This window comes from Methylocaldum sp. RMAD-M, from assembly GCF_017832375.1.
Classification (GTDB): domain Bacteria; phylum Pseudomonadota; class Gammaproteobacteria; order Methylococcales; family Methylococcaceae; genus Methylocaldum.
The window spans coordinates 1-57,671 of record NZ_JAFIBZ010000027.1; the positions used below are offsets into that span (position 1 = coordinate 1).

At 57.4% G+C, this 57,671-nt stretch carries 49 protein-coding genes (1 of these 49 running past the window's edge); 19 read left to right on the forward strand and 30 right to left on the reverse strand.

The genetic code is table 11. The features are described 5' to 3' along the window. Positions 1–144: 144 nt before the first annotated feature. Complete coding sequence (locus JOD69_RS19480) at positions 145–501, reverse strand: multidrug efflux SMR transporter (RefSeq protein ID WP_348529972.1); 357 nt, start codon at positions 499–501, stop codon at positions 145–147. Between the two features lie 662 nt (positions 502–1,163). Here JOD69_RS19480 and JOD69_RS19485 point away from each other — a divergent pair. Continuing rightward, positions 1,164–1,466, forward strand: a complete 303-nt coding sequence (locus tag JOD69_RS19485; protein WP_077729580.1) for a BON domain-containing protein — start codon at positions 1,164–1,166, stop codon at positions 1,464–1,466. A 70-nt stretch (positions 1,467–1,536) separates the two neighbouring features. On the opposite strand, the gene JOD69_RS19490 is transcribed toward JOD69_RS19485, so the two are convergent. The 6 genes from JOD69_RS19490 to JOD69_RS19515 form a co-directional block, all read right to left on the reverse strand. Next, positions 1,537–2,379: a metallophosphoesterase family protein gene (locus tag JOD69_RS19490; protein ID WP_077729581.1), complete on the reverse strand. Its 843-nt coding sequence runs from the start codon at positions 2,377–2,379 to the stop codon at positions 1,537–1,539. 39 nt (positions 2,380–2,418) lie between these two features. Further along, the gene (locus tag JOD69_RS19495) at positions 2,419–3,351 is read right to left on the reverse strand and encodes a diacylglycerol kinase family protein (protein WP_077729582.1); all 933 of its coding nucleotides are present in this window, start codon (positions 3,349–3,351) and stop codon (positions 2,419–2,421) included. A gap of 21 nt (positions 3,352–3,372) precedes the next feature. Next, a complete protein-coding gene (locus tag JOD69_RS19500) occupies positions 3,373–4,890 on the reverse strand; it encodes a R3H domain-containing nucleic acid-binding protein (protein ID WP_077729583.1) in 1,518 nt (505 codons plus the stop codon). A gap of 154 nt (positions 4,891–5,044) precedes the next feature. Beyond that, positions 5,045–6,535, reverse strand: a complete 1,491-nt coding sequence (locus JOD69_RS19505; protein WP_077729584.1) for a SpoVR family protein — start codon at positions 6,533–6,535, stop codon at positions 5,045–5,047. Continuing rightward, a complete protein-coding gene (locus tag JOD69_RS19510; protein ID WP_077729585.1) occupies positions 6,532–7,794 on the reverse strand; it encodes a YeaH/YhbH family protein in 1,263 nt (420 codons plus the stop codon). Before JOD69_RS19510 ends, JOD69_RS19505 begins: the two co-directional genes overlap by 4 nt. A 23-nt stretch (positions 7,795–7,817) precedes the next feature. Beyond that, positions 7,818–9,740, reverse strand: a complete 1,923-nt coding sequence (locus tag JOD69_RS19515; protein WP_077729586.1) for a PrkA family serine protein kinase — start codon at positions 9,738–9,740, stop codon at positions 7,818–7,820. A 550-nt stretch (positions 9,741–10,290) separates the two neighbouring features. Between JOD69_RS19515 and JOD69_RS19520 the strand changes: the two genes are divergently transcribed. The 5 genes from JOD69_RS19520 to JOD69_RS19540 all read left to right on the forward strand — a co-directional run bounded on the left by JOD69_RS19520 (position 10,291) and on the right by JOD69_RS19540 (position 16,356). Next, complete coding sequence (locus JOD69_RS19520; protein ID WP_245245689.1) at positions 10,291–11,622, forward strand: ABC transporter substrate-binding protein; 1,332 nt, start codon at positions 10,291–10,293, stop codon at positions 11,620–11,622. Then, entirely contained in the window at positions 11,619–12,482 is an 864-nt protein-coding gene (locus JOD69_RS19525; protein WP_077729588.1) for a sugar ABC transporter permease, read from the forward strand. Before JOD69_RS19520 ends, JOD69_RS19525 begins: the two co-directional genes overlap by 4 nt. Before the next feature lie 22 nt (positions 12,483–12,504). After that, complete coding sequence (locus JOD69_RS19530) at positions 12,505–13,320, forward strand: carbohydrate ABC transporter permease (protein ID WP_166642413.1); 816 nt, start codon at positions 12,505–12,507, stop codon at positions 13,318–13,320. A 15-nt stretch (positions 13,321–13,335) separates the two neighbouring features. After that, a complete protein-coding gene (gene ugpC / locus JOD69_RS19535) occupies positions 13,336–14,484 on the forward strand; it encodes a sn-glycerol-3-phosphate ABC transporter ATP-binding protein UgpC (RefSeq protein WP_086133152.1) in 1,149 nt (382 codons plus the stop codon). 84 nt (positions 14,485–14,568) lie between these two features. Beyond that, positions 14,569–16,356, forward strand: a complete 1,788-nt coding sequence (locus JOD69_RS19540; RefSeq protein WP_077729592.1) for a glycoside hydrolase family 15 protein — start codon at positions 14,569–14,571, stop codon at positions 16,354–16,356. 43 nt (positions 16,357–16,399) lie between these two features. Here the strand turns inward: JOD69_RS19540 and JOD69_RS19545 are convergent, their stop codons facing one another. The 3 genes from JOD69_RS19545 to JOD69_RS19555 all read right to left on the reverse strand — a co-directional run bounded on the left by JOD69_RS19545 (position 16,400) and on the right by JOD69_RS19555 (position 18,683). Further along, the gene (locus tag JOD69_RS19545) at positions 16,400–16,798 is read right to left on the reverse strand and encodes a hypothetical protein (protein WP_086133151.1); all 399 of its coding nucleotides are present in this window, start codon (positions 16,796–16,798) and stop codon (positions 16,400–16,402) included. A gap of 49 nt (positions 16,799–16,847) precedes the next feature. Continuing rightward, entirely contained in the window at positions 16,848–17,951 is a 1,104-nt protein-coding gene (locus JOD69_RS19550) for an ABC transporter substrate-binding protein (protein WP_077729594.1), read from the reverse strand. Positions 17,952–18,302: 351 nt separating this feature from the next. After that, a complete protein-coding gene (locus JOD69_RS19555) occupies positions 18,303–18,683 on the reverse strand; it encodes a response regulator (protein ID WP_168183716.1) in 381 nt (126 codons plus the stop codon). 200 nt (positions 18,684–18,883) lie between these two features. Between JOD69_RS19555 and JOD69_RS19560 the strand changes: the two genes are divergently transcribed. From JOD69_RS19560 to JOD69_RS19575, 4 genes are all read left to right on the forward strand, one after another. Continuing rightward, the gene (locus tag JOD69_RS19560; protein WP_086133149.1) at positions 18,884–19,540 is read left to right on the forward strand and encodes a response regulator transcription factor; all 657 of its coding nucleotides are present in this window, start codon (positions 18,884–18,886) and stop codon (positions 19,538–19,540) included. A 662-nt stretch (positions 19,541–20,202) separates the two neighbouring features. Next, entirely contained in the window at positions 20,203–24,024 is a 3,822-nt protein-coding gene (locus tag JOD69_RS19565) for an RHS repeat-associated core domain-containing protein (RefSeq protein WP_086133148.1), read from the forward strand. Further along, the gene (locus tag JOD69_RS19570) at positions 24,021–24,500 is read left to right on the forward strand and encodes a hypothetical protein (protein ID WP_086133147.1); all 480 of its coding nucleotides are present in this window, start codon (positions 24,021–24,023) and stop codon (positions 24,498–24,500) included. Before JOD69_RS19565 ends, JOD69_RS19570 begins: the two co-directional genes overlap by 4 nt. Before the next feature lie 246 nt (positions 24,501–24,746). Continuing rightward, positions 24,747–25,073, forward strand: coding sequence for a hypothetical protein (locus tag JOD69_RS19575; RefSeq protein WP_086133146.1), 327 nt, complete (start codon positions 24,747–24,749; stop codon positions 25,071–25,073). A gap of 584 nt (positions 25,074–25,657) precedes the next feature. Here JOD69_RS19575 and JOD69_RS19580 read toward each other — a convergent pair. The 12 genes from JOD69_RS19580 to JOD69_RS19635 form a co-directional block, all read right to left on the reverse strand. Further along, complete coding sequence (locus JOD69_RS19580) at positions 25,658–26,875, reverse strand: PAS domain-containing sensor histidine kinase (RefSeq protein WP_086133145.1); 1,218 nt, start codon at positions 26,873–26,875, stop codon at positions 25,658–25,660. 257 nt (positions 26,876–27,132) lie between these two features. Then, positions 27,133–27,666: an SRPBCC family protein gene (locus JOD69_RS19585; protein ID WP_086133144.1), complete on the reverse strand. Its 534-nt coding sequence runs from the start codon at positions 27,664–27,666 to the stop codon at positions 27,133–27,135. A gap of 102 nt (positions 27,667–27,768) precedes the next feature. Beyond that, complete coding sequence (locus JOD69_RS19590; RefSeq protein ID WP_240502453.1) at positions 27,769–28,755, reverse strand: vWA domain-containing protein; 987 nt, start codon at positions 28,753–28,755, stop codon at positions 27,769–27,771. Next, the gene (locus JOD69_RS19595; RefSeq protein ID WP_086133143.1) at positions 28,716–29,282 is read right to left on the reverse strand and encodes a hypothetical protein; all 567 of its coding nucleotides are present in this window, start codon (positions 29,280–29,282) and stop codon (positions 28,716–28,718) included. Before JOD69_RS19595 ends, JOD69_RS19590 begins: the two co-directional genes overlap by 40 nt. Then, on the reverse strand, positions 29,267–30,259 hold the full coding sequence (locus tag JOD69_RS19600; protein WP_086133142.1) for a vWA domain-containing protein: 993 nt from the start codon (positions 30,257–30,259) through the stop codon (positions 29,267–29,269). The genes JOD69_RS19595 and JOD69_RS19600 overlap by 16 nt, the downstream gene beginning before the upstream one ends. Next, positions 30,256–31,239 carry a hypothetical protein gene (locus tag JOD69_RS19605; RefSeq protein ID WP_086133141.1) on the reverse strand — a complete coding sequence of 328 codons (984 nt, stop codon included), beginning with the start codon at positions 31,237–31,239 and terminating at the stop codon, positions 30,256–30,258. The genes JOD69_RS19600 and JOD69_RS19605 overlap by 4 nt, the downstream gene beginning before the upstream one ends. Beyond that, positions 31,236–32,093: a vWA domain-containing protein gene (locus JOD69_RS19610; RefSeq protein ID WP_077729602.1), complete on the reverse strand. Its 858-nt coding sequence runs from the start codon at positions 32,091–32,093 to the stop codon at positions 31,236–31,238. The genes JOD69_RS19605 and JOD69_RS19610 overlap by 4 nt, the downstream gene beginning before the upstream one ends. 221 nt (positions 32,094–32,314) lie before the next feature. After that, positions 32,315–33,334: a MoxR family ATPase gene (locus JOD69_RS19615; RefSeq protein ID WP_086133140.1), complete on the reverse strand. Its 1,020-nt coding sequence runs from the start codon at positions 33,332–33,334 to the stop codon at positions 32,315–32,317. Between the two features lie 135 nt (positions 33,335–33,469). Then, a complete protein-coding gene (locus JOD69_RS19620) occupies positions 33,470–33,745 on the reverse strand; it encodes a methanol dehydrogenase [cytochrome c] subunit (RefSeq protein WP_077729605.1) in 276 nt (91 codons plus the stop codon). A gap of 32 nt (positions 33,746–33,777) precedes the next feature. Next, complete coding sequence (gene moxG / locus JOD69_RS19625) at positions 33,778–34,251, reverse strand: cytochrome c(L), periplasmic (protein ID WP_086133139.1); 474 nt, start codon at positions 34,249–34,251, stop codon at positions 33,778–33,780. A gap of 340 nt (positions 34,252–34,591) precedes the next feature. Then, on the reverse strand, positions 34,592–35,461 hold the full coding sequence (gene moxJ, locus JOD69_RS19630; protein ID WP_077729608.1) for a methanol oxidation system protein MoxJ: 870 nt from the start codon (positions 35,459–35,461) through the stop codon (positions 34,592–34,594). A gap of 170 nt (positions 35,462–35,631) precedes the next feature. Beyond that, a complete protein-coding gene (locus JOD69_RS19635) occupies positions 35,632–37,437 on the reverse strand; it encodes a methanol/ethanol family PQQ-dependent dehydrogenase (protein ID WP_077729610.1) in 1,806 nt (601 codons plus the stop codon). A 579-nt stretch (positions 37,438–38,016) separates the two neighbouring features. On the opposite strand from JOD69_RS19635, the gene JOD69_RS19640 reads away from it, so the two are divergent. The 3 genes from JOD69_RS19640 (at position 38,017) to JOD69_RS19650 (ending at position 42,489) form a co-directional block, all read left to right on the forward strand. Then, on the forward strand, positions 38,017–39,450 hold the full coding sequence (locus tag JOD69_RS19640) for an ATP-binding protein (RefSeq protein WP_240502454.1): 1,434 nt from the start codon (positions 38,017–38,019) through the stop codon (positions 39,448–39,450). Continuing rightward, on the forward strand, positions 39,447–40,094 hold the full coding sequence (locus JOD69_RS19645; RefSeq protein WP_077729611.1) for a response regulator transcription factor: 648 nt from the start codon (positions 39,447–39,449) through the stop codon (positions 40,092–40,094). The genes JOD69_RS19640 and JOD69_RS19645 overlap by 4 nt, the downstream gene beginning before the upstream one ends. 127 nt (positions 40,095–40,221) lie before the next feature. Continuing rightward, on the forward strand, positions 40,222–42,489 hold the full coding sequence (locus JOD69_RS19650; protein ID WP_348529973.1) for a TonB-dependent receptor: 2,268 nt from the start codon (positions 40,222–40,224) through the stop codon (positions 42,487–42,489). 721 nt (positions 42,490–43,210) lie between these two features. Here JOD69_RS19650 and JOD69_RS19655 read toward each other — a convergent pair. The 6 genes from JOD69_RS19655 to JOD69_RS19680 form a co-directional block, all read right to left on the reverse strand. After that, on the reverse strand, positions 43,211–43,798 hold the full coding sequence (locus tag JOD69_RS19655; protein ID WP_086133137.1) for a hypothetical protein: 588 nt from the start codon (positions 43,796–43,798) through the stop codon (positions 43,211–43,213). Next, complete coding sequence (locus JOD69_RS19660; RefSeq protein WP_077729613.1) at positions 43,795–44,709, reverse strand: MlaD family protein; 915 nt, start codon at positions 44,707–44,709, stop codon at positions 43,795–43,797. Before JOD69_RS19660 ends, JOD69_RS19655 begins: the two co-directional genes overlap by 4 nt. A gap of 1 nt (position 44,710) precedes the next feature. Next, positions 44,711–45,478, reverse strand: a complete 768-nt coding sequence (locus tag JOD69_RS19665; RefSeq protein ID WP_077729614.1) for an ATP-binding cassette domain-containing protein — start codon at positions 45,476–45,478, stop codon at positions 44,711–44,713. 2 nt (positions 45,479–45,480) lie between these two features. Next, positions 45,481–46,617, reverse strand: a complete 1,137-nt coding sequence (locus JOD69_RS19670; RefSeq protein WP_077729615.1) for an ABC transporter permease — start codon at positions 46,615–46,617, stop codon at positions 45,481–45,483. Positions 46,618–46,702: 85 nt separating this feature from the next. Beyond that, positions 46,703–47,527: an FTR1 family protein gene (locus tag JOD69_RS19675; protein ID WP_086133135.1), complete on the reverse strand. Its 825-nt coding sequence runs from the start codon at positions 47,525–47,527 to the stop codon at positions 46,703–46,705. A gap of 18 nt (positions 47,528–47,545) precedes the next feature. Continuing rightward, positions 47,546–47,884, reverse strand: coding sequence for a cupredoxin domain-containing protein (locus JOD69_RS19680; RefSeq protein WP_077729617.1), 339 nt, complete (start codon positions 47,882–47,884; stop codon positions 47,546–47,548). A 312-nt stretch (positions 47,885–48,196) separates the two neighbouring features. Here JOD69_RS19680 and glpK point away from each other — a divergent pair, with 312 nt between their 5' ends. Beyond that, positions 48,197–49,693: a glycerol kinase GlpK gene (gene glpK, locus JOD69_RS19685; protein WP_086133134.1), complete on the forward strand. Its 1,497-nt coding sequence runs from the start codon at positions 48,197–48,199 to the stop codon at positions 49,691–49,693. A gap of 131 nt (positions 49,694–49,824) precedes the next feature. Continuing rightward, positions 49,825–50,184 carry a YMGG-like glycine zipper-containing protein gene (locus JOD69_RS19690; protein ID WP_205780713.1) on the forward strand — a complete coding sequence of 120 codons (360 nt, stop codon included), beginning with the start codon at positions 49,825–49,827 and terminating at the stop codon, positions 50,182–50,184. Between the two features lie 203 nt (positions 50,185–50,387). Here the strand turns inward: JOD69_RS19690 and JOD69_RS19695 are convergent, their stop codons facing one another. Beyond that, entirely contained in the window at positions 50,388–50,762 is a 375-nt protein-coding gene (locus JOD69_RS19695) for a hypothetical protein (RefSeq protein WP_205780714.1), read from the reverse strand. A 336-nt stretch (positions 50,763–51,098) separates the two neighbouring features. On the opposite strand from JOD69_RS19695, the gene JOD69_RS19700 reads away from it, so the two are divergent. Beyond that, a complete protein-coding gene (locus JOD69_RS19700) occupies positions 51,099–51,335 on the forward strand; it encodes a hypothetical protein (RefSeq protein ID WP_077729620.1) in 237 nt (78 codons plus the stop codon). 139 nt (positions 51,336–51,474) lie between these two features. On the opposite strand, the gene JOD69_RS19705 is transcribed toward JOD69_RS19700, so the two are convergent. Then, complete coding sequence (locus JOD69_RS19705) at positions 51,475–52,113, reverse strand: TetR/AcrR family transcriptional regulator (protein WP_077729621.1); 639 nt, start codon at positions 52,111–52,113, stop codon at positions 51,475–51,477. 295 nt (positions 52,114–52,408) lie between these two features. Between JOD69_RS19705 and JOD69_RS19710 the strand changes: the two genes are divergently transcribed. From JOD69_RS19710 to JOD69_RS19720, 3 genes are all read left to right on the forward strand, one after another. Next, positions 52,409–53,473: an efflux RND transporter periplasmic adaptor subunit gene (locus tag JOD69_RS19710; protein ID WP_346425838.1), complete on the forward strand. Its 1,065-nt coding sequence runs from the start codon at positions 52,409–52,411 to the stop codon at positions 53,471–53,473. Positions 53,474–53,494: 21 nt separating this feature from the next. Then, on the forward strand, positions 53,495–56,692 hold the full coding sequence (locus tag JOD69_RS19715) for a multidrug efflux RND transporter permease subunit (protein ID WP_086133133.1): 3,198 nt from the start codon (positions 53,495–53,497) through the stop codon (positions 56,690–56,692). Between the two features lie 105 nt (positions 56,693–56,797). Beyond that, positions 56,798–57,671: the 5' portion of an efflux transporter outer membrane subunit gene (locus tag JOD69_RS19720; RefSeq protein ID WP_086133155.1), read on the forward strand. 551 nt of this gene lie beyond the right edge of the window; 874 of the gene's 1,425 nt are visible here — the first part of the coding sequence; it begins with the start codon at positions 56,798–56,800; the stop codon falls past the right edge of the window.

Below are 57,671 nucleotides of genomic sequence, written 5' to 3' on the forward strand. Positions count from 1 at the left end.
GAAGACGCCGTTTGCGATTGGAAGGGTCGCGACTAAAGCGACCGTTTGCGATTGGGAGGGATTCCCGACCTACGCGCGAGTGCCCGTACAGTAGGCATGAAAATGCTCGAATCGATCGTCCGCTCCCGGAAGCAAAGCCGGGCATCAGTTTTCCGTGTAGAGCAGCTTCAAGCCTACGACGCCCAAGACGATTAGCAGAATGCAGACGATCCGGACCAGGTCCGTGGATTCGTTGAACAGTATGATGCCGATAATCGCGGTTCCGGCGGCGCCTATTCCAGTCCAAACGGCGTAACCGGTGCCTAACGGTATCGTCCTCAGCGCCAGGGACAAGAACACCAGACTGATTATCATGGCGGCGCCTACGCCTAAACTCGGCCACCAACGCGTAAAGCCCTCGGTGAATTTCAATCCCACCGCCCAGGCGATCTCGAATATCCCCGCAACAAGTAAATATGTCCAACCCATGCTTAAAAGAATGTCGCTACGCAGCGAAGCCATAGCCTAGTTTAGACAGACGATATTACCCGATCTTTCTGCCGAGTCGGTTTGCGAGATTTGATTTTCCACAAGACTCGCATACGTTGATTCCCGATCTTCGAGCCAGCTGATCTTCCGTTCCGCTGATTCGGTTAACTGCTCCCAAGTCCTTTCAAAAGGTACGGAAATGTACGTATGTTTAATTTGGGGGTGGTGAGCTTAAATACATCCACCTGAGCTGATCTCGGGTCCGGAACATGGATGCTCCCGCAGGACGGGATTACGGCGAATGGACTTAAGGATGTCGCCAAGAACAGGACGTTCCCAAACGCAACCAGGATGTTGCGAAGGGAGTTGGAGTGTTTCAACGGATTCTGGACGCTCCCTATCCTCGGGCCAGGATGCTCGACACGGAAATGGAATGCTCCGCATGTAACTGGACTGATCCGAATTTGGCTGGGATGTATTTTTGGGAACACGGAAGTTCCATTTTTCTTTCTCCCGTCGTTCACACACTTGCTCATCCAGCTTCACGGCCGGCAAAGTCGCCAGGCGCCCTGCCGTTCCGTCAAAAACGTATCCTCGTTTTCGATGTTGCGTCCGGCGCCATCCAAGGTCGGAAATCCCTTTCTGACATAGCTGCCTGAAATCCTTGGCCGTTCATCGAAGGAGTGAACAGCGTGATGAAAAGAAGACAGTTTCTCGCCCTGGCCGCAGCCGCAATGGTCGTCGGGTGCGCCGGTTCGAAGACCCGCGAGAGCACCGGCGAATATCTCGATGACACGGCCGTTACCACCAAGGTCAAATCGGCTCTGCTGCGCGATGAAGTGGTCAAAGGGCTGGACATCCAGGTCGAAACGTTCAAAGGTACCGTGCAACTCAGCGGCTTCGTCAACACGGCCTCGGAAAAGCAGCGCGCCGAAGCGATCGCGAGAGACGTCGCCGGCGTTCGATCCGTCAAGAACGATATCCGCGTGATGCAATAACCGCTACCGTAAGCCGTGGCCGACTCACATTCAACGGCCGACGCAACATCGTCTCAAACTCGATCCAGTGTCAGGAGCGCCGGCACGGCCCGGCGGCATCATCCTTCATACGCATCCAACCATCCGCGCGGCGCTCGAAATACTCCGCGGCAGAGGGAACGAAACGCGCATTTTCGGATTCCCATGTGCAACGCTCCAGGACAACCTTCGGATGCTCGATCCGGAGCACGTTAAACGCGTTTTTTTCCTTTCGCGTGCGGACCGAAAGCGCGGTTCCGGCGCTGATCACGAGCGCCTTGTAACCGGCGATGCGATACCGTTCTCCCGTGTGCCCCGAATGGCTGACATGGAGATGCCCGGCTAAGAACATATCGACTCCGCAGCTCGCCAGCGCTTCCATGGCCATCCGCGCCCGGCCGACAAGATCGCCCTCACGGAAGCCCTCGGGCAGGTCGAAAGGGTGATGGGTCACCACGATCTTGATGACCGCACCGGGGTAATCACACAAGCGTTCCCGAATGCGGTCCAGCTGCCTTCGATTGACCCGCCCGTTCTTGACGGTCAGCGAGCGCGCCGTATTGACGCCGACCACGGCGATCTGCTCATCGGCATAGAAGGGCTCGATGTTTTCACCGATATAGCGCCGGTATTTGACCAGCGGCCGGAAAAAACGGGCCAGCGGATTATAGAGGGGTACGTCATGATTGCCGGGCACCACGATTTGCGGCTTCGGCAGCGCATCGAGAAAGCGCCGGGCTTCGAGAAATTGAGCGGTTCGTGCGCGTTGGGTCAGATCGCCAGAGATCGCGACCAGATCGGGCCCTATCTCCCGAACCGATTGGATCAGCGGATCGACCAAGGAGCTGTCGACGCGGCCGAAGTGCAGATCCGAAAGATGGACGATGGTTCGCATGCGCCGCGTTACGCCTCGCCGACCGATCGGCAGCCGGACCTAGCTCGCAATGGCGCTTCCGCGAGACTCGACCTTCGTGTTCGGCACTATCACCCGTAGAGCGCCCGGCCGAATTCGATAATGCAGCGGAGTCTGCATGACGATCACCTCGCCGTCGGTAGCGACCCGAAGGCGGCTGCTGTGCCTAGCCTCGATAACGATCTCCTTGGTCCGCATCATGTCGAAGTCCTTGTCTTTACGCAAACTCCGCAAGAGCGCGCGGAGCCCGAATCGCAAAAGGCCGAGCCGGCCGATTTCTCGAGTGGTATACAGCCACAACCAGCCCGAATCGAGGGTGGTCCGCGCTCCGATATTGAATCCTTCGACCTGGTACCGATTGTTCCCGACGAAAATGAAAGGCGTGTGCCGCACGAGTTCCCGGTCGTCGACACGCAATCGGGCTTCCAGAATGGCATACCGGCGCAAGACGGACAGAGATGCCCAGAGAAACGCCGGCCATTTGCCGTATTCCAGGCGGTCCTGCAGGGTCTCCCGACCGTGTACGATGCTGGGATACAGCCCCAGGCTGGAATTGTTGACGAAAATCCTGCCGTTGACCTCTCCGACATCGATCCGGGCGGGCGTGCCGTCGACAAGAATTTGCGCGGCTTGCTCCAAATCCAGGGGAATCCCGAGATCCTTGGCGAAGTGGTTGAGCGTGCCGAGCGGCAGTACGCCCAGTATCTTGCCGGTTTCGGCGAGCACCGAGGCAACCGCATTGATGGTGCCGTCTCCGCCGCCTGCCGCTATCAGATCGGCGTTCTCGGCCAGGGCTCGCCGCGCGAGGTCCGGAACTTCATCGCCGCTGTTCGCAACCCATATCCGGGCATCCCGGTTGCGTGAGACGAAGAACTCTTCGAGCCGCTTTTCCAGTCCCTTTTTTTCGTCACTACCCGCAGAAGTGCTAACGATAATCGCCAAACGGGCGGCCATAAGCTGATTTTACCGGGGGAATTACATGGGATAGATCACCAAATGCCGGTGTGGTTCACAGCCAATGCTTTCGGCGACCAAGCCGTGGCGGGTAACGATGCGATGTTGCATCTGGCGCAAGGCGGCCGAACGCGGCGAGAGTTCCGCCATGACGCCTTCGGCCTTGACCTGCTGCACGGCACGCTCGGTCTCGCGCACCATTTCCCCGACCTCGTCCTGTTTGTCGCCGGGAACGATGTGAAACAGACTGCGCAGGAGCTGCCGAATCTGAGCGGTCGTGTTCTTCTTGACGGCATGCACCGGCAATTGACCGCCTTGAACGATGCGTTGCAGGCTTGCATCGTCTTCCCGCGCGCGCAGCGTCACGACAAGATCGGCCTGGTCCGGATATCTCACCGTGCGGGCCTCCAAGTGGAGGTCGCGGATCACGCGTTCCACCGAGTCCCGGCTGAGCGCATAAGCATAGATGCGAACCGGACGCTGCCGGTCGGAGCGGACGAATAAGACCTCTCTCGCGATTTCCACGGCCGACTCGGGTTCGCTCGCCGTCACCGGCGACTGAACGGCAACCGGGCCTTGGCGGCGTATGCCTTTGGGCTGTATGCCGCTCAGGATGGCATCGACCGCCTGCGCGGTGTCCAGGTGCACGACCACCTCGTCCCTGGCGGTAATCTCTACGACGATATCGAAGGTGGGCGGAGCCTTCCGCTCGCTTACGGTTTTTTGCGTGCCCCGAAGCCGGGCCTCTTCGTCGCTGAGAGTCACCGTTTGCACGCCGCCGACCAGATCGCACAGCGTGGGATTCAGAACTAAATTCTCCAGCGTGTTGCCGTGAGCCGTGCCGATCAGCTGAACGCCACGCTCGGCGATGGTGCGCGCGGCCATTGCCTCCGTGGCCGTGCCGATTTCGTCGACGATGATCGCTTCGGGCATATGGTTTTCCACCGCCTCGATCATCACTGCATGTTGTCGATCCGGATGCGCGACCATCATTCGCCGGGCGCTGCCGATGGCCGGGTGCGGGACATCGCCGTCGCCGGCAATCTCATTGGATGTATCAATCACGACGACGCGCTTGCCGAAATCGTCGGCCAGTACGCGCGCCACCTCTCTCAATTTGGTCGTCTTTCCGACGCCGGGCCGGCCGAGCAATACGAGGCTCTTGCCGCTCTCGACGAGATCACGTATCAGATCGATGGTTCCGAATACCGCGCGCCCCACGCGCAAGGTCAAACCGATGATCTCGCCCCGCCGGTTGCGAATGGCGGAAATGCGGTGCAAAGTCCCCTCGATGCCGGCGCGGTTGTCCGCGCCGAATTCACCCAAGGCGCCGATTACGGCATCAAGGTCTTCGCGGGTAACCGGTTGATTCGATAAGTTCAGGGCGGCGTGGGGATAGCGTGCCTGGGGCAGGCGCCCTAAGTCCAAGATGATTTCGAGCAATTCCCCCTGGCCTTGCAGCGCTAGGGATTTCTGGAGCTCCGGTGGAAGGAGCTTTATGAGCAGGTGGAGATCATCGAGATGGGTCTTGGCGGTCACATCTTTGCACGGGGTGTTCTTTCAAGCCCTGTCCGACGCCGTAACGGCATCCAATCGCGTGTCCGCAGCTCCGCCGAGCCGCCAGGTCGATGATTCGAGAACATCTCTATCGACCATTACCTTCCCCGCCCGTCCGGCCGCGGACGCCTCCTGGTCAGTCGCATTCGTACGATTTCTGGATCCGTCCGTTCTCGTCCACCGTTTCGAGTCTCGCCTTGAATCCCCACAGCCGGCGCACATGCCGCAGCATCTCGTTGGTGCTCTCTCCTAAGGGGCGGCGATGATGCTGATAATGCCGCAGGGTCAACGACCGGTCTCCTCGGGTGTCCACCCGGTAGACCTGAATGCTGGGTTCCAGGTTGCCGAGGTTGTACTGATCCGAAAGCACGTGGCGAACGGCTCGATAGCCGTCCTCGTCGTGAATGTGGGTGATTTCCAGTTCGTCGTTCAAATCGTCGTCCAGCACGCTGAACAGCTTGAAATCCCGAATGACCTTGGGCGAGAGGTATTGGGCGATGAAACTCTCGTCCTTGAAATTGCGCATGGCGAAGTCCAGCGTCTTGGTCCAATCGGTATCCACAAGATCGGGGAACCATTTCCGATCTTCGTCGGCGGGATGTTCGCAGATCCGCCGAATGTCGCTCATCATGGCGAATCCCAAGGCATAAGGATTGAGTCCCGAAAAGTGATTGCTGTAATACGGCGGCTGGCTGATGACGTTGGTATGCGATTGCAGGAATTCCAGCATGAATCCGTCGGTCACCAAGCCTTCGTCATAGAGCCTGTTCAGAAGGGTGTAGTGCCAGAAGGTCGCCCAACCCTCGTTCATTACCTTGGTTTGACGCTGGGGATAGAGATATTGCGCGATCTTGCGGACGATTCGAATGATTTCCCGCTGCCAAGACTCCAGCAGCGGCGCGTTCTTCTCGAAGAAATAAAGGAGATTTTCCTCGGGTTCGGCCGGAAACTGATGGGCTTGCTCCTGGAAGTATCTTTCCTTCTTTGGAACGGTGCGCAGCCATAAATCGTTAATCTGCGACTGAAGATATTCCTCCCGCTCTTTCTGCCTATGCTTCTCCTCGGTTATCGAAAGCGCCGGCGGCCGGCGGTAACGGTCCACGCCGTAGTTCATCAAGGCATGACAGGAATCCAGCAGCTCCTCTACGGCCGAGACGCCGTAACGTTCTTCGCATTCCGCGATGTAGTTCCGGGCGAACACCAGGTAATCGATGATGGCGTCGGCATTGGTCCAGGTCTTGAACAAATAATTGTTTTTGAAGAAGGAGTTATGGCCATAACAGGCATGCGCGATGACCAGCGCCTGCATGGTCATGCTGTTCTCCTCCATGAGATAGGCGATACACGGGTTGGAATTGATGACCAGCTCGTAGGCCAGCCCCATGTATCCGCGCCGATAGCTTTTCTCGACGGTCAGAAACTGCTTGCCGAAGGACCAATGCGGGTAGAACACCGGCATGCCCGTGCTCGAATAGCAGTCCATCATCTGTTCCGAGGTGATGATCTCGATTTGGTTGGGATAAGTGTCCAGGCCGAAACCCGCCGCGATTCGGGCGATCTCGGTGTCATAGCTCTGAAGGAGTTCGAAAGTCCATTCGGAGCCTTCTGAAAGGGGTTTGCGGCTCATGCCTGCTGCTTCTTGAAGAGTTCTCTAAAGACCGGATAAATGTCCGCCGCGCTATAAATCGGCTGCATGGCAAAGTTGGGCCAGTATTCCGCCACTTTTTCGTATTCCATCCACAGGCTGTGGGGCTCGTGGTTGTTGATCTCGATATAGGCGTAATACTGCACGCTCGCCATGATGTCTTCGATCAGCAAGCGCGAACAATTCGTCGAGTCCTCGGGCCAGTTGTCGCCGTCCGACGCCTGGGCGCCGTAGATGTTCCAGTCGCCCGAGGGGTAGCGGTCGCGGATGATGTCCTTCATCAACTCGAGTGCGCTCGACACAACGGTCCCGCCGGTTTCCCGCGAATAGAAGAAATCCTGTTCATCCACCTCCAGCGCCACCGTATGATGACGAATGAAAACCACGTCCGTCTTTTCGTAATTTCGCGTAAGAAACAAGTAAAGCAACAAGAAAAAACGTTTCGCAAGATTCTTTTTCACCTCGTCCATGGAACCGGAGACGTCCATGAGGCAAAACATCACGGCCTGGGTGCTGGGCTTCGGAACTTGAATGCGGTTTCGGTAACGGAGATCGATGGTGTCGAGGAACGGCACTGCCCGAATCCTGCGCTCCAGCAGGGCGATCTCCTCGCTCAATGCGGCGATACGCTCCTCGTCAGGCTCACCGCCAGTTAGCAAAGCCGCGAGTTCGACTTCCAGCTCCCGCTTCCGGTCCGCCGATGGCGCGCGCAAGGCCGTGCGGCGCGCCAAGGCCTCCCGCATCGAGCGGATGACGTGCAGGTTCGAGGGCGATCCGTCGCTGGTAAAACCCGCGTGCTGACTCTTGAAAGTGGCTTCTCTCGCCAGTTGCCGCTTCACCATGTTCGGCAGCTCGAGATCTTCGAAGATGAATTCCAAAAACTCTTCGCGCGACAATTCGAAAACGAATTCGTCCATGCCCTCGCCGGTATCGCTGGCACGGTTGCCCGAACCGCCCTCCTCGCCTTCCGGACGGGGTACCTTGTCGCCCGCTATAAACTCCTTATTGCCGGGTTGAACGACCTCCCGCCGCCCGCCTTGGCCATGCCGAAACGTCGGTTCCGAAATATCCTTGGTCGGAATCTGAATCTTTTCGCCACGGTCTACGTCCGTTACCGACCGCTTCGCGACGGCATCGGCAACGGCCTTGCGAATCTGACCGCGGAAGCGTTGGAGAAAGCGCTGCCGATTGACAGCGCTCTTGTTCTTGGGGTTTAAGCGGCGGTCTATAAATTGACTCATGGGCTTGAATACCTATCGCTCGGTTAAGAGGACTTGCGCACCCTGAGATACCATTCGCACAACAGCCGCACCTGCTTGGGCGTGTACCCTTTGTGAACCATGCGGTTCACGAATTCCTCGTGTTTCTTCTGATCGTCCAGCGACGCCTTGGCGTTGAAGGAGATCACCGGCAGCAGTTCTTCCGTATTGGCGAACATCTTCTTCTCGATGACCGCACGCAGCTTTTCATAGCTGGTCCAGGCCGGATTCTTGCCGGCGTTCTTGGCGCGGGCACGCAGCACGAAGTTCACCACTTCATTGCGGAAATCCTTGGGATTGCTGATGCCTGCCGGTTTTTCGATCTTTTCGAGTTCCTCGTTGAGCGCCCTGCGGTCGAAACTCTCGCCGGTATCCGGATCGCGGTATTCCTGATCCTGTATCCAGTAGTCGGCGTACGTAACATACCGGTCGAAGATGTTCTGTCCGTACTCGGAATACGATTCCAGGTAAGCGGTCTGGATTTCCTTGCCGATGAAATCCACATAGCGCGGCACCAGGAATTCCTTGATGAAGCGCAGATAACGCTCCTGCACCTCCGGCGGGAATTGCTCCTGCGTGATCTGCTGTTCCAGCGTATACAGCAAGTGAACGGGATTCGCCGCGACTTCGGAATGGTCGAAGTTGAACACTTTCGACAGGATCTTGAACGCGAAGCGCGTGGAAAGCCCGGTCATCCCTTCGTCCACGCCCGCGAAGTCCCGGTATTCCTGATAGGATTTCGCCTTGGGATCGGTGTCCTTCAGGTTCTCGCCGTCGTAAACCCGCATTTTCGAGTAAACATTGGAGTTCTCCGGTTCTTTAAGCCTCGACAGCACCGCGAACTGCGCCAGCATTTTCAGTGTGTGGGGTGCGCAGGGCGAATCGGACAGCGAACTGTGGATCAAGAGTTTCTCGTAAATCTTGATCTCTTCTGAAACCCTTAGGCAATAAGGCACTTTGACCACATAGACACGGTCCAGAAACGCCTCGTTGTTCTTGTTGTTCTTGAACTGCAACCACTCGGACTCGTTCGAATGGGCCATGATGATGCCCTCGAACGGAATGGCCGAAAGCCCTTCGGTACCTTTGTAATTGCCCTCCTGGGTCGCCGTCAGGAGAGGATGCAGCACCTTGATCGGCGCCTTGAACATCTCCACGAATTCCATGATACCTCGGTTGCCGAGGCAAAGGCCGCCCGAGAAGCTGTAGGCATCCGGATCGTCCTGGCTGAAGCGCTCCAGCTTCCGGATGTCGACCTTGCCGACCAAGGACGAGATGTCCTGGTTGTTTTCGTCGCCCGGTTCGGTCTTCGACACCGCCCGCTGATCCAACATGGACGGGCGCACCTTGACGACGCGGAATTTGGTGATATCGCCGTTGTACTCGTGCAGGCGTTTCACCGCCCAAGGCGACATGATCGTATTGAAGTAACGGCGCGGGATACCGTATTCGTTTTCGAGAATCGGACCGTCCTCTTCGGGGTCGAACAGTCCCAGCGGCGATTCGTTGATGGGCGAACCCTTGATGGCGTAAAACGGCACCTGCTCCATGAGGTGCTTCAACTTCTCGGCCAGCGAAGACTTGCCGCCTCCGACCGGGCCCAGCAAGTACAGAATCTGTTTGCGCTCTTCCAGCCCCTGAGCGGCGTGGCGGAAAAATGCCACCATCTGCTCAATGGTTTCCTCCATGCCGTAAAAATCGGCAAAAGCCGGATAGCGCTTGATGACTTTATTGGCGAAAATGCGTGAAAGGCGCGGATCGAGCCTGGTATCGACCAGTTCGGGTTCGCCGATGGCGATCAGCATACGCTCGGCTGGACTGGCGTAGGCCGTCGGATCCTTACGGCAAATTTCTAGATATTCCTGAAGCGAATACTCTTCTTCGCGCGCTTTTTCATAGCGGGATTGATAGTGATCGAAGATACCCATAGATGCGAGGTCTCCTCTGCAATCAGCAGATGCTCAAAAAGGTCTTAACGTCTCCGGCGAGAGGACCGCAAGCTGCCTCGTTCGATATTTTGCTGGTTGAGACAACGAGCGTATTAACTGTCCCTATCATAGCGAACGTGGCTTTCTCATCCATCCGCACTATGCAATAAATGCGGCGCTCGCGGCTCTTACCGCTAAGACGTAGCCTAACATATTTCGGTTCCTCGGCTGCGAGACACCCAAGAAAAACTTTATGCCAAAGAGAACCTCATCGAGCATGTAACAAAACTGTTTCGCACTGCTTGCCGAGCGATACACAATACTTAGCGATGGCCGGACTCGAGCCCACTCCGCTGTATTGTCCTCTTATTAGTTTAGAATTAATCGTCGGCCATACGTTCGACGCTAAACACCCGAGTTTATGCCGGGAAGCGTATTTCCAATAAACGGCACCATCTTCTCGATCATTTGCAATGCTCAGCCACACTTGACACGAAACCTGTGCCGATGTTCCACTTCGGGCCACAAGCACGTTTGAACTCCGAGGAGAATGGACTTCCGGATGGGCGTCTACCGCCTGAGAGCGGGACGGTTTTTTCAAGTCAACAAGTGGCCGGCCCGCATCTCGTCGCGGTGCTCGATCGCGCTACTGCGCCTGCTGTTTCTTCTGTCCCTCGGTTTGCCGGCGTGGTCCTGCCGCAATCCGGAACCCGTCGGACCGCCTCATTTGACCTGGTATGTGTTCGACGAACCTTCCGGCGCCTTCCGAGAAGCCGCCCGGCGCTGCACCGAATTCGCAAAAGACCGCTATCGCATCGATGTCGTCTCTCTGCCGGCCGATGCCGATCAGCAAAGGGAGCAATTGACGCGCCGCCTGGCTGCAGGCGACGAATCTATCGACATCATCGGGATGGACGTGATCTGGACCGCCGAATTCGCCGAAGCGGGCTGGATACGGGAATGGCCGATGAGATCGACCCGCCGGGCTTCAGCCGGTCGGTTTCCGATAACGGTTCAAACCGCTACTTATAAGAATGTGTTCTGGGCGACGCCTTTCACGACCAATGTCCAATTGCTCTGGTATCGAACCGACCGTGTCCCGACACCGCCGGATACCTGGGACGAGATGATCGATTCGGCCGAGAAGTTGGGCAGGAATGGCCGGATTCAGGTTCAGGGCGAACGCTATGAGGGGCTGACCGTCCTTTTTGTATCCCTGCTCGCCTCGGCCGGGGGCACGGTCCTGGATGCTGGGGGACAGCAGGTCTCCCTGGAGCCCGAACCCACCCGTAAAGCTCTTCAGGTGATGAAGCGGTTGGCGACTTCTCCCGCGGCCGATCCGGGGCTGTCCACCAGCCGCGAAGACCAGGCGCGGCTGGCTTTCGAAACCGGCAATTCGGCATTCATGCTCAACTATACCTTCGTCTGGCCCAGCGCTCGGCAGAACGCGCCCGACGTCGCGGCGAACATGGGCTGGGCACGCTGGCCCGCGGTTCTGCCCGGCCGGCCCAGCCGGGTGACGGTCGGAGGCATCGATCTCGCCGTCAGCACCTACTCGCGTTATCCCGAACTCGCCTTCAACGCGGCCGAATGCCTAGCAAGCAGGGATAATCAGCGGATCGCCGCACAACGCGGGGGACTTCCACCCACCGTGTCCGCCCTTTATAACGATCCGGCCGTGCGTCGCCGGCTGCCGTTCGCGGATGTGCTGCGAGCGGCCTTGAACGATGCGGTGGAACGTCCTCAAACGCCGCTCTACGCCGACGTGTCCCTCGCCATCAGCCGCACCCTTCATCCCATGCGCGACATCGAGCCGGACCGGGATACGACTCGCTTGCGGAAAGCCGTGCAACGAGCATTGCGTTCGGAAGGCTTGCTATGAGGCGTGCCCAGAACGTCAAAGGATGGCTTTTTTGCACCCCGGCTCTAGCCGCGATGGCTTTGGTTACGGCCTATCCCATTCTCGATGCCGTCCGGCTCTCGCTTTACCGCTACGACCTACGCCACGCGGCTCCGCCCGATTTCATAGGCATCGGCAACTACTTCAGCGTATTAAGTTCGGAAGTATGGTGGCAGGCGCTTGGAAATACGCTTCTGATCACGACCATTTCGGTTTTTTTCGAACTGGTGCTCGGCTTCGCTCTCGCACTGCTCATGCATAAAGCCGTGTTCGGACGCCGAACGGTCCGTTCGGCGGCTTTGGTGCCTTACGCCATCATCACCGTGGTAGCAGCTCTCGCCTGGAAGTTCGCATTCGATCCGACCACCGGATTCGTCAACAGCCTGCTCGGCGTCGATCGAGCCTGGCTCAACGAACGCTGGTCGGCATTCGGCGTCATCATACTCAGCGAGATCTGGAAAACCACACCGTTCATGGCTCTTTTGCTGCTGGCCGGCCTGAGCCTCATTCCGGATGATGTGCTCAGGGCGGCTCGGGTCGACGGAGCATCCGCCTTACAGCGCTTCCGTCTCATTACCCTGCCCTTGATGAAACCGTCCATCTTGGTGGCGCTGCTGTTCCGGACCTTGGATGCTTTTCGCATCTTCGATTCGGTCTATGTTCTGACACGCGGCGCGCATGGCACCGAATCGGTATCGGTGATTGGATACAACACGCTGATTGCCCGTCTCAACCTGGGTTTGGGTTCGGCGGTATCGGTGCTGATTTTTCTGTGCACGCTCGCGATCGCTCTGCTCTTCACCAAGAGCTTCGGAACGCCCTTGCTCCGCACGGGACGGTGACATGCGAATACGATTCGCAGGTATGGACGGATTCCTCGGCGCCTTGGGAAGTCTCCTCGTTGTTACTTACGCCTTGTTGCCCGTGATTTGGATCATATCGCTGTCGCTCAAGCCTGGGCGCGAACTCGGCAATGCGCGTTTTTTCCCGGACACGCTCAGTCTCGAGCACTACCGAACGGTCTTTAACGACCCGCAATTTCCGGCGGCGCTCTTGAACTCCGTGGGCATCGCTTCGATCGCCACCGGGTTGTCCATAATAATCGCCATCTTTGCGGCGTACGCCATCGTTCGGCTCGACTTTCGCGGCAAACACTGGATTTTTTACGGCACGCTCGCAGTAGCCATGTTTCCGCCGATATCCGTGGTCGGTCCCTTGTTCGAACTCTGGCGCACGCTGCGTCTTTTCGACACCTGGCCGGGCTTGATCCTTCCCTATCTGAGCTTCACCTTGCCGCTCGCCATTTGGACCTTGACCGCTTTTTTTCGCGAAATCCCGTGGGACCTGGAGCGAGCCGCACGGGTCGACGGCGCCACCCCGTCGCAAGCCTTTCGGCTCGTCATCTTGCCGCTGGTGGCGCCGGGAATCGTCGCTTCGGCTATCTTGGTCTTCATTTTCGCGTGGAACGATTTTTTGTTCGCCGCGTCCCTCACGTCCACGGATCGGGCCCGCACCGTGCCGGTCGCCATCGCGTTTTTTACGGGAAGTTCCCAATTCGAGCTGCCTACCGGTTCCATCGCCGCCGCTTCCGTAGTGGTCACGATACCGATCATCGCACTGGTCCTGATGTTCCAGCGCCGCATCATTGCCGGACTCACGGCCGGTGCCGTCAAAGGATGACCGGGAGAAGCAAGAATGGCCGAAATCGTCTTCGATCACGTGAGCAAACGCTTTGCCGGCGGGGCCTGGGCGGTCAGAAAGGCAAATTTCACCGTCAAGGACGGCGAGTTTTTCATTCTCGTGGGGCCGTCAGGCTGCGGCAAGTCGACCCTGCTGAACATGATCGTCGGTCTGGAAGACATCACCGAGGGCGAAATCCGGGTCGACGGCAACAGGATCAATGAACTCGACCCCAAGGACCGCAACATGGCGATGGTATTCCAAAGCTATGCGCTCTACCCCCATATGACGGTCAGGGAGAACATCTCGTTTCCGCTCAAATTGGCCAAACTGGCGCGGGACGAAATCAAGCGGCGGGTGGACGAGGTCGCGGCCATCCTCCAACTGGACCCGCTGCTCGACCGCAAACCTTCGGACCTGTCCGGAGGACAGCGCCAGCGGGTAGCCATGGGACGAGCGATCGTGCGAAGACCCCAGGTGTTCTTGTTGGACGAGCCCCTATCGAATCTCGATGCTCGGCTGCGCGTTCAAATGCGCACCGAGATCGCGGCCCTCCAGGAAAGGCTGGGCATCACGACCGTTTACGTCACTCACGACCAAACCGAAGCCATGGTGCTGGGCGATCGTGTGGCGATATTGCGAAGCGGAGAAGTCCAGCAGATCGGAACGCCGAAGGAACTGTACGAGACGCCCCGTAACGAATTCGTGGCGGGCTTCATCGGATCGCCGTCGATGAACTTCCTGAATGCCGAGATCGGCGATACCGGCGTGCTGCTGCCTATGGGGCCTTGCCCCCTGCCGCCTTCCTTTCCGTTAGAGCGCCTGAGCAACCGCTACGTCGTCGCCGGCATCCGTCCGGAACATTTTTGTTTGCCGGGAACGTCGCGTAGAGCCGGCCCCGTTTTTCCGGCTGAAATCATTTCGGTCGAATGGCTGGGCGCGGATCTTTATCTTCATGTTCAGCCGGCCCCGTCACTCCGGCCATCCAGGGACAAATCGGCGGTTGTCGAGCCGGGAACTCATCCAGCTGGACTGGTTCTGATTGTCCGAGTGCCTCCCGACCTCCGGCTGAAACGCGGCGATAGGATCGAGCTGACTTTCGACGCCACGAAGATTCAACTGTTCGACGCCGATACCGGCGAAAATTTTTTGCGGAACCATTGAAACGACAGTCTGTCGAAGCGCCTTCGGTGATGTGGCGCCCGCGACGGGCATGTTTGAAACGATCAAAACGTATAGGGAACCGCTATGAGCAACCTCGAACTCGGCATTATCGGCAACTGCATGTACAGCGCACTGATCGACCGCAAGGGACGTGTCGTCTGGTGCTGCTTGCCCCGTTTCGACGGCGATCCGATTTTTTGCAGCCTGATCAACGGCGATGAGGACGAGGTGCAGGAAGGGTTCTTCGACATCGTGATCGATGATTTCTCCCATAGCGAACAGCACTACGAGCACAACACCGCTATCCTGGTAACCACGCTTTACGATCAGCACGGCGCTGCGGTGCAAATTACCGACTTTGCCCCGCGTTTCCGACGGTACGGCCATATGCATCGTTCGCAACGGCTGATCAGAAGGCTTCAGCCGATCAACGGCACGCCGCGGATTTCCGTCAGAGTGCGGCCGACCTACGACTACGGCGTCAAACCCATGCAAACCATCCAGGGGTCCAACTATATCCAGTTCGTCGCTCCCGGTATGTGTTTCCGCATGAGCACCGACATGCCGGTTTCCTACATATTGGACGAGACGCCCTTTCTGCTGGAGGAACCTTCGGCGATCACCTTCGGTCCCGACGAACCGCTGCGTTATACGGTGGCCGAAGCAACCCGCGAAAGCTACGAGCAAACCCTGCTGTATTGGCGCGAATGGACCCGATCGCTGTCCATTCCTTTCGAATGGCAGAAGGCCGTGATCCGCGCCGCCATCACCCTCAAGCTGTGCTGTTTCGAGGAAACCGGTGCCGTCATTGCCGCCATGACCACATCCATCCCCGAAGCGGCCGGCACGGAACGCAATTGGGATTATCGCTATTGCTGGCTGCGCGACGCCTATTTCGTCGTGAGCGCCCTAAACCGGCTTGGCGCGACCGGAACCATGGAGGAATATCTGGACTATATCTCGAATATCGCGGCCGAGGCCGACGATAGCCTGCTTCAGCCGGTCTACGGCATCGCCCTGGAGAAAAAATTGATCGAATGCCGGATCAGCTCTCTCAGGGGCTATCGGAATCACAGGCCGGTACGGGTCGGGAATCAGGCCTATGAGCACATCCAGAACGACATCTACGGCAGCGTGATCATGGCCGCCACCCAGGCTTTCTTCGACCGCCGCCTCGCGCATCCCGGAGATCAGCGTCTTTTCGAACGCCTGGAAAATCTCGGCCGCCAATGCACCCGGCTGTATAACGTACCGGATGCGAGTCTCTGGGAGTTCCGCGGGTTCGCCCGCATCCATACCTTTTCGGCAGTGATGTGCTGGGCCGGCTGCGATCGTTTGGCCCGCATCGCCGATCACATGGAGCTGCACGACCGCGCTCAATATTGGCGTTCCCAGGCCGAGCGGATTCGGACCGAAATCATGGAGCATGCCTACGATCCCGGACGCAATACCTTCGTCGGAAGCTTCGGCGGCTCCGAACTCGATGCGAGCCTTTTGCTTCTCCACGACCTTCAGTTCCTCGCTGCGAATGATCCCCGCTTCATCGGTACCGTCGAGGCGGTGGAAAAGGAATTGCGGCGCGGCAATCACATGATGCGGTATGTGGAACCGGACGACTTCGGCGCACCGCAAAACGCCTTCAATATCTGCACCTTTTGGATGATCGGCGCTTTGGCGGCCATCGGCAGAAAGGAAGACGCCCGCGCCATATTCGAGGAAATGCTCAACTGCCGGAACCATCTTGGGCTCTTGTCCGAAGACACCGATCCGCAAACCGGCGAAATGTGGGGCAATTTCCCGCAGACCTATTCCATGGTCGGGATCATTCACTCGGCCATGGTTCTGTCCAAGTCTTGGGAGGAAGCGTTTTAACAAGGCTTCTTAATGAAAGCGTTCTCCCGGAACTCGTGCATGATCAGTTGTCGTCTTCGACCCCCGTCGCCTGTGTTGGCGATGCCGGGTCAAGAGATACGACGTATGCTCCGGCCACCCCGAGCCACCGACGGTCCCCAAATGAAATTGGCGGGAGCAAACCGGTATCGTAGCCGTTCAGGTTTTTCAGTGCGGACATGAAGCTATCTCTTCCCAAGCGCCGGCCGGCACGCCGCAGCCCTTCTTCGAATAAGCGGGCCATAACATAGGTGACGACCTCCGAATGCTCAGGCGACTGCGTACCGGCGAGGACCGCAAGTTCGGCGATCTTCCCGGGCGCACGGTCGCGGGGAAGTGTCGGATAACCGATCAGCAGACGTTGACGAAAATCCGGTGGTGCCTGAAGCACCGACGTCCCGGCCAGGGCACCGGGCAGTAACACCCATGGTCTCCAGGTCGTTTTCAGTGCACTCCGGTAAAACTCCCCGAGTTCATCGTCCGTACCGAAAAAAAATGACGGCCCGCACGCGACGCTGGCGAAGGGCGTTGACAGTCTCCTCGGCGTGCCCGCGGGTTCCGACATATTCGATAGGTTCCAGAGTTCCGAGGTTTTTGCTTCGAATGCGTTTAAGAATGCGCTGAGTCAGCATACTCGATGCTGCTCCCGGACCGTGAACGATCGCAAGAACGAAGCCGCGCTTGGCGAGAACTCGAGCCGTGTAATCTGCCAATAGTAGACTCTGCTCGCTTATCCCGGACAGCAGATAAAACGTAAACGGATTGACTGCGCGCTCGGGATCCGGAAACTCCGGAGAAGGCTCGATTACCGGGATGCGCAACGCTTTTGCTATATCGGCAAGATCGGCTTGTGCTCGAGGGGAAGCGAATCCGAAAATGGCGAACACATCCTTCTCCTCGATCGATGTTCTTAACCCGGAGCCAGATTTTTCGCCGTCAAGAAACACCGGCTCTACGGTTCGGCCGAAATAGCCGCCCTCGTTATTTCGCGCTCGGAAATAGGCGGTAATGACCCGCCGTATTCTCTCGCCCTTTTGATCGGCCGGAATCAACACTCCTACACGGATGATGCTGTCGCTCAGCCCAGAATCGTGGTCGCCCTCGATGCGCTTGATATAAGCGATCAAATCCGCGAGATCCCGAGCCGACATTCGGTACCGCGGCATTCCCTTATCAAGCTTGTTGCGCGCCGGGTCGAGGCCTTGCGTAATAGCCCGTGCAAGTGTTTCGTCGGTGAACGGCGGATGTGTTCTCCCGTAGGAATGGGCGTGGCCGTAAGGTTTGGCGAGATTGGTCCAGGTGATGTTGGACGGTGTCAGGCCACCTTCGGCCCGCCCGAGTCCGTCTTTGCCATGGCAGCTGGCACAAGGAAGCGCGCGTCCGTTCAGTTCCGCATCGTCGTCGCCCATCAGCGCTGTAACAGGCGTTCCGGACAGACTTTCGCCTCGGAGATAAATGTGCGTTCCGCGCGTTTCCGCCGGCGTCAGTTGCTGCGCGCCGGCAGCCGATTCGAAAAGGAACAGGGATATAGTTGCCAGGTACGCCCTGATGCTGATTCGGAGCCTATCCCTTTGCATGCTGCTCACAAGGCTTAATCACGACGCCAGCCAAATCGCGTCCTCTTATATCTTTATTGCGATAGTCGGTCCGCTAATGTATCGGGCTTCACCTCAACCCGCGCTAGCGAACCTGACCTCGCGAGCATGTCGATCTGGCCATGACTTTTTTCACGCCTTGAAAGCCATAGAGACGAGTCCACAGCCGTCGGCGCCCGTCGCCGATCAAGAGTAAACGCCGCTTATCGATCCATCTCATCGATAAGGTCCGCATTTTCGAGCCTATCCCATTGATGCTCTCCTTTGAGGGGGCAATGGAATAGCTGCCGGCTGCCGGGCAGCCGTTAGTAGAGCTGTGAGAAAACAATAAGACTAGAGTTGTGGCGGAAGACCCGACAAAAACGACTGGGTCAACGAGAAGACTTCAGCGCCGCTTGCCGCATCCTTGGCCAGGAAATAATCGGCGCCGCATGCCGAAGCGGCTTCACGATACTCGACCGCGTCGTAGCTGGTCAGAATGACGATGGCGGGAGAATAAATTGTCTTTATCTTGCGGGTCAGTACGAGACCGTTTTCGCCGGGCAGCTTGAGATCCATGAAAATCAGGTCGGGCCTGACTCCGTCGATTATTCTCATCGCTGCTGCACCGTTCTCGGCTTCGACAATGCCGAGGTGAGCGAACTGATCGCTGAGAAACGCTTTAAGAAAGCGCCGAAAAGACGCGTTGTCATCGACGATTAATATTTTGCACACGACCGCGAGTTCCTTGAAAAATGCGGAAAGCACATATCCCTTTGCGCGTCGAAAAGAAATCCTGTTCAAGCATCCAACGCGCTGCTTATCCGATCATTTGACCGTACACGCTCGCTTTGTTTCCGGCACTAAGGAGTTTTGCTTATTTGGTTCGGCTTCTTCGCCGTAGAAGATGAGCGAAAACAAAGTAGCGTTTTGCCATGGAAGAAAAAAAACGAATCTGCATAGCCGAAGACCATACGATTTTGCGGGAAGGATTACGGATGCTCTTGTCGCAAGATCGGGATCTGGAAGTCGTCTGCGAAGTCCATAACGGCATCGAACTCATCCGGCGATGTCGCGAAGTCATAGCGGATCTCATCTTGCTGGATCTGTCCATGCCCAAGCTAGGGGGCTTGGAGGCCATCCAAGAAATCAAAAAACGAGCGCCGCAATCGAAGATCCTGGTACTGACAGTGCACGATGTCGAAGCATACATCCTCGCGGCCCTGAGATCCGGCGCAGACGGTTATGTTCTAAAGGATGCCACTCATGCGGAACTACGCATCGCCATCCGCAGTGTATTGATCGGGAAGACCTATTTAAGTCCGAGCGTCTCAGGGAAAATCATAAAGGGGTATCTGCAAGTCAAGAGCGCGGAAGAGCCTCGGTCAGCATGGGACAGCTTGACCCATCGGGAGCGAGAGCTTTTGAAACTGATCGGCGAGGGCCATAAAAACAAAGAGATCGCGCAATATCTCCACCTCAGCGTGAAGACCGTGGAAACTCACCGCGCGAACTTAATGAAAAAGCTGGATCTTCATAGCGCGGCGGCACTGACTGCATATGCTATCGAGAAGGGGTTAGTTCTGAGATAGGTGTAGCGGATCGCAATCGGAAACGATCAGGACTGCATTCATCACAAATTCAGAACCGGATTATTCGCAACTATCCGAAGCGCCGGGACCGAGTTTGCGGCCGCTGAGCCTGCCATCATCGCCGCAGGACTGAAATCATCCGGTCCAGGACCGCGTTAGTTGCCACTGTGTCGGTAGGGTTTAGACCAGGGACTGGCGGTGTTCCAAATGGTCCGGACCAACCTTAATGAGACGGGAAAACTGTCTCAGTCTGGCCGTCTCGGTTGGGTATACCTTAACCAGACGATCCCCCCTTGATGGCCAGCTTACACGCTGGAGTGGCTAAGGACGGAATCGAACCGCCGACACGGGGAATTTTAGGAACTCTCTGAAGAATAGCGCTATGCGTCAATGTCTTGCAGGCCCCCGCGCTCTGGCATGAATGGTTACAAAGCCTGGAAATCAAGATCCACTAAACTTATTGGTTACGGAATGGGTATGGCATTGTGTCCGGCACAGTTGATGTGACCCGTGGCACTAATTTGGGAAGGATTGTTTAGCCATTTGGGTAATTTGTCACAGACGGACGCCCGGTGACTCACTTTCAATTCCGCAATTAAAGAAGGCCCGACTCGATCGGACCCAGAACGGATCGGCACAACAACAAGAAGGCGAGGTGGGGGATGGCTTTCACTAGCAAAGCGAGTTCAGCGCTCATAACGCTTTTAGGGGCGATCCTCACTCCGGGACGCCTAGCGGTTTTCCTTATCCTCCCGCTGCTGCCCAATCTGGCCGTGGCCGACACCTATTCCCCGAAGATTACCTGGTGGATTAGTGCTACCGGGGTGTACGTCGAAGGGGATTCCGCTTTTGAAACGGGAACCCTTTACTGTCAACAAACTTTTAACGGCACCCTGCAAAGTGTCGATTTTGATTACGGTGCCCTGGGATGGGTGGTCGGCAATACCTTTCAGGTAACGTGCGCCCGACCGGCCCCTTACTACACGTGGAGTCAGGGTGGGTTTACTCGGGGTGAGTGTTTATACGGCGGCAGCCGGTATGAGCCTTATTCGGCGCCGGCCCAGTGCATCAACGCGCCGTCGTGTCCGGTCGGACAGCAGCGAAATGCGCAAGGACTTTGTACTGTGGATGGTGTTCCAACCGCCAAAAATGTGGGTTGCCCCGACACATGCACATCCGGAAAACCTGAGGAGAACCCCATCAGTGTCGGCAACCCAATCCATACCGGCATCGGCAATAAATACCAGATTGAAGTCGACTATCGCGGCGACGGGGTGTTCCCGCTCGTACTCAAACGCACCTATAACAGCCAAACCCCGGTTGCCAACTACAGTGCTCAGAGCACCTTGGGCAAGGTATGGCAGCACACCTACGATCGAAGGATTGAATATCCGTATCCCAGTACCTCGTGGGCCAAGGTCATTCGGGAGGATGGTCGATTCTACACCTTTCGTTTCCTGAACGGCCAAGCCACTTATGACGCTGACGTCAACTTCAAATTGGCGTGGCTGGGCTCATCTGGCGCGGTGATCACGACCGAGGACGGTTCGCAAGAGACGTACGATTACAACGGTCGGCTAGTCTCGATCAAGAACCGGGCGGGGGCCACCCAGACGCTGACCTACAGCGGCGGTCGGTTGTACCAAGTAATCGATCCCACGGGGCGTACCCTTACCTTCGGCTATGACGGCATAAACCGTCTGATTACCGTCACTGATCCGGCCGGCGGGGTTTATGGTTACACCTACGATAACACCACGAACAACAATGTCGTTAAAGTCACCTACCCGGACGGAAAGTTTAAGACCTATGTCTATAACGAACCGGCCTATACCTCTGGGGCGAACCTGCCAAATGCCCTGACCGGGATCGTGGACGAGAATGGCACCCGCTTCACCACTTTCAAATACGACAGCGCCAATCGGGCGCTTTCGACCGAGCATGCCGGCGGCACCGATTGGTTCGCCGTGGCGTACAACAGCGACGGCACCCGGACAGTCACCGATCCCCTCGGCACCAGCCGAACCTATGGCTTCCAAACGACACTTGGAGTCAGGAAGAATACCGGGATCACCGAACCCTGCATTTCCGGCTGCACCACCAAAACCCTCAGCCAGACCTTTGATGCCAACGGCAATCTCGCTTCCCGCACCGACTTTCGAGGCGTTCAGACCACCTATCAATACGATCTGACCCGGAATCTCGAAACGAGCCGCACCGAAGCGGTGGGGAGCCCAGAAGCTCGAACCATCACCACCCGATGGCATGCCAGCTTCCGGCTGCCGACCCAGATCACCGAACCGGGGCGGACCACGACCTTCACCTACGATGCCGCCGGCAACCGCCTGACCAAAACGATCACCGCGGGCGGACAGAGCCGGACCTGGAGCTATACCTACAACAGCTTTGGCCAAGTCACCAGCGTCGATGGCCCTCGGACCGACGTCAGCGACGTCGCCACGCTGACCTACGACACCAGCGGCAATCTGACCTCCATCACCGATCCTCTGAACCGGGTGACGACCTACGCCTACGATGCCCTGAACCGGCTGGTGTCCGAAACCGACCCCCTCTCGGGCAGCACCGGCTACAGCTACGATGCGCTGGACCATCTCCTCGCGGTGACCGACCCCGCCAATCTCACCACCAGCTACAGCTACAACGGCTTCGGCGATCTGCTCCAGGAGACGAGCCCCAATACCGGCACGACCCACTATACCTACGACAGCGCCGGCAATCGGCTGACGCGAACCGATGCCAACGGCACCCTGGCGACTTCGAGCTACGATGCCCTCAACCGGCTCACCGGCATTGATTATCCCGGCACGGCGTCGGATGTGACCTACTCCTATGATCAGGGCGCCTACGGCCTCGGCCGGCTGACCCAACTCGGCGATAGTCAGACCTCGACCGACTTCGCCTACAGTCCGACCGGGGCGGTGCTCAGCCAGACTCTAAAAGAGACCGCGAGCGGGCTGACGCAAGGGACGATCGCCTACCAGTACGATGCCGCCGACCTTCTGACCCGGATCACCTACAACGCCCTGCACCAGGTCGACTATGCTAGGGCCGTGAACGGGCAAGTCCAAACGATCACCCAAACCACCGGCGGTGGCCCGGTCGAGACCCTTGCGAGTGACATCCAGTACCAGCCCTTCGGCCCCCTCCAAAGCCTCACCTACGGCAACGGTCTCGTCTGGACCCGGAGCTTCGATCTCGATGGGCGACTCACCGGGCAAACCACCGGAACGCTCCAGAGTCTCGCCTATGCCTATGACCCTGTTGGGAATCTCACCGGGTTGACCGATGCGCTCAACAGCGCCCACAGCCAGAGCTTCGGCTACGACGCCCTCGACCGGTTGGTCTCGGCCGCCGGACCCTACGGCACTCTCACCTACACCTATGACCCCACCGGCAACCGGCAGAGCGAGATCCACGACGCCAATACTACCCATTACCAGTATGGCCTGACCGACCAGCGGCTCCAGGCGCAAACCGGCGCGGTGACTAAAACCTACGCCTACGATGCGGCGGGCCACACCCTCCAGGCGGGGACCACCGAGTTCGTCTATGGGGCGAACGGCCGGCTGAGCCAGGCGAAGCAAGGCAGCACGGTCCTTGCCGACTACGGCTACGATGCCCTCGGGCGGCGGGTCACGAAGACCGTCACTGGCCAAACCCGCTACTTCAGCTTCGATTTAGACGGGAAGCTGCTGGCAGACGAGAATGCTTATGTCTACCTGGACGACCGGCCCTTGGTCCAACTCGATAGCCTTGGCAACCCGAGCTATCTCCACCCGAACCATCTGGGCGCGCCGCTCAAAGCCACCAATGAGACGGGAACCGTGGTGTGGGCGGCGGACTCCGAACCGTTCGGGAAAACGAGCCTCGTCAATCCGAGTGTCAGCGTCAACTTGCGCCTGCCGGGGCAGTATTACGATGCCGAGACTGGACTCCACTACAACTATTTCCGGGATTACGATCCGAGCCTCGGGCGGTATCTGGAGAGTGATCCGATCGGCCTCGACGGTGGTCTAAATACCTATGCCTATGTCGAGGGCAACCCCCTTTTGTACATAGACCCACTTGGTCTGACCCGAAAATATGCCAACCTGGGTCAGGGCTATCAAGGTGGTATCGATACATTTGATGTGAATGGTCAATCCAGCTTTGAGATCCACGTATACGACAGAAACGGTAATGAGGTTGGCCTTTATGGGCCAGAAGGCTGGTTTGACAAGCACGGCAAAACCGGGCGGCCAGATGGTTTGCCTGACTCTGTCGAAGCGCAATGCAAAGGCCAAGCCGTAGACTTGGGACGCAGGATGGGCAAGATTCCGCCGAAAGGCCTAGCGGATATTCGCGGTAATAAATGGAAGAATTTTTTTGGCAAGCTTCCCTTTCTAGGACCAATGATAGAGTTGACTAAACCGAGCCCCGAACACGCTTGCGATGTAAATCCATCGGCAGAGTTCTGCCAATGAAAAAGCTCACACATATCTACGAGAACGAGCAGGGCATCACTTGTTTTGATCAATACTTCGATTATCTGAATTGCATAAAGGCCGAAATGCCTGCGCGTCTTGTGGCGTTTGCGACCGATCGCCGACGCTACCAAATCAACGGTGAGAGCACCTTGCACGATGCTTGGTTAAAGTCGATGAGTGTGAGTAAACAGTACGCAGAGGGAGCAGCGGTAATCTCTGTGGTTCAGGTATGTCTGTTGTTGGCCACTCATCGAACAGAGGTCATCTTGAATTACTCGGGCGTGGTAGCGGTAAGTTGCTCATTCGAACCTGATCGTTGGCCTAGTCAGCCAGTGGATTTACTTGTGCATGAATTCAGCAAGGTGGAGAAAGGCATGTTCCGACACTTCATGCAGTTTGATCGCAGTGTTTGGTTAGAAGTGAAGTTCACTGAATTTTCCTTTCAGGAAGGTCCGGGGGACATAGTGTCGTAAGGCGGGTTAGCGTACTCGTATAACTGGGGGTTGAGAATCAACGAAGCAGTCCATGTAGAATGCAGCGACGCAGGTACCGCATCACTCGAGTCCGCAATCAAGGTACCTCCAATCGCAGCAGCGGCAAATTTTCCAATATGGACGCATTTTATTACAGCTCCAAGCGGGCGGCTTACTATCCATTTCCGCAGCACGCCGTGCTGATCCTGGCTGGTGTTTAGATCAAATGGATGCAGGGGTATTGCCATGACAAAAAAGCAATTCCTTTCCCTCATGCGCTTTCCCGATGAGTGGGAGTATTGGGGAATGTACCCTGATGTGTTGTTCAACTGGCAGATAGCAGGATATGTCCCAGGGCATGAGGAGGGAGCTGAACATGATCGAAATGGAGCCTTCCATTGGTGGCTTCGCCAACACCCAACCAAAGCACAGCTTGCAAAACTATTGAAGCTTACTTATCTGGATCCTGATTCGGCGCTCGGGCAGGATGTTAGGAAATATATCTACAGAGCTTCCGGGTTTGATGAAGAATTGGCAGAGCTAGAGCGAAGCTTGTCCAACCCCGCTGGGTAAGGCGGGAAAGCCTTTCATCCCTTCAAAAACGTCTCCGGTTCGATCCCGGCCTGCCTGAGAATGGTCCGGAGCGTGCCTTCTGGCTTGTCGCTGGGAGGGTTGGGAACGGTGGTGTAACGCCGGTAGCGGGGTGTACCCGCTCATGACTACCTGCGGGTCTGGTGGTGACCGCCGAAGCCCTTCTGCGTCCACATAAATGCCCCCTAAGTACATTCCGCAAATATTTGCGGAATCTCGACAGATTGGCTTGATTGGCGGGGTTGTCCTGCAGGTTGCCTATGCCGCAAGACTTCCCTGAATGTACTTAGGCACCGATGACGATCAGTTGCAACTAATGTGGTTCTGACCCGGAGGATTGCAGTCCGGCGCCGATGATAGCAGGCTCAGTTGCGACGAACTCAGGCCCGATCGCACAGATAGTTGCGTTTAATGTGGTCCTAAAATCGCGCTGATTGCAGCCCTCTACAGATAGGGACTGCATCCGGGAGCGTTTCCGGCTTGTGGTTGCGTCCTCGGCAGCGAGCGCTACACGTCCGAGCGGTTTCGCCCCCAAGCATCGCCGACCGGAAACGGAGAAGAAATCTCTACCCGGTCCACACCGCGCGAATAGTCGTTCCGATGCCTGGAGCGGATTCGATGTAAAAAGACCCGCCCGAACTTTCGCTCCGCTGACGCATGCTTGCGAGCCACAGACCGCGTTGTCGTATTTCTCTTTCCAGCGCCTCGCTCACCTCGAACCCGCAACCGTTATCGGTGACGGTCAGTTCGATCACAGAGTCGGTCTTTATCAAACGAAGGACGACGCGATCGGCTTTGGCATGCTTGGCGACATTGTTCAGAGCTTCCTGGACTATTCGGTAGATCGAAATTTTCAATCCTCCGGACAGGTCGTTTTCTCGTATATCCACTTGTTTTTCGATTGCGACGTAGGCATAGATGTCCTGAAATGTACGGCAATGCCAGCTCAGCGTTGCGAGAAGACCCAAGTCGTCGAGAATCGCCGGTCTTAAATCCATCGAGATGCGCCTCACCTCGGAAATGGCCTCCTTGATCACGGGAAGAATAGCCCGCAAGGATCTCTGGCCGGATGCGATCTGGTTGTTTTCAAGCAGAACGTTGACGTTGTCCAAGCTGAATTTGATGGCGCTCAGGTATTGTCCGACCGTGTCGTGAAGTTCCGAAGCGATTCGCTTGCGCTCTTGCTCCTGAGCGCTGAGAAGCTTTGCGGACAATAGGCGGAGTTCGCGTTTCGACTGCCAGACGATTTCCTTCAGCCGTTTCTTCGGAGTTAGGTCGACGACATTCCCAAAGACGGCGCTCGATCCATTATACGAGATCAAGACTTCGCTCCGCTTGATCCAGATGATCTCGCCATCTTTCCTGACGGCTCTGGCTTTGGGCACCGATGGTGTAACGGCCAGTCTTCGCTGATGCATGACCACGCCTTGTTGAGATGACCGACGATCGGAATGAAACAATTTCACCGGTGACATGCCGATCAGCTGATCCTTGGGATATCCGAGAATTTTGGCCAGCTTGTCGTTGGCATAGACGATCTCTCCATACTGGGTGACGTAGATGCCGATGAGCAAACAGTCGTCGAAGACATGCCTGATCGCCAGATGCTCCGATTTCTCGGCTTTCTTGTGGGAATCAGCGATATTTCGACTAAGTTTTCCGGCGTCGGAGGGCTGCCGATAGGCGTGGGGAACGGGTTCGCTGGCGTGCGGTATCAAAACGCCTCGATGCACGGTCTCGACCATTCGTCGGAGCCATTCGACGGGTTTCTTCTTTTCGGCCATCCTTGCCCTCCGCTCGTTCGCTGTAATCCATAAAGTGGCCAACCATCGGAGAATCGTGCACTCCGCCTTTGCCGTGCCTCCATAACCTTGGACGCCATCCCTTCTCCTCCAAGTGGCGGCAACGAAATATAAACGAAAGGAGATCCTGTTTGCAAAGCATAGGCGGCGGGTCTCGGAAGGCCCTGCGACAGCCTCGGATCTGTAGTGCCGTAGGTCGACAATCCCTTGCCGACAAACGTGCCTGACGTTCTTGAAAATCAGTGATCAGATTCGGCGATACGCTTGAGATTTTCCAGGCCGGCTTTAAATAAAGCCTGCATCGACTGAACGGCCGCCTCGTCGTTCAGTTCGTCGGGCGGGAAATTGCCGGTGTCTCCGCGATACAAACGGCTTTTCCATTCCGCCTTGGTCCCCTGCCCCGCCGGCGTCAGCTTCAATACAGCGGAATAGGAACTCGCCGGCAGCGCCTTGACGTTGGCGTCCATCAGCCGGTAGTCGTACTCGTAGGTTTTTTCGTCGTAAAAGTCGAGTTCCTCCACCAATTGTTCGCCGTTCGGAAAAGTCAGGGTACGCTTTTCGCCGGGCTTGTTGCCGCCTTGGGCTTCGCTTTTCGAGATGGCCGGATTCCATTGCGCGACGGCGCCGAACTCCTTGACCGTCTCCCAGACTTTTTCGATGGGACGGTCGATTTCGACGGTTTCGACCACTTTCTGGGGTGTCGGACCATGGGCCGAAACTCCGGCGGAAAAAGCCAAACCGAGCGTCAATAAGGCAGGAACGATCATTTTCATGGAATACACAACTCCTCGGGTTAATGAAAAAGAATGGTGGGAGCGGGCCTTTCGACATAGCTCAAGACAGGTTTCACCCCGCGATATAAACCGTGCTATCCATCAGCGGAGCCTAAACGGCAGAATGCCGTAAAGCACGACCAGCGCGGCCAGAGCCAGGCCGGCAGGCAGCCAGCGAATATCCGCGGCAACCGCTTCGAGGCGCGCGAACTCCGGGCTCTTAAGCGCCAAGCTCAATTCCTCGGGTTTCTCCAGCCGCCGGTAAACGAGTCCGGTCTCGTCGGCCAGTTGGCGAAGATAGTCTTCCTTGAGCGAGGATAGATGCTCGGTTCCGATCACCCGCTCGCTGCCGAACGGCGCGTTCCGCTCGTGATAGCCCTCGATCTCGGAAGGCGGCTTGGGCGGCAGCCCGAACGAGGATCGGTGAGGGACGTCGTCCTCCGAATAGAAACCGACGGCTTCGCCGCGTTCGTCGAATTTCGGAATGGGCGCCGGGCTCAGCCCCCCGGCTCCGACGATCAATCCCCTGAGCTTGCCCTTGAAAGCGCCGAACTCCCGCTTGTAGCGAGGATTGAGAGGCGGGGCTTCCTGGCCGTCGGTAACGAAAACCAGGTTCGAACCGTAATTCTGAAATTGATTCAAGGCATCGTAGAGTCCATCGGCGATGCGGCTGTCGGCACCCCAGGCCATGCGCCAATCGATGTGCTCAATGGCGGTATCGACCGCTTCGAACCCGCGGCAGACTTCGATGGGCTCGAACAGCAGGAAGGATCTTCGCTCGGTGAAGAGCCCCAGCCCCAACCGAGAACCGCAGGGCAATTCCCGCAGGGCCGAGCGCAAGGCGGACTTGACTGTTTCCAAGCGGCTCGTCGACCGGCTTTCTACCCGATAATCGGCGACGTTCATGCTCCGGGTAATGTCGACGACGACGATGTGATCGAATACCGGCCGCGACAGCTTCAGGGTGGGATGGAAAAGCGTAACCCCGACGCTGAGCAAGGCCAGGGCCAGACAGACGAAGCGCGGGTCGCGCGCGCGGGTGGACAGTTTCAAGGCAGGCCCCGCGGAAAACCCGGCACCGTGGTCCACAGCGCCCCCTCTTCTTCATCGTTTTCCTCTTCTCCGCCCTCGCGGCGAATCCTGTCCATTTCCGGCAGAAGCCGCATGGCGACTTCCAGGTTGTATTTGCTGTCCCAGTGGTTCGGGTCCAGGCGCAACGCCTTCTTGTAGGCATCCTTGGCCAATTCCACCAGCGGCAGCGCCCGGTTGATCTCGTTTTGTTCCACGTGTGTCAAGGCGCGTCGCAGGTGCAGGTTCCCGAGATCGAACAGGGCCGTAACGCGAAATCGGGTATCGCCCTGGTCGACCAGATAGCCGTAGGCATCCAGGGCCTCTTCATGACGATCCTTGCCGGCGAGATAAACCGCCCGAGCCAGCCTCACTTCCGGCGCCGCACGGACTCGATCGTCCGGGGAAATATCGGTGCCGCTCAGCAAGCTTCGAACCTGCTCCCCGGCAAGCTCGATCCGCCGGAGCTCCTGCCATTCCAATATTCCGGCGATGGTCGAAACGGCTAGCGCCAGCAGCGCGATTTTCAGCTCTAGGCTTTTTCCCATGATTCAGCTTCCGAGAGTTTCACGCCGATCAACAGCAGCAACGCGAAACCTGCCGCGCCGTAGCAGAGCGGCGTCAGATCCAGGCGCGGAATGCGGGCCTGATAATGGATCGGCAGGCTTTCGATCCGGTCGATATCGGCTATGGCCTGACGCAGGGCAGCCGGATTTTCCGCCTCGTATGCCTTGTACGGGATGCCGAGGCTTTCGAAAAACAAATGCAGATAACGCTCGGGCCGGACGCTCGCGTTATCGTCGCGCGGATCCTCCGGTATTTCGAAGATGCCGGGACTTCCGAGAGTCCGGAGAAAAATCCAGTACAGGCGGATTTGATGCTCCTTGAACAGCTTGCGCAGTTTCTGCTCGCTGTCCGGATCGACAACCGCCGCGCCGTCGGACACCAGCAGCACGATGCGAGACCCGGTGAGCGCCTGGCCGGCGAAGTACGACAGCGCCAGCAGCAAGCCTTTACCGATGTGCGTTTGCGCCAGGGCCGGCAAACGCAAGGCGCGCACCGCAGCCAGCACCGCCTCGCGGTCGTCGGTCAGGGGCAGTACGAATAAGGGGCCTGTGCTGTAGGCCGCGACGCCGGTCCGGTCGTTCTTTCGTTCGCTGACGAATTCGCTGAGCAAGCGCTCCGCCGCGGCTGATTTCGCCTCTTCGGCGCCCGACGGCGCACGCCCCGCGAAACTGTGGTCCATGCTCTGGCTGCGGTCGAGAAGCAACACGATATGGGCGCCGTTACCGACTCGATCGACCGCATATTCCTCCCGATGCAGCCCGGCGAGTCCGAGCACCAGACCGGTGATGGCGACGACGCCCATCAGCTTGATCAGCCAGGTCCAGACGCGCGATTGCGCATCGGCGGGCAGCAACGCATTCCACGGCGCATCGAAGCCGGTCACCGGCAGACGGACCAGCGGCAGCAGAGCGAGGCCGAGGAACGGCAGAACCCAGGCATGATCGACCGCCAGATTCATCGAAGATTCCGCTCTACGTCGTAACAGTCCCGGCAAAGGCGGAAGAGCCTGGGCATCGGAAATTCCGTCTGCGCCCCCCCTCTCTGGGGTTCGCCCCTTCGGGGCCCGCTTTGCGGTCCAAGTTCGTTCCCGACGAACTTGTCCTTGGGCCGTTCGGTGAAAAAGAAATCGTAGGAGCTCGCGAAAAAGGCGGCAATTTCCTCGCGCAAAGGTTCGAATGCCGGATGATCCGCAAAGAATGCCTCCAGATGATCCGAAAATAGCGGCTGCCCGTTTACGCCGTTGAACGCCCGGTGGATGGCGGTATAGGCGGAGGAATAGTCCGGTGCCCCGGATGCTCGGCTCAAGGTTCGTACGGCGCGGCAGGCCGCTCTGAAATGGCGGCCTCTCTGTTGCCAGGGAAGATAGCCGTAAAGATAAAACAGGTACAATCCAGCCCCCGCGCCGGCGGCGGCGGCCGAAGCCAGTCCTCGGAGCGGACCGGTTCGGCTCGGAAGCGCGGGAGGCGCATCAGGCTGCATCGGCTCCAGCCCTTCCTCCCGAAGAATCGAAAGCTCGCGAATCGGCGCCGTGGTGAAACGCCAGGCCGGCACTTCCAGTTCGAAGACATCCTCACCGTGGGTAAAGGCCAGCTTGAAGGCGGGAATCGCCAGATTCTTGACCTCCAATGGCGCGTAAAAACTTTGATAGGCGAGTTCTATCGAATAGCGGCGCAGACCGTCGTGCTCCGACTCCCGTACGTTCGCCTCCCGCAGTTCCAGCCAGCGATTGATTCGGCTCGGAGGAAGCGAATTTCGGTCGAGCAAGGCTTCCCGATCGACCGCGACATTCAGCGTCTGCCGGATAACATCACCGATGGCATAGCCGAATGGACGCGGCGTCGAGACCTGAAAGTCCCTGACCGGGCCGGGAGTCTCGCCGCCGTGCGAAACAGCAGCGCCTAAAAAAAGCAGCAGAAAAGCGAGGTACGTCCTTTTCATAAGGCGCGCTGAAAATACCGGGTAAGATAGTCGGCCTTGAATCCTTCTTCGAGAAACAGCGGCTCCCGCCCGTGACTGAGGAACAGATGAACCAGACGCTCCCGCCGATCCCGGTAGGATTCTTCCAGCCGCGCACGAAGCTTCGGGCGTAACAGCAGCAAGCGCTCCGAACCGTCTTCCAGGTCGCGCATACGGCGAAATCCGAGCGTAGCCTCGCCCCCCATCTCGCTCGCGTCCCAAAATACCAAGGGCACTACATCGTGCGGCCCCAGAGACACCAGAATCCGTTTGACCAAGGTCAAGGGCATGTGGAAGTCGGAGACGAGAAAAACCAATGAACGCGAATTGGGCACGCATCGCGCCGCTTCCACCAGGCCACGGGCGTTTGTCCCCTTGGGTCGAAACCGGCGCAGACGCCTCACCAGGTTCAAAGCCATGGCGGGGTGACGGCACAGCGGCAGGGAAAATTCGGCGTGGATCTTTTCCGAGCAACCGATGATTCCCAAGGAGTCGCCGGTGCGGTACGCGGACAAGGCCAAAGACGCCAGGAAATCGGCCAGCGTGTCCATTTTGGAACCGGTGCCGCGAAACTCCATCGACGCCGACAAATCCACGATGGCGAACACCTTGATGGCACTGCGTTGCTCGTAGATCCGGACGGCATAGCCGCCGAAGGGATCGAGCACGCTGGCCCGGAGATCGATCCGGCGCGGATCCGGGTGTTTCAGCAAGGGCGCGAGCCCATGAAAGCGCTCGCCGCTGCCGGAGCGCCGGCTCGGATGAAAGCCGGGGCGCACGGCATCGGAACGCCAGGAAACCCGGTAATGGAATTCCTCGGTATGCCTAGCCTGCATTTCTCACACCCCTTCGTAGCGAGGACGTCGAGGCGTCGGTGCGGCGCGCCGCACGGACTGAGTGGCGGCGTCGTGGTAGGTCGGGAATCCTTTCCCGACACACGCTCGTCGGCAAAGGATTGCCGACCTACGACGTCGAGCCGGCGCGAAAGAGTACGGTGCGCCACGGCGAGCGAATCGGCGTCCGCAGTAGAAGGGGTGTGAGAAATGCAGGCTAGCAATCACGGTGCGGCAATCGAATGGAGGATTTTATCCACCAATCCCGGCACCAGTTCATCGCGCCGGTATTCGTAAGCGGGTTTCAGGAACACCCGATGCGCCATGGCCGGATAGAACACGCCCTGTATGTCCTCGGGAATGACCCGGTCGCGGCCTTTGAGCCAGGCATGGACGCGCGCGGCGCGAATCAGATAACTCATGCCGCGGGGACTCGCCCCGGCCTGGATGAGCTCGGACATGTCGGCGTCGGCCACGGAGATGCCGAACCGCTCCGGTTCGTGACTGGCGCGCCACAAGTCGCGGGTATAGGCACGCAGCGTCGGGCTGGCCTGAATGCCGCTCTGGATGGCCGCGGCGATCTCGTCGAGCTCGCGATAAGGCAGCACGGCCGGCGTCACCACCCCGAGCAGACGGTTGACATCGTGGTACCGCGGATCAAAGGTCAGCTGATCCAGGATATCCGCGTCGCTCGGATAGTCCATTGCGATCTCTAACAGGAACCGATCGCGGGCGGCAGCCGGAAGCTCGAAGGTTTCCTCTTTCTCCACCCGGTTGCGGTCGGCGAACACCTGAAGATAGGGGAATCGGAACTCGCGGTTGAATGCGGTGACGCTGCGCTCGGCCATGATGCGCAGCAGCAACGAGTGAATCTGGGGACGCGCCCGGTTGATTTCGTTGAAGAAGAAGGTCGAAAGCCCCTCACCGTGCTTGAGCACGGGACCTGGATCGACTCGCGGCCGGCCGTTCTCGTCGAGGTAGGTGTAATAGATCAAATCGGCGGGCATCAAATCGATGGTCCCTTCGATCCGTTCGTACTCGCCCCCGATGGCGAGTGACACGGCTCTCAGCAAAGTGGTCTTGCCCACACCGACGTTGCCCTCCAGCAGCACGTGGCCGCGGGCGAACACGGCGATGGTCATCAGCCGGATTGCTCGCGGCTGGCCGATGATGGCTTTTTCGATTTCCGACTCGAAGCGAAAAGCTTTTTCTCGCCAGTCGGCCAATAGTTGTTCGGAATGCATGTTTGAATTATTGGAATAGCCAACCTATCGTAAGGCGGGTTAGCCGGTATTCCGGCGTAACCCGCCTTACGAGGCGAGGCGGCGGGTTACGCAAGTACGCTAACCCGCCCTACAACTCCCAAGCCGCCAGCCAACTCAATCTACCTTGTAGACGAACTTCCCGGTCTTGCTGAACTGTTCCCAGCGCTTCTGATTGCGGGCTTCCATGGCCTTGATGGCCTCTTGTTGCTTGTTCAGCTCCGCCGGGTCGTGCTTCGGATCATATTTGCTGCCCGCCACTTTTTCGGGATAACCGGGTTTCGGCTCCCAGCAATTGCCCGGTGCCTTGCACTTGGTGCCGTCGTAGGCACTCGCGTTGAAAGCGGCTATGGACAACAGCCCGGCGCTCAGGATTAAAGTTTTCAGTTTCATTGGTCGAGTCTCCTGTTCGGTGGTGGGGAAAGCTATTTGAGCCATTCGGCCTTGGCGGGATCGCCTTTGTAGATGTCGCGCAGCCAGGCCATGACTCGAAGCATTTCGTCGGCGTTCAGATTGGTACTCTGCGGCCCCATCATGCCTTGGGCACCGCCCCAGAGAACTTCGAACAAGCCGACATCGGTAGCGGCTCTCGGGTAAGTCCAGTAGTCGTCTCCCAGTCCCGGCCCCAGTTTGCCTTCGGCCTCGTGACCATGGCAGCCGGAGCATGCGGTGAGATACAGGCTATGGCCTTTTTCGATGGCTTCCTTGTCGCCGTTGTAGGGGTTCTTGCCTGTTTCCTTGAATTTCTTGAAAGCGTCCGTATCGCCGCCTTTTTTACCGTATTCGAAATCCAGGGTCTCGCCGGTGACGGCGTGGCGAAAAGTGATTTCCGCACAGCTTTCGGCGGATACGAGGGCCACGCCCACGGCGAGCGCAGCGATACTGATTCGTAATTTCATGAAGCTTGTGTCCTCTTCGTTTTTTTATTCATTTAATTCGTGGCCGGCTGAAACCTGGCAGCGCCCAGGAATTCCGCTCACGGATTCCTGCCGCACATCCCTGTGCGGCCCCCCCTAAGGGTGCCGCGTGTGCAAGTCAGCCTCGCTCCGCTACTCAGTGCTGCCTCGCCGATCGCCAGGCCGACTTGTCATGCGGCAGATCCCTCTGCCGCACCTTCCATGTACTCTGCGGACCAGCCGGCAGAACAGCCCTCGGGAAGAGGGGTTTGACGCGAACGGTCAGCCAAACTGAAAAACGGGAATGTTTTTCATTAGCCACCACTCGTCCGCCGCATCCGTGCTACGTCGATTTGCCTTTTTTGGCGATCTCCCTCGCAGCCGCTCCCGTTTCCTCCACGGGCAATAGCGGAACTCCCTCCGCGTTGAGCAGCGCGCGAATCTCCTTCTCGCGCTTCTTCAACACCCGGTTGATGTCCGCCAGCAAGGCTTCCTCACCTTTTCTCACGCCAACGGAGGTGGAATAGTGGTGCGGCACCTTTTCCCCGTCCGAGCGGGCCTGATGATCCGGGATCACTCGCATCTCCAGAGGTCTGTCCGCGTTTTTGACATAACGGGCAGCCTGGGGCCCCCAAAGCACCGCCAGGTCGGCGCTGCCGGACTCGACTTCCCGAACCAGTTTTTCGGGGTCGTAGCGAACATATTGGTTGCGGCGCGCCTTGAAACCAACCAGGGATTGCAGGTAGTTGAACTGGTCGTAATAGCGTCCGACCTTCTTGAGCATGGTCTCCGCGGGGGTATCCGGCATGAACGCGATACGTTCGGCCTTCTTCAGAAAGTCGCTGTCCCAATCGGCGACCTTTACTCCTTTTTCCTTGCGGTATATGAACACGTACCCGGAACGATAATACGGCTTCGACGTCGACATCCGCGGATCGTCCGTATCCACGCCGATAACGACATCGCACAAGCCCCGATCCAGCTGGTCCCGAATGAAGTACCGCGGATCTTGCCACCACACGTATTCCACCGGCCTTCCCAATTCCTTGCCGATCAGTTCCGCCAGCTTGTTTTCGAAGCCTTCGCCGTCCTTGTTTGAATAAGGCAGTTCGTTTTCCGCAGCACAAACTTTGAGGGGCTCTGCGGCCGCCTCAGGTCCGCTGCCGATATCGGCCAACAGCCAGGCGCAAATGACTATGCGTGTCAAACGCATGGGGTGATTTCCTCCCAATAAATAAAGAGTCGCTCGACGTAGGGCGGGTTAGACGCGCAGCCCCACCTTGCCATCCGGATTCCACGGCAGTCCGGCGCGTCGTAACCCGCCGGATGTCGCGGACGGCGGGTTACGCGAGTACGCTAACCCGCCCTACGACCATGCGGTACTTATAGCGAGAACACGAACAGCGCACCGCCCATCTGGGTGTGGTGAGCCAGCTCCTTGAACGCGCCTACCGCACCAAGACCAGCGGTCGGGTCCTTCAGGTCGAACACCAGACCGACACCAGGCCAGCCGCCGACGCCCGAGTAGATGGCGACGTACTGTCTGCCGTTGTGCTTATAAGTGATGGGATGGCCGATAACGCCGGAAGGAAGCTTGAACTTCCAGACCTCCTTGCCGTTGCGGGAATCCAGCGCCTTGATGTAGCCATCGAGCGTACCGTAGAACACCAGATTGCCGGCGGTCGCCAGGGTGCCTCCCCAGACGGCGAACTTCTCCGGAATTTCCCATTCCATCTTGCCGGTGACCGAGTTCATGGCCTTGACCTGACCCAAGGTGCCTTTCGGTCCCGGATACATATTGAGGGTCGCGCCCACGAAGAACTGGCCGGCACGGTAAGGCAGCATGAACGGTTCCCAATCCATGCAGATGTGGTTCACGCCCATGAAGAACAGTTTCTTTTCAGGGTCGTAGGATTCGATACCCTGGTTGTGGTAACCCATGGCCGAGGGGCAAATCCCTTTCGCTTCGTGGTCCATGCGGGTGGAGTATTCCGGATCGCGGATCGGCAAGCCAGTCTTGAGATCGACCTTTTTCACCCAATTCACGGTGTCGTCGATCTTGAAGGCGTTGACCAGATCGCCGGTTTCCCGGTTGAGGGTGTAGACGATGCCATTGCGGTCGGGATGGGTCAGAAGCGGCGTCATCTTGCCGTCCACTTCCTGCTCGGACAAGCCCATGTAATTGACACCGGCGTAATCCCATTCGTCGTGCGGCGTCTTCTGATAGCCGAACTTGGCCTTGCCGGTGTTGAGATCACGACCCCAAATGGTCATGGTCCACTTGTTGTCGCCGGGGCGCATGGTTTCGTTCCAGGGCGCCGGGTTGCCGGAACCGTAGTAGATCATGTCCAGCTTGGGATCATAGGCATACCAGCCCCAGTTGGTGCCGCCGCCGATCTTCCAGGCGTCGCCTTCCCAGGTTTGCTGGCCGAGCCCGAACTGGCCGTAGTGAGGGTTATGTACGTTGAACGACTTGTCCAACAGCAGATCTTCGTCGGAACCGGTGGCGTAGGCACGCCATTCCATCTTGCCGTCCTTGATGTTGTAGGCGGTCACGTAGCCGCGCACGCCCAGCTCGGCTCCGGCGGACCCGACCAGCACCTTGTCCTTAGCCACGAAGGGCGCGCCGGTCAGGGTGGAACCCATGGTGATGTCGGAGTTTTCCATCTTCCAGATTTCTTCGCCGGTCTTGGCGTTGAGGGCGACGACATGACCGTCCAACTGATTCAGGAAAATCTTGGCCGGACCGTGGTCGCCGGCGGGTACGTAGGCGAGGCCTCGGTTCACTACGTCGCAGCAGGCAACGGCGCGGGCCGCCGGATTCTGCTTCGGCTTGTATTGCCAGAGAATCTTGCCGGGATCGTTGAGATCGAGGGCGTATACGTTGTTGGGGAACGGCGTGTGGACGTACATGATGCCGTCCGCTACTAGGGGGGCACCCTCGTGACCATGCAGTGTGCCGGTGGAGAACGTCCACGCCACCTTGAGGTGATGGATGTTCTCTACATTGATTTGGTCCATCTCGGAGTAATGGGTGGCGCTGTAATCCTTGGTCTGCATGACCCAGTTCTTCGGATCCTTAGCCATTTCGATGAGAGCGTCGTTTGCGGAGCCGGTGCCGGAGACGGCCAAAAGCCCCCCTGCCATCAGAGCGCCGCTGACGGCCGCCGCCAGTTTGCGTTTTTGCATGTTTTCTCCTCGCTGAATACTTGTTCGGACTGTCCTGAGACAGAGCGATCACGGATCGATGATCACGGCGGCGAATTTTGGAAGAATCGCATGGCGGGCTGTAGTGAAATAAGCCCGAATTGGGACAGGAAAAAATCAGGAAGAAATGCGATAAATCTCCCGCTCCCTTACGGGTTTCCGTTTTGTTAATCAGGCCCATAAATACCCTCCTGGTGTTTCGGGCCGCTGCCAAGGCCACGGTACACGCCCGGCCTTGGCGCAAGCGGCTTGTCGCCGCGCCGGGCCATCCCTGCCCCGGATTAACCCGGCCTAATTTAGAGGCCGGGCTAATAAATCAAACAACGGTACGATCTCGGGAAAAATTCCTTTTTTTTCAAGTATTGGTTCACGCTCTTGACAGGGTAATTCGTGTTCTCTAGCTTGATTCGATTCAAATTCCCGTTGAAAAAGATGAAGAGAGTTACCGAATTGCTAAAGAATGACGTTCATCCGTTTTGATTTACTCTCGAACGGGCTCGCTGGAGCCCGTTTTCGTTTCTATGAAAAGGCTGAAGATTCACAGCCGCGCCGATAAAAATCATGCACGAAAGCCTTAGCTTACGTTTTCGCCTGAACCTGATGATCGTGCTGACCATGCTGGCGATACTGGGCCTCGGCACTTTATTCGCCGTCCACAACGCCCGCCGATCGGTAGCAGAGGAAATCGATTCCACAGTCAATCTAGCCCTGCAACTGATCGAAGTCAGCTTGTCCGAAGGTCGAAACTCTACGGATGATTCGCTAGGCAATTGGTTCTCCCAGTTGAATAGACTGGACAAGACCCGGCACCTTCGCATTCAAGTCCGCCAAACCCCGGATCGAGTGGATGGAAGCACATTTGGACAGCCGCAGGCTGGCCCGAAGGGCGAATCCCAAGGACGGGGCGAGCACTCTCTCACCGACTCGGCGGCACGAGGGAATCCACGAACATCCGAAGTGCCCGGCTGGTTTGCCTGGGCGGTCAAGCCCGATTCCAGTTCCATCGTCGCCGAAAAACGGGTAGAAACCGACGGCAAGGATGTCATCAGCATTCTTATCGAAGCCAACCCGGAGGACGAAATTGCCGAAGCTTGGAACGAAGCTCTGGGCTTTTTGACGCTCATAGCGGTCCTGGCAGTGACGATCTATGCCCTGGTGCACATTACGGTAGGCAGGGCCTTCCGGTGCGTAGGCGTGATTCTCGACGGTCTGGAAGACATCGAGAGAGGCGATTACGGCAGGCGTCTGCCGAGCTTTTCCTTGCCTGAATTCGCGCGGATTTCTCGGGCGTTCAACCATATGGCCTCGACTTTGGAAAAGGCCCGCGACGAAAACCGCGCGCTCACTCAGCAGTCCTTGGCCATACAGGAGGAAGAACGGCGCTATCTGGCTCAGGAACTGCACGACGAGCTCGGACAATCTTTGAGCGCGATCAAGGTCATGGCAGCCTCGCTGCGCAAGCGGGACAGCCGCCCTCAGGATAATGAAGCCATCGAGTGCATCATGGGCGTTTGCGACCGGCTGTTCGGCGTCGTGCGCGGAATGATGCGCCGTCTGCGCCCTCTCATGCTGGACGAACTGGGGCTCATCGCCTCGTTGGAAGATCTGATCGAAAGCTGGCGGAGCCGCAATCCCGGCGTCAGTCTTCACTTCGATTGTGAAGACGATGTCGACGAACTCGCCGGTGCCGGGAAAATCCATCTGTTTCGTATCGTGCAGGAATGTCTTACGAACGTCGTTAAACACGCCGAAGCCGACGGCGTTTGGATAGAACTTCGACTGAAGGAAATGGACACCCGTTCTCGAAGCTGGATCCAGCTCAAAATCAGCGACAACGGATGCGGATTCGATCCGAACCAACCTAGGCGCGGCTTCGGATTGATCGGCATTCGTGAACGCGTCGCCAGCCTGGGCGGGCAATTCAGCCTGAACACCCGCTCCGGCGAAGGCGTATCGCTCGAAGTCTGCGTACCTTGCGGAGAAGCCTCCCGATGAATCCGAAAATCACCGTTATGCTGGTCGATGACCATGCCGTGGTCCGTGCGGGCTATCGCCTCCTGCTGTCTCAAAGCGAAAATATCGAGGTGATCTGCGAAGCCGAACGCGGCGAGGAAGCCTGCCAATACTATTCCGAGTCGCAACCCAATGTGATCGTCATGGACCTCAGCCTGCCGGGGATAGGCGGGCTTGCCTCGATCCGCCGCATTTCCGGTCGCGATCCCGGAGCCAAAATACTCGTGTTCAGCATCCATGACGAACTGGTTTATGTCCTTAGGGCCTTGGAGGCCGGCGCCAAGGGCTACATCACCAAGAGTAGCGCTCCGGAGACCTTGGTCGAGGCCGTTAAGAAAGTGGCCGGGGGCGAAACTTATGTGGAACCGGAAATCGCTCAGAAACTATTGGTTCAAACCATCACCGGAAAAGACGCTTCCACCGATTTGAACTCGCTTTCCGCCCGCGAATTCGACGTGTTTTGTCTGTTGGCCAAAGGTTATACGACCCGAGAGGTCGCTGACGAACTCCGCCTCAGCTATAAAACCGTCGGCAATTACACCACTCTGATCAAGAACAAGCTCAATGTGAGCACCACCGCGGAAATGGCTCGCCTCGCCTATCAATACGGCCTCTTGAAGGCTTAAACGTCGGGAATTTTTCCCATATTCCATCCGGTTAAACTCCCTTACCATTCCCTGTTCTGCTGAATGTGTGGGGGTTTTTATGTTTATAAAAAGAATATGTCACACGGGAACCTCTCTGCTGGTCCTCGTGAGCACGGATATTGCCATTGCCGCGGAAAACGACGACGGCAGCGTAAATCTGGGTACGGTCGAAATTGTGGGCGAAACGCCGCTTATGGTCTCGGGCGTACCGGCGGAGAAAATTCCGTCGCCGGTGCAGACGGCCACGTCCAAGCAACTTGATGACTATCAGAGCTTTTCGCTCGCGGATTACATGCGCTGGAACTTCGCCAGCGTCAACGTCAACGATGCCCAAAACAACCCGTTCCAGCCCGATGTTCAATTCAGGGGGTTTACCGCATCACCGCTGCTGGGATTACCCCAGGGGTTATCGGTCTATGTCAACGGCATTCGTTTCAACGAACCGTTCGGCGATACCGTCAACTGGGACTTGATCCCCGAAGGCGCCATCGAAAGAATGACGCTGCACTCGGGCTCGAATCCGGTTTACGGCCTGAACAGCCTGGGTGGTGCCATTTCCATGCGCACCAAGACCGGTTTCAGTGCACCAGGCCACACGCTCGAGGTGGCAGGCGGCTCCTGGGGACGGCACTGGCAGGAAATTACCAGCGGATGGAATAACGGTACCGTCGGCTATTTCGTCGACCTCAAGAGCTTCTATGAAGACGGCTGGCGCGATAACTCGCCCACCGACGTCAAGCAGGGATTCGGAACGTTTAGCTGGCAAAACGAACGGTCCAAGTTGAACCTCACCCTGGCTTCCAACAATAACCGATTGATCGGCAACGGCGCTTTGCCGCTTCAACTGGCCAAGCAAGATCCGGAAGCAATTTTCACCCATCCAGACCGTACCATCACCCGATTGTTCCTGGCGTCCTTGGACGGCAGCACCTGGCTTACCGATCACTTCGAGCTGTCGGGTAACGCTTATTTCCGGCAAAACCGGATCAAGACATTCAATGGCGACGATTCCGATTTTGAGGAATGCGAGGACGAGGCCAACGAAGGTTTTCTTTGCGAGGAGGAAGGCGACGAAGAAGAGATCGTCGAAGATGTCAACGGCAATAACGTCTTGGCCAGCGACGCCGTCGAGGGAGCGACCAACAACACCAGCCAAACCAACCAGCGCAGTTACGGCGGCAGCTTGCAGGGCGCTTTCGAGCACGAGATGTTCGGTATGCACAACCGTATCGTCGCCGGCGGAAGTTATGACGAAGGACGAATTCATTTCAGCTCGGATACGGAGCTCGCTTCTCTCACCGACGACCGAGGCACCATAGGCAGCGGAGTTCTGGTGGGCGAATCGCGGGTGAGAGTCCACGCCCATGTTCGTCACCACGGAATTTATTTCAGCGACACCTTGTCGGTCACCGACAAACTGGCGGTGACGGCAGCGGGCCGTTACAACCTGTCTTTCGTCCGGCTCGACGATCAGTACGGCGAGGACTTGAACGGCTTTCACAAGTTCGAACGGTTCAACCCCTCGGCCGGACTGACCTATGCCTTCCTACCGGAATTCACCGCTTACGGCAGCTATAGCGAATCGAACCGGGCACCGACTCCGGTTGAGCTGACCTGCGCCAATCCGGAAGCCCCTTGCAAGCTACCGAACGCGTTTCTTGCCGACCCGCCGCTGGATCAGGTGGTGGCCAAAACTTGGGAAGCCGGTTTCCGGGGCGAATTCGCTCGACTGTGGGGCGGAAATATCAACTGGAACGCTGGCCTGTTCCAAACTGAAAACCACGACGACATTCTTTTCATCAGCAGCGGCAATCTCACCAATCAGGGTTACTTCGACAACGTCGGGACCACCCGGCGCCGGGGTATCGAACTTGGGCTTTCCGGGGCATTCGAGCGGGTGCGGTTCGGAATCAATTACACACTGCTCGATGCCACCTTCCGTACGCCATTTCTCGCCAGCAGCCCGAACAACCCGTCCGCTGATGATAACGGCCAGATCCAGGTGGAAAAAGGCGACCGCGTTCCCGGCCTTCCGCGGCACATGCTGAAAGTCTCGACGGACGTGGAGGTCGTTAAAGGACTGACCGTGGGCGTAAACATGATTTACAACAGCGGTCAGTACTTCCGTGGCGACGAAGCCAATCTAAACAAGCCGCTTGAGGAATATGCCGTGTTCAACCTACATGGCGAATACCGTTTCAACAAGCACGTGGCATTATTCAGCCGTATCGACAACCTGTTCGACAAACGGTACTACACTTTCGGACTATATGGCGAAGCTGACGAAGTGCTTGGTGATAGCTTTACCGATCCACGTTTCGTGGGCATCGGCTCTCCGAGGGCTGGTTGGGTCGGGCTTAAGCTGTCCCTATGAGTTCGGCGTTTACCATCCGCTGTTTTACATATTGTTTTCCGGACGGTAATAACCGGGCCCTATTTAATTCATAAGAATGTCTTATGACAAAGGCGAGTATAAGTCTGTATACTTTATACCAACCTCAATAGAACTTGGTGTGATTTAGTTCGAAACTTCGATTGAGTCCGGCCGAAAGTTCTCCTCCTCTTGGCGACCCTAGTGGTCGCTTTTTTTTGCCCGATGGCAGGCAAAAAAAAGCCCGCAGTACGCGGGCAATATCATTATTATTGTTGTTGTAGCGTAACGCGTCGGCCACTAGCGGCGACGCATCTTGTTAGTGCTTTTATAGTAGTTATATCGCCCCCTAAGGGGTCTTTCCTCCTCTTTGACGACTCTATGTTTTCGCGCTTCCTCCGTAAAGCTGCGGCACAGTCTAAAGAAAAAATTTTGTGTGTCCACACTTTTTTACCCGTCCCTTGATCTATGAACACCCTCACAATTTTTTCTTTAAAAATCTGAAACCTATTTGTATTCGAATAGAAGTATCTTCTAATACCCAAGCAAATTACTAAGGATTTAAGTATCGCTGAGTATCCGCAATGTTTCCAAAAATGATCAGGTCGGTACAGTTCGCGTCCAACACACAAATCTCATTTTGAGACATGCGAGATGAGGTGCTATCGGATGGCGCCCCTCGGTAACCGGGGATGGGATTATGGATACGACCGCCAAAAACGGCTCAAGGAGTTCCCCCAGTGGCCCCACGCGCGAGATCCATCCCTTCCATCCAGGTCCGGACCGCCGCTATGGCGTCGTCGGCCAGATCCGCCAAGGACACTACCGCGCCTGCGGCATCGGCGCTAGGCGAGATCTTGTCGAGTTCGAAGGTCCGTTCGGCCAGAAGCTTCTTACTGCTGCGATCGTAAGCCGACGCGCGAAAGCGAATCAGCGCCTTGGCGTGGTCGGGGCGGTCGAAAATCTGCTCGAACTCCTGAAGTTCGATTCGAACCCGTAGTGGTCCGCCATCGCCCGAAAGTTCAAAGCGCAGTTCCAGAAGTTCAGGCGGAGGCGCGATCCAGCGGTCCAAAGTGTAAACTCCAACCCGTGTGGCATCCGAATACACGAGACGATAACGAATTCGGTCGTCTTTCAACCACTCCGGAGCGGTCACGTCCACTTTGGACCAAGGTGCCGGCAGACGGTCCGAACCGTGCGGCAGCGGTCCCAGATCATGAAGCCTAGGCGGAGGTGATTTTTCAGGCGTGAAGGTACAACCCGAGGCGATCAAGATCACAAGAAACAGCTTTGCGAAAAGAAATCTCTTCATTTCGGCTCCTGAAAGCCCGGCTCTCCCGGTCCAGGCACTTGCTTGGGCGGCCCGAGCAACAGGATCCGCGGGTCATCTCTCAGCATATCGGACAGATGTCGAACGTTGACGGCGATCGAACGGGTCTCGTCGAGCAATGCGTTTACCTTAGGCAGAGTGGATTGCACCACCACATCTCCCGCCGAGCTACCGGCGGTGATCAAGTCTTCCGTGTTCCTGGCGAGCCCTCGGATTTCCTTGACAGCGATTCCCAGGTCATCAGTCAGGCGCGTGATTCCCGCCATCATCCGCTGCGCCTCTCCGGTCAAAGCGGGCATTTCCGCCAGCATCTCGTCCATGCTTTCCTCTAATGTAGCCAATTGTTCGGCTGCGATCGCAACCGATTCCAGAATACGCTGAATCCGTTCGCGATTGCTTTCGTTCAGCACGCTGTTGAGCCGGTTCGCCAACACGCCGAGCTGGGAGAGGATGTCTTGCCCCGATTCGGTCAGCTTATCGAACAGCGAAGGCCGTAGCGGAATACGCGCGGGATTGTCGGGATCCGTAGGTAAAGGCTCCGGTTGTTCGCCGGTGTCGAACAGTTCCACCTGCGCCAGGCCGGTCAGCGCCTGAACGCGCAGCATGGCGTAGGTGCCATGGGTAATCGGCAGATCCTCATTCAACTCGACCCGGACGAGAATGTTCCGGCGGTCTTCAGGATCGAAACTGATGGATGACACTTTGCCGGCATTCACGCCGCGAAAAAGGACGGTCGACTCGGGATTGAGCCCCGAAACCGCTCCCTGGGTGACGACATAATAGCTCTTGTATTCTTCGCCGTAGTTCCCCAACCATAAGGCGGCGATGATCGACGCCGCACCCAAAATGATTACGAACAATCCGGTCAGGAATGCATAGGTTTCTCTACCCATATCAACCGATCCGCTCGAAAACGCGGTGACCGCGCTTTCCATGAAAATAATGCCGGGCAAAAGGATGTTCGGAAGCCAACGCATCCTCAACCGGACCACACACGACTAGCTGCTGATCGGCCAGTACGCCGACCTTCGTGCATAAATCTTTTACCGTGTCCAAATCGTGCGTCACCATGACCACCGTAAAGCCGAGTTCCCGATGCAGCCCGCTCAGTAGATCGACAAACTCTTCGCTCAGCACGGGATCGAGCCCCGAGGTCGGCTCATCGAGAAACAGCAATTCAGGCTCCATCACCAGCGCCCGCGCCAAGGCGACCCGCTTGATCATGCCGCCGGACAGTTCGGATGGCATCAACAAACCGGCGTTTTCGGTCAACCCCACCATAGTAAGCTTCATACGTACCAAATGGCCGATGAGTTCTTCATCGAAAAGACCGAATTCACGCAATGGGAATGCGATGTTATCGAAAACGCTCAGGGCACTGAATAAAGCTCCTCCCTGAAAAAGCACGCCGCAACGGTTGCGGAGCCGCTGGTGACGATCGGCCGCGGCGTCCTGCAGACACTCGCCGAAGAGGTAGACTTTGCCACGGGTCGGCTCCTGGAGTCCGATCATTTCCCGCATCAGCACCGTCTTGCCGCTCCCAGAGCCGCCGACCAATCCGAAGATTTCCCCCTTGCCCAGCGTCAGGCTGATGTCCCGATGCACCACGTTTTTTCCGAAACAGGTCCAAATCCGTTCCATTCGGATGACGGGATCGCTCATGATTACAGCCCTACCCCGCGGAACAGGATTGCGAAAACAGCGTCGATCAAGATTACTAGAGTAATTGATGCGACCACCGAGCGGGTGGTTTCATTGCCCAAACTCTCGGTGTTCGGCTCTATGCGTAAGCCGAAATGACAAGCCAAGAGTGCGATGAACAGCCCGAACACCGCTCCCTTGCCGAACCCGATTGTGAAATTGGCCGCCGGTACCGCATCAGGTAATTTCATGAAGAATTGATAATAACCAACTCCCAGTTCGAAATGCGCGGCGATCGCTCCGCCGATCAATGCGATCGCATCGGTCCAAACGACCAGGAGCGGCAAGGCAACCATCAGGGCGACGACTTTTGGAAAAATAAGGCGTAGCGAACGGGAAATACCTAGCGCTTCGAGCGCATCCAATTCCTGAGTGACTCGCATCACACCGATACGCGCGGTCATGGCCGATCCCGAGCGTCCCGCCACGAGAATGGCCGCAAGCAGTGGACCGAGTTCTCGGATAATGCTCAGCCCGAGTATGTTGACGATGTAGATTTGAGCGCCGAAGGTTTGTAATTGCAGGGACGAGAGGTAGCTAACCACGATTCCGATGAGAAACCCGACCAAAGCGGTAATGCCCAACGCACGTCCCCCGGTCTCATGAATCGCCGCCGAGATTTCCCGCCACGGCACGTCCCGAGGATGGCGCAGCACATGCCCCACATCCAAGATCAATTGTCCGAGTATCGAGACAAGCGCCCTTAAATGTTCGGTTCCAACGGAAAAGAAGCTTCGAACGCGCTCGCCGACCGGTTTCGCATGCCGGACTATCGGCCCGAAGGAGGTTGCAGACCAGTTCTGCAACCGGATGAACGTAGACTCCTGCTCGGGGCGCAAATAGACCTTGCCTGGCAACTGCCCACCCCAGGCTCGCCAAAGCAAAAATGCCCCCGCACTGTCCAAGGCGGCAACTTCGCGGATGTCCCACTCGCTTGCTTCATCGCGGGCATAGACCTGAAGCTGTTCGCGAAGACGCGCCCCCTCCGCCGACAGGCCGCGCAAATTCCAGCCCCCCTTCAGCACGAGAATATAACGGCCGGATACTGTCCTTTTTTCGATAGACGGCGTGAATGACTCACCGGGCGACTGCTTTACCATGCCGGGTATTCAATCGCCTTTAGTGCCTACGCACAAGGCCGCAGCCTAATCGACATCGCTGCGGGTTTGGTCTCGGAGACGCTCGTCAGTGTCCGGCCGGCCGTGCCGGTCTGTCGCCGAATACCCGCATCAAACTTGCGATAGTGGCGAGCGTCGCGAGATAAAACAGGATTTGCACGCCGTCCGGACGGGACACGTAACCCAACAGAGTATGCAAGACTTGACCGATCAAACTGTCTTCGGACAACCAATTGGAGGTATTCCACACCTCGTGACCCAAAGGCGGAAGCAGATCGGCCTGCACCAGATAGGCCGCTCCCTGAGAAGCCAGGCCGGCGGCCAAAAATAAAATAAGCCAACTGGTAACCTTGAATAGATAACGCGTAGGAATACGAAGCAAACCATAATACATCGCCAAGCCCACGGCTGTGCCGAGCGAAATGCCGACGACTCCGCCCGTCAGCATCGATCCCGTATGGCTTCCGTCTGCTGACGCGATCCCATATAAAAAGAGAACGACCTCCGAGCCTTCCCGTAGCACCGCGAGCCCCACCACGACTGCCAGAGCATAGAGCGGCCGGTCGCCCGACAGCACGGCTTTTCCGACCTGGCTCATCGCCTGGGCGAGCTCTCGCCCGTGACGCTGCATCCAGATATTGTGCCAACCGAGCATCGCGACCGCGGTAAACAACACGGCCGCGTTGAAAAGATCCTGCCCGACACCCGATGCCGCTTCCGCGAGGGTATCGGCAAAACCCGCAACCACGCAGGCGCCTATAAGCCCGCCTCCGACGCCGCTCCATATCCACCAACTGCGAGCGGCAACGCCGCGGCTGGCCGCCATGACGATACTGATCACCAATGCGGCCTCGATGACCTCTCGGAATACGATGATTGCAGTGGCTAACATGTTCTGACCAATACCGCTTTATTTTGCAACGATGTGCCCTTTGGCGGATTCCTCATGAAATTCGCCAAAAAAATCATACGTACCCGGATCAAGTGGACCGATCGATACGGTGACCTGACTCTTGCCTGGAATGATCTTTTCCCTCTTCAAGGATCGACTCTCGAATTCCTCCGGCGTGGGGTCTTCATTTTTCACGACCAGTTTGATCTTCTGGCCTGCAGGCACCTCGAGCTCTGCCGGTTCGAAACGATGCTCCTTAATGATCAGCGTATAGGTCTCAGCCGCCGAAACCGAGCCGCAAACCATCAAAAGTGCGCTTAAAACGACAAACCGGCCCGAGTAAGTCCTGTTCTGCATGATGTTCGGTCCTCTCAAGTTCGAAGAAGTAAGTCAACCGCGCGATTGCTACGGTTTTTCAGAAAGCTAAATGATAATCCTTATCAATTGATTAGGCAAACCGGGTAGGCTGACTTTATGGGCCGGTTTGGATTGGAAAAATGACCGAAGCGTCGATAGCGTTTCTTTCGATCGGCCTCTTTTACTCGCGGATTTCCGTTCGGCATCCTTCAAATTTTACTTGCCCGCATGATGAGGCCGTGATAGGTAGGCAATCACGGGATGTGGCATCAGGCACGCATCCCGGAAGCCAACTATTTTTGAAGTCACACCATGCCCCGTTATATCGCCGTCATCGATCAAGGCACCAGCAGTACTCGGTGCATTCTCTTCGATCACACCGGACGTGCGGGAGCGATGGCTCAAGCCGAGCACCGGCAGTTCTACCCTAGGCCCGGCTGGGTTGAACACGATCCGCTGGAAATCTGGCGAAACGCCCAAGCGGTGGTCGTAGAGGCCTTGCGAAAAGCGGAAGTCGAAGCCGATGAAATCGTAGCTCTCGGAGTGACTAATCAGCGCGAAACGCTTGTCGTCTGGGATAAAATCACCGGGAAACCGGTATATCCCGCCATCGTTTGGCAAGATACGCGCAGCGCCGAAATTTGCGAGCGGCTTGCCATCGAAGGCGGACAGGATAGATTTCGCGCAAGAACCGGACTGCCGATCGCCACCTATTTTTCGGGGCCCAAACTTCAATGGCTGTTGGATAACGTAGAAGAGGCCAGGATTCAGGCCGAACGCGGCGAGTTGCTGTGCGGCACGATCGACAGCTGGCTGGTTTGGAACCTAACCGGCGGTAAGGAGGGCGGCGCACATGTCACCGACGTAAGCAACGCCTCGCGCACGCTGTTGATGAATCTTGAAACCCTGGCATGGGACGAAGAACTGCTCGCCGCCATGAATATACCCGCTTCCATCCTGCCGACGATCCGTTCTTCATCCGAAATTTACGGCGTCGCCCAAGGGGCACTCGCCGGCGTTCCGGTCGCAGGTATTTTAGGCGATCAACAAGCCGCCTTATTCGGGCAAACCTGTTTCGCCGAGGGGGAAGCAAAAAACACCTATGGAACCGGATGCTTCATGCTTCTGAACACCGGCCTTAAGCCGGTGCAATCCCGCCATGGGCTCATCACGACAGTAGCGTACCAACTCGGCGGCGCAGCTCCAATCTTCGCGCTTGAAGGCTCGATAGCGGTCACGGGAGCTCTCGTGCAGTGGCTCAGGGATAATCTGGAGCTCATTCGGACCTCCGCGGAAGTCGAGTCGCTGGCCAATACCGTCGAGGACAACGGCGGCATCTATATCGTCCCGGCTTTCTCCGGCCTATTCGCGCCCTACTGGCGCAGCGACGCACGGGGAATCGTAATCGGGCTGACCCGCTACGTGAACAAGGGCCACTTTGCCCGAGCCGCACTGGAGGCCACGGCCTATCAGACCCGCGACATCGTTGACGCGATGCGGCAGGAGACGGGCCTGAATCTGGATGCTCTCAAAGCGGACGGCGGCATGGTCGTCAACGAGACCCTCATGCAATTCCAATCCGACATACTCGGCACTCCGGTTATTCGCCCCATCGTGACCGAAACGACGGCACTCGGAGCAGCGTACGCAGCCGGTCTCGCTGTTGGCTTTTGGACCGACATCAAGGAACTGCGCGACTTATGGCGAAAAGACAAGGAATGGCAACCGCGAATGACGGCCGAGACTCGGGAGCGGCTCTATGCCGGCTGGAGCAAGGCGGTCGAACGAACCTTCGGTTGGCTCGACTGAACGAAAACATCTTCATTGCGGGCTTCCGCCTCCGCAGTCCTGGTCTTTCTCGACGGAGCTGCGGTGTTCAGCCTCCGTTCAGGAAACCGGAACAATACTAATCGCGCCTTCTCAGAAAAGGAGCGAATGCCGTGAACAAGCTAAGAAATAGGTTAATGGTGCTGGCCTTTACGATTGCGCTAACGGGCTGTGCGTCTACCGGATATCACAACCATGGCGATTATGCGTATCGCAATACGGTCACCGGTGCCGCAATCGGTGCTGCCGGCGGCGCATTGCTAGGACATGCCGCCGACGATGGCGGACGAGGTGCGCTCGTGGGCGGCGCGGTCGGGGCCGTCGTCGGCGGAGCAGCTGGCTATTACATGGACCAGAAGAAAAAACGCGAGTCTTACTACAACCGTCAGCCCGGTTACAGCAGTTACAACGATGGGTACCGCCCCTCTCCGTATGGCGAACAGCAGCCCCGCACTTATCCGTACCCGTACTGAGCCGCAGCGATAATCACTGCCGAAGCGGCAAAAAACTACGCCCACGAAAAATTTATGATCGCTCCGCCTTCTCGGCTTGCGTGGATAGCGCCCGGTCAACCGAGACCGGGGCATCCTAAAGTGGCGACCGGCTTGGCCGACGACTGGCGCGGCCGCTCGCCGCTTAAACGGCAATCGCCGAGTCTCGGTCTTTTATCGGTCGCCTATTTCTCCTGATAAATGACTTTCGGCTCAAAGTGATAGGCTGGATATCGAGGATCCGGTTGCGGGCTCTCCTCCGGAACTTTTTTTTCCGCCTCTTCGGACGCCGGTATGATCACTTTCGGTTCGAAGTAAGCCGCTGGGTATCTCGGATCCGGCTCCGGAATTTCTGCTTTCGATGAATCACCCGTTGCCCCTTCGGGCGCCGAAATGATCACTTTGGGCTCGAAATCATAGGCCGGATACCGTGGGTCGTCGCCAGCCCAACCTACAGAAGAAACCACCAACGAAAATCCGCCGAAGATAATTGCATTTCTCACGATGCTCACCCCTGTGCCGTCAAGCTGACCCCTTATCACAACAAACTGATCTAGCATGACTCATTAAAGTATCCCAAATTCTTTAATCCTGCTGTTGCCATGTCAACGCGCTTCCCTAAACGGCGGGACCGCAACATTAGAATCGCCTCAAACCGCTGAAAAAGCCACATCTTGGTGCAATATCTTTTCGATTTGCACCTCTCGGGAAAGAAATCGAAATTTCGACCATCATTTTGATGAATTTTCGAGCGAATTAACGCCCTCGATCAATGGCATGAATTCTGCTTAAAGATGAATAAGCGTGATTTTCTACTGGCAAAGGCATTTCCAAAACGCGGAGTGACCGTGACCACTCAGAAGTTGGCTTCACCATCATCGCAGTGAGGGACACTCATGAAAACATCGCTAAGAGTTTTTCTGGAACGCTTTCTAACCGTCTTCATGCTCTGGGGATGCGGCTGGAAACGGCGAAGGCAATCCGGCAGCGAAAGTTATCGAATCGAATGGCAAGACCCGATGACCGGGCAATGGTACGGCGAACAAAACGCGATGAAGCTTCTTAAAGTGTACGCGATGGCGGAATATAGCAAGACGAGCATCAAAACTGACCACTATCGCGCCTATTTTTGACATCGAATCCCATTACCTACCTCCTCTCTAAGCTGCTTGAAAAGGCAGCTTTATTTTTTGCTCCATTCACCAAGCAATGAACAGTATGAAAAGCGCCCCCAGCTCGATAAGCGGAGCTGTACCGCATTGTCTCGGCCGATCAACCTGCGTCCGTTCTGTTTAAACAGCCCCGCAGGAATAATTTCACCACTTGTTCTGTCCAATGCTCGACCTCATCTTCGGTAGGAGCGCTCTCCAAGCCTAGTTGTTGTCGCTGGAAGCGCTCGCCGCGGAGTGCGTTGACAAACTGTCCGGCTAAAAATGCCGGATCCATGGCGATCACATGACCTACTTGCTGATGCATGCCGAAAAACTTCTCGAGCCGATCCAGCGTCCGCTGCGGTCCCTGCTCATAAAACTCCGCTGCAAGCTCCGGAAATTGATGTGCCTCGGCGATCAATTGCGCACGCAAGCGAATGATTTCCGGACGGGAAAGCCGAAAAAGAAAATGCTTTCCGAACACGATCAGTGTTTCCTCCAACGGTTTGGCCAAGGCTTGGTCTAACGGCAACGTCGCCACCAACAGATCGCTATAGTGGCGAATGACCGCTCCGAATAAATCTGCCTTACCGCCAAAGTATCGATAAATGGTACGGAGAGACACGCGAGCCTCGCGGGCGATAGTTTCCAGGCTTACATTGCCGTAGCCTCGCTCTACAAATAGCCGAAGTGCATGATCCAGAAGTTGATCACGGCGGATGGCAGATTCACCCTTCCTAGGTCGGCCTATTCGATTCATTATCGTTACTTTTCACTTTAATAGATGGACACAGTCGTCCAGTTTAGCGAGAATAATGAAACGATATCTTACCCTTTCTTTTCGTGCCGTGTCGCTACTCCCGATCGCTCCCGCTTAATACGCCAAACTTATGCTAGTTTCGTTTGCTGCCGCTAGAGCATGCCGTTCGTCATACCGAACTTCTCCCCGCACTACTTTTCGCCGCATCGCGCTGTGGCTCCTCCTTTGCGCAGCGCTGATCGTACAGCTCTTCGGCTGTAGCAACCGCTCGGAAAACCAAGCGGCCGAGAGTCAAATGCCGCCGGTGAAAGTCAAAGTCGCCCAACCGCTACAAAAGGAAGTCTTGGAATGGGACGAGTACACCGGACGCATAGAAGCGATGGAAACCGTGGAAGTCCGTGCGAGAGTCGACGGCTATCTGGACAGAGTGAACTTCAAGGCTGGCGACAAGGTAAAAAAGGGCGATTTATTGTTTGTCATCGATCCGAGACCTTATCGGGCCGAGCTGAACCGGGCGGAGGGAGAACTCGAACGGGCCAAGGCTCGGCTCGAACTTGCCAAAAACGACTTGCAGCGGGCGGAGCATCTAAGACGGGCCAAGGCCATTTCCGAAGAAGAATACGACGCCCGCAGCAAGGGTCAGCGTGAAGCCATCGCCGCCGTTCGTGCGGCCGAGGCGGCTGCTCAGACAGCCAGGTTGAACCTGGAATTCACCGAGGTGCGAGCGCCTATCGGCGGGCGAATCGCACGCGAGCTTGTCACCCCGGGCAACTTGGTCAGCGGCGGCGGCGGCGGCGGGACTTTGCTGACGATCATTGTATCCATCGATCCGGTTTACGTTTATGTCGACGCAGACGAACGGGCGGTCCTTAAATACAGGCGCTTGGCCGAAGCCGGGAAACGGACGAGCGCTCGCGAAACTCGAATTCCAGCGAAATTGGCGCTGCTCGACGAGTCCGAATTTCCTCATCAGGGTTACATCGATTACATCGAACCGCGCATGGATCCGAGCACCGGCACCTTGCGCGCCCGAGGCGTTTTCAGCAATCCCAACGAACTCCTGAGCCCCGGATTCTTCGCTCGGCTTCGCGTGCCCGGAAGCCCACCTTATCAAGGCCTTCTGGTTCCCGACAGAGCCATCGGCACCGATCAAGGCCAGAAGTTCGTCTGGATCGCGAAAGACGATGGCTCGGCCGAATACCGTCGGATCGTACCGGGCACTGCCGCCGGCCAGATGCGGGTGATATCGGAAGGTTTGCAGCCTGGCGAGTGGGTAATCATCGAAGGCATTCAAAAAATACGTCCCGGCACCAAAATTGAGGCGGAGCGAGTCACGCTTTCAGAGACCGACGGTACTTAATCGGAGACACGACGTCCGGCCATGACGAGATTTACTCACTTTTTCATCGACCGCCCTATCTTCGCGTCGGTTCTTTCGATTCTCATCGTTCTCGTCGGAGGGCTGGCGTCGCTTGCGCTGCCCATCGCCCAATACCCCGAGATCGCACCGCCCAACGTCGTCGTGCGCGCGACCTATCCGGGCGCCAATGCGAAAGTGCTGGCCGAAACGGTGGCGACTCCCATCGAACAGGAGGTCAACGGCGTCGAGGACATGCTGTACATGTCGTCCCAGTCCACCAACGACGGCGTGATGCAGTTGACCATCACGTTCAAACCGGGCACCGATCTCGACAAATCGCAGGTGCTGGTCCAGAACCGTGTGGCTTTGGCCGAGCCGAGGCTGCCTGAAGAAGTGCGCCGGCAAGGCATCACCGTGCGCAAACGCAGTCCGGACTTGAGCCTGGTGGTGAACCTGATTTCCCCCGACGGGCGCTACGACAGCGTGTATCTCAGCAATTACGCGCTGCTGCAAATCCGGGATGTGCTGGCTCGCCTGCCCGGCGTAGGCGACATCGTGCTGTTCGGCGGCCGCGAATACAGCATGCGGATCTGGCTGGACCCGGAAAAGGTAGCCGCCCGCAATCTGACATCCACCGACGTGGTACACGCTATACGCGAGCAGAACATCCAAGTGGCAGCCGGTGTCGTCGGGCAACCGCCTACGCCGGGAGGAATCGAATTTCAGCTTACCGTTACCACCATGGGCCGGCTGACGGATGAAAGCCAGTTCGGCGACATCATCATCAAGACCGGAAAAGACGGCCAGGTGACACGACTCAAGGACGTAGCACGGATCGAACTGGGAGCCAAAGATTACAGTTCGTCGCTCAACCTCGACGGGAAAGCAACGGTAGGCGTGGCTATTTTCCAACTGCCGGGATCCAACGCGATCGAGACCAAGAAAGCGGTAGTGGAAGCCATGGAGAAGCTCAAGCAGCGCTTTCCGGAGGGGCTCGATTACCTGCTCGTCTATGACACCGTGGTGTTCGTCACCCAATCCATCGCTGCCGTCGTAGAGACCCTCTTCGAAGCCATTCTGCTGGTCGTCGTCGTCGTACTGATATTCCTACAGAATTGGCGGGCCACCATCATCCCGCTCCTGGCGGTACCGGTGTCGCTCATCGGCACCTTCGCGGTCATGGCGGCCATGGGACTCTCGCTGAACACGCTTTCCTTGTTCGGACTGGTTCTCGCCATCGGTATCGTGGTAGACGACGCCATCGTCGTGGTCGAGAACGTCGAACGGAACATCGCACTCGGCCTCAGGGCACGGGAAGCGACCCGGCGCGCCATGGAAGAAGTCGTCGGTCCCATCATCGCAACCTCATTGGTGTTGGTTGCGGTGTTCGTACCGACGGCCTTCATTACCGGCGTGTCCGGGGCTTTCTACAAGCAGTTCGCCCTGACCATTTCGGTGTCCACGGTCATTTCCACATTCAACTCGCTCACCTTGAGTCCGGCTCTCTGCGCCCTGCTTCTGGACCGGGCCCACGGTGACAAAGATTGGTTCACGCGCCTGTTCGACCGGCTCTTCGGCTGGTTTTTCCGCGGCTTCAACCGGATTTTCGGCGCCTTCAGCGAGGGCTATTCACGACTGGTCGGCCGACTGATCCGCATCACAAGTGTGGTTCTGGTGCTCTATGTCGTGCTCAACGGACTCAATTTTCTGGCTTTCTCCAAGGTGCCGACCGGGTTCATCCCTCAACAGGATCAAGGCTATCTCATTCTGTACGCACAGCTCCCCGATGCCGCCTCGCTGGAACGTACCGACGCGGTGATCAAGCGCGCCACGGACATCATCCTGAAAACCGAGGGCATCTCGCATGTCAACGCATACGCTGGATATTCGGTGCTGGCCGGAGCCAGCCAGTCCAACGCCGGCACCATGTTCGCCCGTCTCGCCCCGTTCGACGACCGCGCCGGCCATCCGGAACTTTCCGCGGAAGCGATCATAAACAAGCTGCGCCAGAATCTCTCGGGGATAGAGGACGCTCATATCGCGGTGTTCTCTCCTCCGCCGGTTCGCGGCCTCAGTTCGGTGGGCGGCTTCAAGCTGCAAATCCAGGACCGCGCCAACGTCGGCCCGGACGAATTGCAACGTATCGCGAGCGAAGTCGTTGCCAAGGGCAACCAGCAACCCGGATTAGTCGGCTTATTTACGACATTCCGGTCCAGCGTGCCGCAAGTCTACGTGGACGTAAACCGGACTCAGGCCAAGTCGTATGATGTTCCTTTGGGCAGCGTCTTCGACACGCTCCAAATTTATCTCGGCTCGCTGTACGTCAACGATTTCAACCGGTTCGGCAGAACTTACCAGGTCACGGCGCAGGCCGATTCGCAGTTCAGACTGAGGCCTTCGGATATCGCCAATCTCAAGACCCGCAACCGGAACGGCGATATGGTTCCGCTGGGTACCCTGGTCGATATTCGCGAAACGGTGGGTCCGGACAAGGTGGCGCACTACAACATGTATCCGTCGGCGGAAATCAACGGCAGCACCTTGCCCGGCGTCAGTTCGGGCCAAGCCATCGCCTTGATGGAAAAGGTGGTGAATCAAGAGCTCCCGCTCACCATGGGCTACGAATGGACCGAACTCAGCCTTCAGCAGATTCTCGCGGGCAATACCGCCATGATCATATTTCCGCTGAGCGTGATCTTCGTGTTTCTTGCCCTGGCTGCGCAGTACGAGAGCTGGTCGTTGCCCTTCGCCGTCATTCTCATCGTGCCCGTGTGCCTCTTGAGCTCTATGGCCGGCGTATCGCTCCGCGGCATGGACAACAATATCTTCACTCAGGTTGGCTTTATCGTTCTGGTCGGATTGGCCAGCAAGAATGCGATCCTGATCGTCGAGTTCGCCCGTAATCTTCAAGATAAGGGCAGGGACCGCTATCAAGCCGCCATCGAAGCCGCGCGCCTCCGCCTTCGGCCCATTTTGATGACCTCCTTCGCCTTCATTCTCGGCGTATTCCCGCTGGTCATTTCCAGCGGCGCCGGTGCCGAATCACGGCGGATACTCGGCACCGCCGTCTTCAGCGGCATGCTGGGAGTCACGTTCTTCGGTCTGTTGCTGACTCCAGTGTTCTATGTCGTCATGCGGAGACTGGTCGAGCGCCGTCAGCGGCCATCGCCCGAACCTACCGATACCAAGACTCACTCCACGCCGAATAACAGTCCCTAATTTCGCAAAAAAAATATGTCTATACCTTGCTCTTCCGTCCAGTCCGAGCGATTTGAAAGGCGCGATCGTTTTTCGGGCGCGTCCGCGCGCAATGTCGTCCCGATCATGATCGCTGCGCTTCTTTCCGCCTGTGCAGTCGGTCCCGACTACACGAAACCGGACGCGGCGCCCGGAGCGCAGTTCGCCAACGCCGTGCTTCCCGAGTTCAAACGCGACGGCATCGAAGTGGCTTGGTGGAAGCAGTTCGACGATCCGGTTCTGTCGGACCTCATCGACCGAGCAGTGAGCAACAACCGTGATCTGAAGGCGGCAGAGGCGAATCTCCGCGTTGCGCGCGCCCTTTACCTGGAAGCCGGGCTGGATCTCTTGCCGACCATTACGAGCCACGCCAATTACACGACGCAAAAGCGAAGTTTCGACGCCATGAACCGCCGGACCTTCGCGCCGCGCGAGCTCGAGCTCTTCAATGTCGGTTTCGACGCTTTTTGGGAAGTGGACTTCTTCGGCAGGATACGGCGTAGCGTCGAGGCGCGTGATGCCGAGGTGGATGCCGCGGAGGCCGATCTGCGCGACCTGCTGGTCAGCGTCATTTCGGAGGTAGCGCTTAACTACTTCGAGTTGCGCGGTCTGCAGAATCAACTGGACGTCGCTCAAAAAAACGCCGACAACCAGGCCGCGACCTTGGAATTGACTCAAGCCAGACTGGAAGCCGGACGCGGCACGGAGCTGGACACCTCGCGCGCCAAGGCCCAATTGGACTCCACGCTGGCAACGATTCCGCCGATTCAAACCCGGATTCGCGAAAACATCCATCGCCTCGGCGTGCTGATCGGCCAGCTTCCTGACACGCTCTCCGCGCGCCTGTCAGAACCGGCCCCGATGCCCAAGATTCCGGAAACGATCCATATCGGGGCGCCGGCCGATCTGATGCGCCGCCGCCCCGATATTCGCGTTGCCGAACGCAATTTGGCCGCGGCTA

Excerpts from the sequence above, each read along its gene's own strand:
- JOD69_RS19480 (WP_348529972.1), bottom strand. The coding sequence starts at position 501 with ATGGCTTCGCTGCGTAGCGACATTCTTTTAAGCATGGGTTGGACATAT.
- JOD69_RS19485 (WP_077729580.1), top strand. The coding sequence starts at position 1,164 with ATGAAAAGAAGACAGTTTCTCGCCCTGGCCGCAGCCGCAATGGTCGTC.
- JOD69_RS19490 (WP_077729581.1), bottom strand. The coding sequence starts at position 2,379 with ATGCGAACCATCGTCCATCTTTCGGATCTGCACTTCGGCCGCGTCGAC.
- JOD69_RS19495 (WP_077729582.1), bottom strand. The coding sequence starts at position 3,351 with ATGGCCGCCCGTTTGGCGATTATCGTTAGCACTTCTGCGGGTAGTGAC.
- JOD69_RS19505 (WP_077729584.1), bottom strand. The coding sequence starts at position 6,535 with ATGAGCCGCAAACCCCTTTCAGAAGGCTCCGAATGGACTTTCGAACTC.
- JOD69_RS19510 (WP_077729585.1), bottom strand. The coding sequence starts at position 7,794 with ATGAGTCAATTTATAGACCGCCGCTTAAACCCCAAGAACAAGAGCGCT.
- JOD69_RS19515 (WP_077729586.1), bottom strand. The coding sequence starts at position 9,740 with ATGGGTATCTTCGATCACTATCAATCCCGCTATGAAAAAGCGCGCGAA.
- JOD69_RS19520 (WP_245245689.1), top strand. The coding sequence starts at position 10,291 with ATGGACTTCCGGATGGGCGTCTACCGCCTGAGAGCGGGACGGTTTTTT.
- JOD69_RS19525 (WP_077729588.1), top strand. The coding sequence starts at position 11,619 with ATGAGGCGTGCCCAGAACGTCAAAGGATGGCTTTTTTGCACCCCGGCT.
- JOD69_RS19530 (WP_166642413.1), top strand. The coding sequence starts at position 12,505 with ATGGACGGATTCCTCGGCGCCTTGGGAAGTCTCCTCGTTGTTACTTAC.
- ugpC (WP_086133152.1), top strand. The coding sequence starts at position 13,336 with ATGGCCGAAATCGTCTTCGATCACGTGAGCAAACGCTTTGCCGGCGGG.
- JOD69_RS19540 (WP_077729592.1), top strand. The coding sequence starts at position 14,569 with ATGAGCAACCTCGAACTCGGCATTATCGGCAACTGCATGTACAGCGCA.
- JOD69_RS19550 (WP_077729594.1), bottom strand. The coding sequence starts at position 17,951 with ATGCAAAGGGATAGGCTCCGAATCAGCATCAGGGCGTACCTGGCAACT.
- JOD69_RS19560 (WP_086133149.1), top strand. The coding sequence starts at position 18,884 with ATGGAAGAAAAAAAACGAATCTGCATAGCCGAAGACCATACGATTTTG.
- JOD69_RS19565 (WP_086133148.1), top strand. The coding sequence starts at position 20,203 with ATGGCTTTCACTAGCAAAGCGAGTTCAGCGCTCATAACGCTTTTAGGG.
- JOD69_RS19570 (WP_086133147.1), top strand. The coding sequence starts at position 24,021 with ATGAAAAAGCTCACACATATCTACGAGAACGAGCAGGGCATCACTTGT.
- JOD69_RS19575 (WP_086133146.1), top strand. The coding sequence starts at position 24,747 with ATGACAAAAAAGCAATTCCTTTCCCTCATGCGCTTTCCCGATGAGTGG.
- JOD69_RS19580 (WP_086133145.1), bottom strand. The coding sequence starts at position 26,875 with ATGGCCGAAAAGAAGAAACCCGTCGAATGGCTCCGACGAATGGTCGAG.
- JOD69_RS19585 (WP_086133144.1), bottom strand. The coding sequence starts at position 27,666 with ATGAAAATGATCGTTCCTGCCTTATTGACGCTCGGTTTGGCTTTTTCC.
- JOD69_RS19595 (WP_086133143.1), bottom strand. The coding sequence starts at position 29,282 with ATGGGAAAAAGCCTAGAGCTGAAAATCGCGCTGCTGGCGCTAGCCGTT.
- JOD69_RS19600 (WP_086133142.1), bottom strand. The coding sequence starts at position 30,259 with ATGAATCTGGCGGTCGATCATGCCTGGGTTCTGCCGTTCCTCGGCCTC.
- JOD69_RS19605 (WP_086133141.1), bottom strand. The coding sequence starts at position 31,239 with ATGAAAAGGACGTACCTCGCTTTTCTGCTGCTTTTTTTAGGCGCTGCT.
- JOD69_RS19610 (WP_077729602.1), bottom strand. The coding sequence starts at position 32,093 with ATGCAGGCTAGGCATACCGAGGAATTCCATTACCGGGTTTCCTGGCGT.
- JOD69_RS19615 (WP_086133140.1), bottom strand. The coding sequence starts at position 33,334 with ATGCATTCCGAACAACTATTGGCCGACTGGCGAGAAAAAGCTTTTCGC.
- JOD69_RS19620 (WP_077729605.1), bottom strand. The coding sequence starts at position 33,745 with ATGAAACTGAAAACTTTAATCCTGAGCGCCGGGCTGTTGTCCATAGCC.
- moxG (WP_086133139.1), bottom strand. The coding sequence starts at position 34,251 with ATGAAATTACGAATCAGTATCGCTGCGCTCGCCGTGGGCGTGGCCCTC.
- moxJ (WP_077729608.1), bottom strand. The coding sequence starts at position 35,461 with ATGCGTTTGACACGCATAGTCATTTGCGCCTGGCTGTTGGCCGATATC.
- JOD69_RS19635 (WP_077729610.1), bottom strand. The coding sequence starts at position 37,437 with ATGCAAAAACGCAAACTGGCGGCGGCCGTCAGCGGCGCTCTGATGGCA.
- JOD69_RS19640 (WP_240502454.1), top strand. The coding sequence starts at position 38,017 with ATGCACGAAAGCCTTAGCTTACGTTTTCGCCTGAACCTGATGATCGTG.
- JOD69_RS19645 (WP_077729611.1), top strand. The coding sequence starts at position 39,447 with ATGAATCCGAAAATCACCGTTATGCTGGTCGATGACCATGCCGTGGTC.
- JOD69_RS19655 (WP_086133137.1), bottom strand. The coding sequence starts at position 43,798 with ATGAAGAGATTTCTTTTCGCAAAGCTGTTTCTTGTGATCTTGATCGCC.
- JOD69_RS19660 (WP_077729613.1), bottom strand. The coding sequence starts at position 44,709 with ATGGGTAGAGAAACCTATGCATTCCTGACCGGATTGTTCGTAATCATT.
- JOD69_RS19665 (WP_077729614.1), bottom strand. The coding sequence starts at position 45,478 with ATGAGCGATCCCGTCATCCGAATGGAACGGATTTGGACCTGTTTCGGA.
- JOD69_RS19670 (WP_077729615.1), bottom strand. The coding sequence starts at position 46,617 with ATGGTAAAGCAGTCGCCCGGTGAGTCATTCACGCCGTCTATCGAAAAA.
- JOD69_RS19675 (WP_086133135.1), bottom strand. The coding sequence starts at position 47,527 with ATGTTAGCCACTGCAATCATCGTATTCCGAGAGGTCATCGAGGCCGCA.
- JOD69_RS19680 (WP_077729617.1), bottom strand. The coding sequence starts at position 47,884 with ATGCAGAACAGGACTTACTCGGGCCGGTTTGTCGTTTTAAGCGCACTT.
- glpK (WP_086133134.1), top strand. The coding sequence starts at position 48,197 with ATGCCCCGTTATATCGCCGTCATCGATCAAGGCACCAGCAGTACTCGG.
- JOD69_RS19695 (WP_205780714.1), bottom strand. The coding sequence starts at position 50,762 with ATGCTAGATCAGTTTGTTGTGATAAGGGGTCAGCTTGACGGCACAGGG.
- JOD69_RS19700 (WP_077729620.1), top strand. The coding sequence starts at position 51,099 with ATGAAAACATCGCTAAGAGTTTTTCTGGAACGCTTTCTAACCGTCTTC.
- JOD69_RS19705 (WP_077729621.1), bottom strand. The coding sequence starts at position 52,113 with ATGAATCGAATAGGCCGACCTAGGAAGGGTGAATCTGCCATCCGCCGT.
- JOD69_RS19710 (WP_346425838.1), top strand. The coding sequence starts at position 52,409 with ATGCCGCCGGTGAAAGTCAAAGTCGCCCAACCGCTACAAAAGGAAGTC.
- JOD69_RS19715 (WP_086133133.1), top strand. The coding sequence starts at position 53,495 with ATGACGAGATTTACTCACTTTTTCATCGACCGCCCTATCTTCGCGTCG.